This window comes from Caulobacter sp. Root655, from assembly GCF_001427665.1.
Taxonomy (GTDB): Bacteria; Pseudomonadota; Alphaproteobacteria; order Caulobacterales; family Caulobacteraceae; genus Caulobacter.
Genome location: NZ_LMHC01000003.1, coordinates 1 through 55,893 on the forward strand (window position 1 = coordinate 1; position 55,893 = coordinate 55,893).

The 55,893-nt window shown below is 69.2% G+C and carries 50 protein-coding genes and 2 pseudogenes (1 of these 52 only partly in view); 31 read left to right on the forward strand and 21 right to left on the reverse strand.

Translation table 11 applies throughout. The annotated features are described in order from the left end of the window. Positions 1–350: 350 nt before the first annotated feature. On the reverse strand, positions 351–578 hold the full coding sequence (gene rpmE, locus ASD79_RS05865) for a 50S ribosomal protein L31 (protein WP_056720113.1): 228 nt from the start codon (positions 576–578) through the stop codon (positions 351–353). 112 nt (positions 579–690) lie between these two features. Between rpmE and ASD79_RS05870 the strand changes: the two genes are divergently transcribed. Together ASD79_RS05870 and ASD79_RS05875 are read left to right on the forward strand one after the other, a co-directional pair. Next, positions 691–2,544 (forward strand): ABC transporter transmembrane domain-containing protein, encoded by a 1,854-nt coding sequence (locus tag ASD79_RS05870; RefSeq protein WP_162252338.1) that lies wholly within the window; start codon positions 691–693, stop codon positions 2,542–2,544. 226 nt (positions 2,545–2,770) lie between these two features. Continuing rightward, positions 2,771–3,319, forward strand: coding sequence for a hypothetical protein (locus ASD79_RS05875; protein ID WP_156400390.1), 549 nt, complete (start codon positions 2,771–2,773; stop codon positions 3,317–3,319). On the opposite strand, the gene ASD79_RS05880 is transcribed toward ASD79_RS05875, so the two are convergent. Together ASD79_RS05880 and ASD79_RS05885 are read right to left on the reverse strand one after the other, a co-directional pair. After that, the gene (locus tag ASD79_RS05880) at positions 3,320–3,649 is read right to left on the reverse strand and encodes a hypothetical protein (RefSeq protein WP_056720214.1); all 330 of its coding nucleotides are present in this window, start codon (positions 3,647–3,649) and stop codon (positions 3,320–3,322) included. It abuts the gene before it with no gap. Positions 3,650–3,894: 245 nt separating this feature from the next. After that, complete coding sequence (locus tag ASD79_RS05885) at positions 3,895–4,602, reverse strand: helix-turn-helix transcriptional regulator (RefSeq protein ID WP_056720116.1); 708 nt, start codon at positions 4,600–4,602, stop codon at positions 3,895–3,897. Positions 4,603–4,807: 205 nt separating this feature from the next. Between ASD79_RS05885 and ASD79_RS05890 the strand changes: the two genes are divergently transcribed. Next, positions 4,808–6,181 carry an MFS transporter gene (locus ASD79_RS05890; protein ID WP_056720117.1) on the forward strand — a complete coding sequence of 458 codons (1,374 nt, stop codon included), beginning with the start codon at positions 4,808–4,810 and terminating at the stop codon, positions 6,179–6,181. Positions 6,182–6,377: 196 nt separating this feature from the next. Here ASD79_RS05890 and ASD79_RS05895 read toward each other — a convergent pair whose 3' ends face one another. Further along, positions 6,378–7,349 carry an alpha/beta fold hydrolase gene (locus ASD79_RS05895; protein ID WP_056720118.1) on the reverse strand — a complete coding sequence of 324 codons (972 nt, stop codon included), beginning with the start codon at positions 7,347–7,349 and terminating at the stop codon, positions 6,378–6,380. A gap of 154 nt (positions 7,350–7,503) precedes the next feature. Here ASD79_RS05895 and ASD79_RS05900 point away from each other — a divergent pair, with 154 nt between their 5' ends. Then, positions 7,504–7,938, forward strand: a complete 435-nt coding sequence (locus ASD79_RS05900; RefSeq protein ID WP_056720215.1) for a MarR family winged helix-turn-helix transcriptional regulator — start codon at positions 7,504–7,506, stop codon at positions 7,936–7,938. A 336-nt stretch (positions 7,939–8,274) separates the two neighbouring features. Here ASD79_RS05900 and secA read toward each other — a convergent pair whose 3' ends face one another. Next, complete coding sequence (gene secA / locus ASD79_RS05905; protein ID WP_056720119.1) at positions 8,275–11,124, reverse strand: preprotein translocase subunit SecA; 2,850 nt, start codon at positions 11,122–11,124, stop codon at positions 8,275–8,277. 577 nt (positions 11,125–11,701) lie between these two features. On the opposite strand from secA, the gene ASD79_RS05910 reads away from it, so the two are divergent. From ASD79_RS05910 to ASD79_RS05920, 3 genes are all read left to right on the forward strand, one after another. Then, positions 11,702–12,727, forward strand: a complete 1,026-nt coding sequence (locus tag ASD79_RS05910) for a peptidylprolyl isomerase (RefSeq protein WP_056720120.1) — start codon at positions 11,702–11,704, stop codon at positions 12,725–12,727. Next, positions 12,724–14,241 carry a bifunctional glutamate N-acetyltransferase/amino-acid acetyltransferase ArgJ gene (argJ, locus tag ASD79_RS05915; RefSeq protein ID WP_082584825.1) on the forward strand — a complete coding sequence of 506 codons (1,518 nt, stop codon included), beginning with the start codon at positions 12,724–12,726 and terminating at the stop codon, positions 14,239–14,241. Before ASD79_RS05910 ends, argJ begins: the two co-directional genes overlap by 4 nt. 149 nt (positions 14,242–14,390) lie before the next feature. Further along, on the forward strand, positions 14,391–14,861 hold the full coding sequence (locus ASD79_RS05920; protein ID WP_056720217.1) for a hypothetical protein: 471 nt from the start codon (positions 14,391–14,393) through the stop codon (positions 14,859–14,861). A gap of 185 nt (positions 14,862–15,046) precedes the next feature. On the opposite strand, the gene ASD79_RS05925 is transcribed toward ASD79_RS05920, so the two are convergent. Both ASD79_RS05925 and ASD79_RS05930 read right to left on the reverse strand, forming a co-directional pair. After that, a complete protein-coding gene (locus tag ASD79_RS05925) occupies positions 15,047–15,391 on the reverse strand; it encodes an endonuclease domain-containing protein (protein ID WP_056720121.1) in 345 nt (114 codons plus the stop codon). Between the two features lie 241 nt (positions 15,392–15,632). Further along, a complete protein-coding gene (locus ASD79_RS05930) occupies positions 15,633–16,094 on the reverse strand; it encodes a carboxymuconolactone decarboxylase family protein (RefSeq protein WP_056720122.1) in 462 nt (153 codons plus the stop codon). 81 nt (positions 16,095–16,175) lie between these two features. On the opposite strand from ASD79_RS05930, the gene ASD79_RS05935 reads away from it, so the two are divergent. From ASD79_RS05935 to ASD79_RS05955, 5 genes are all read left to right on the forward strand, one after another. Next, a complete protein-coding gene (locus tag ASD79_RS05935) occupies positions 16,176–17,045 on the forward strand; it encodes a sigma-70 family RNA polymerase sigma factor (RefSeq protein WP_056720218.1) in 870 nt (289 codons plus the stop codon). A 275-nt stretch (positions 17,046–17,320) separates the two neighbouring features. Beyond that, a complete protein-coding gene (locus ASD79_RS05940; protein WP_235524342.1) occupies positions 17,321–18,031 on the forward strand; it encodes an ABC transporter ATP-binding protein in 711 nt (236 codons plus the stop codon). Continuing rightward, complete coding sequence (locus ASD79_RS05945; RefSeq protein WP_056720124.1) at positions 18,028–19,578, forward strand: hypothetical protein; 1,551 nt, start codon at positions 18,028–18,030, stop codon at positions 19,576–19,578. Before ASD79_RS05940 ends, ASD79_RS05945 begins: the two co-directional genes overlap by 4 nt. Before the next feature lie 84 nt (positions 19,579–19,662). Then, the gene (locus ASD79_RS05950) at positions 19,663–19,872 is read left to right on the forward strand and encodes a hypothetical protein (RefSeq protein WP_056720125.1); all 210 of its coding nucleotides are present in this window, start codon (positions 19,663–19,665) and stop codon (positions 19,870–19,872) included. A 258-nt stretch (positions 19,873–20,130) separates the two neighbouring features. After that, positions 20,131–23,244 carry a PAS domain S-box protein gene (locus tag ASD79_RS05955; RefSeq protein WP_056720126.1) on the forward strand — a complete coding sequence of 1,038 codons (3,114 nt, stop codon included), beginning with the start codon at positions 20,131–20,133 and terminating at the stop codon, positions 23,242–23,244. Positions 23,245–23,257: 13 nt separating this feature from the next. On the opposite strand, the gene ASD79_RS05960 is transcribed toward ASD79_RS05955, so the two are convergent. Together ASD79_RS05960 and ASD79_RS05965 are read right to left on the reverse strand one after the other, a co-directional pair. Continuing rightward, positions 23,258–25,525, reverse strand: a complete 2,268-nt coding sequence (locus ASD79_RS05960; RefSeq protein WP_056720127.1) for a PAS domain-containing protein — start codon at positions 25,523–25,525, stop codon at positions 23,258–23,260. A 170-nt stretch (positions 25,526–25,695) separates the two neighbouring features. Then, positions 25,696–27,138: a DEAD/DEAH box helicase gene (locus ASD79_RS05965; protein ID WP_056720128.1), complete on the reverse strand. Its 1,443-nt coding sequence runs from the start codon at positions 27,136–27,138 to the stop codon at positions 25,696–25,698. A gap of 329 nt (positions 27,139–27,467) precedes the next feature. Here ASD79_RS05965 and mutT point away from each other — a divergent pair, with 329 nt between their 5' ends. Beyond that, on the forward strand, positions 27,468–27,884 hold the full coding sequence (mutT, locus tag ASD79_RS05970; RefSeq protein WP_056720129.1) for an 8-oxo-dGTP diphosphatase MutT: 417 nt from the start codon (positions 27,468–27,470) through the stop codon (positions 27,882–27,884). A 54-nt stretch (positions 27,885–27,938) separates the two neighbouring features. On the opposite strand, the gene ASD79_RS05975 is transcribed toward mutT, so the two are convergent. Further along, positions 27,939–28,871, reverse strand: a complete 933-nt coding sequence (locus tag ASD79_RS05975) for a methyltransferase domain-containing protein (protein WP_056720130.1) — start codon at positions 28,869–28,871, stop codon at positions 27,939–27,941. Between ASD79_RS05975 and ASD79_RS05980 the strand changes: the two genes are divergently transcribed. The 4 genes from ASD79_RS05980 to ASD79_RS05995 are packed head-to-tail and all read left to right on the forward strand — an operon-like array spanning position 28,870 to position 31,227. After that, positions 28,870–29,661, forward strand: a complete 792-nt coding sequence (locus ASD79_RS05980) for a ComF family protein (RefSeq protein WP_056720131.1) — start codon at positions 28,870–28,872, stop codon at positions 29,659–29,661. The two genes, ASD79_RS05975 and ASD79_RS05980, sit on opposite strands and share 2 nt — an antisense overlap. Before the next feature lie 31 nt (positions 29,662–29,692). Then, complete coding sequence (gene grxC / locus ASD79_RS05985) at positions 29,693–29,947, forward strand: glutaredoxin 3 (RefSeq protein WP_056720132.1); 255 nt, start codon at positions 29,693–29,695, stop codon at positions 29,945–29,947. Beyond that, entirely contained in the window at positions 29,944–30,777 is an 834-nt protein-coding gene (locus tag ASD79_RS05990; protein ID WP_056720133.1) for a carbon-nitrogen hydrolase family protein, read from the forward strand. The genes grxC and ASD79_RS05990 overlap by 4 nt, the downstream gene beginning before the upstream one ends. Positions 30,778–30,792: 15 nt before the next feature. Further along, the gene (locus ASD79_RS05995; protein WP_056720134.1) at positions 30,793–31,227 is read left to right on the forward strand and encodes a DUF1178 family protein; all 435 of its coding nucleotides are present in this window, start codon (positions 30,793–30,795) and stop codon (positions 31,225–31,227) included. A gap of 193 nt (positions 31,228–31,420) precedes the next feature. Here the strand turns inward: ASD79_RS05995 and ASD79_RS06000 are convergent, their stop codons facing one another. The 5 genes from ASD79_RS06000 to ASD79_RS06020 all read right to left on the reverse strand — a co-directional run bounded on the left by ASD79_RS06000 (position 31,421) and on the right by ASD79_RS06020 (position 35,099). Further along, positions 31,421–31,732, reverse strand: a complete 312-nt coding sequence (locus ASD79_RS06000; protein WP_056720135.1) for a glycine zipper 2TM domain-containing protein — start codon at positions 31,730–31,732, stop codon at positions 31,421–31,423. Positions 31,733–31,879: 147 nt separating this feature from the next. Further along, on the reverse strand, positions 31,880–32,911 hold the full coding sequence (locus ASD79_RS06005) for a glycine zipper 2TM domain-containing protein (RefSeq protein WP_056720136.1): 1,032 nt from the start codon (positions 32,909–32,911) through the stop codon (positions 31,880–31,882). A 112-nt stretch (positions 32,912–33,023) separates the two neighbouring features. Further along, positions 33,024–33,779 (reverse strand): bifunctional 2-polyprenyl-6-hydroxyphenol methylase/3-demethylubiquinol 3-O-methyltransferase UbiG, encoded by a 756-nt coding sequence (gene ubiG / locus ASD79_RS06010; protein WP_056720137.1) that lies wholly within the window; start codon positions 33,777–33,779, stop codon positions 33,024–33,026. A 50-nt stretch (positions 33,780–33,829) separates the two neighbouring features. Then, complete coding sequence (locus ASD79_RS06015) at positions 33,830–34,168, reverse strand: hypothetical protein (protein WP_056720138.1); 339 nt, start codon at positions 34,166–34,168, stop codon at positions 33,830–33,832. Positions 34,169–34,178: 10 nt separating this feature from the next. Beyond that, positions 34,179–35,099, reverse strand: coding sequence for a hypothetical protein (locus tag ASD79_RS06020; RefSeq protein ID WP_056720139.1), 921 nt, complete (start codon positions 35,097–35,099; stop codon positions 34,179–34,181). Between the two features lie 292 nt (positions 35,100–35,391). Here ASD79_RS06020 and ASD79_RS06025 point away from each other — a divergent pair, with 292 nt between their 5' ends. The 4 genes and pseudogenes from ASD79_RS06025 (at position 35,392) to ASD79_RS06035 (ending at position 38,337) form a co-directional block, all read left to right on the forward strand. After that, complete coding sequence (locus ASD79_RS06025; RefSeq protein WP_056720140.1) at positions 35,392–36,639, forward strand: aspartate kinase; 1,248 nt, start codon at positions 35,392–35,394, stop codon at positions 36,637–36,639. Position 36,640: 1 nt separating this feature from the next. Then, a pseudogene (locus tag ASD79_RS23765) lies at positions 36,641–36,777 on the forward strand (hypothetical protein). Between the two features lie 56 nt (positions 36,778–36,833). Beyond that, positions 36,834–37,295, forward strand: coding sequence for a hypothetical protein (locus ASD79_RS06030; protein WP_056720141.1), 462 nt, complete (start codon positions 36,834–36,836; stop codon positions 37,293–37,295). Between the two features lie 94 nt (positions 37,296–37,389). Next, complete coding sequence (locus ASD79_RS06035; RefSeq protein ID WP_056720142.1) at positions 37,390–38,337, forward strand: DMT family transporter; 948 nt, start codon at positions 37,390–37,392, stop codon at positions 38,335–38,337. Between the two features lie 7 nt (positions 38,338–38,344). Here the strand turns inward: ASD79_RS06035 and ASD79_RS24905 are convergent. Beyond that, positions 38,345–38,484 (reverse strand): annotated as a pseudogene (locus ASD79_RS24905) (hypothetical protein); the annotation flags it as partial. 102 nt (positions 38,485–38,586) lie between these two features. Between ASD79_RS24905 and ASD79_RS06040 the strand changes: the two are divergent. The 4 genes from ASD79_RS06040 to ispG all read left to right on the forward strand — a co-directional run bounded on the left by ASD79_RS06040 (position 38,587) and on the right by ispG (position 43,971). Then, on the forward strand, positions 38,587–39,093 hold the full coding sequence (locus tag ASD79_RS06040; RefSeq protein WP_056720143.1) for a glycine zipper 2TM domain-containing protein: 507 nt from the start codon (positions 38,587–38,589) through the stop codon (positions 39,091–39,093). Positions 39,094–39,293: 200 nt separating this feature from the next. Further along, on the forward strand, positions 39,294–41,558 hold the full coding sequence (ptsP, locus tag ASD79_RS06045) for a phosphoenolpyruvate--protein phosphotransferase (protein WP_035036582.1): 2,265 nt from the start codon (positions 39,294–39,296) through the stop codon (positions 41,556–41,558). A gap of 170 nt (positions 41,559–41,728) precedes the next feature. Beyond that, on the forward strand, positions 41,729–42,766 hold the full coding sequence (locus tag ASD79_RS06050) for a RodZ family helix-turn-helix domain-containing protein (protein ID WP_056720144.1): 1,038 nt from the start codon (positions 41,729–41,731) through the stop codon (positions 42,764–42,766). Between the two features lie 65 nt (positions 42,767–42,831). Further along, positions 42,832–43,971, forward strand: a complete 1,140-nt coding sequence (gene ispG, locus ASD79_RS06055; RefSeq protein WP_056720145.1) for a flavodoxin-dependent (E)-4-hydroxy-3-methylbut-2-enyl-diphosphate synthase — start codon at positions 42,832–42,834, stop codon at positions 43,969–43,971. Between the two features lie 289 nt (positions 43,972–44,260). Here ispG and ASD79_RS06060 read toward each other — a convergent pair whose 3' ends face one another. From ASD79_RS06060 to ASD79_RS06070, 3 genes are all read right to left on the reverse strand, one after another. Next, on the reverse strand, positions 44,261–44,647 hold the full coding sequence (locus ASD79_RS06060; RefSeq protein WP_056720146.1) for an OsmC family protein: 387 nt from the start codon (positions 44,645–44,647) through the stop codon (positions 44,261–44,263). Between the two features lie 65 nt (positions 44,648–44,712). Continuing rightward, the gene (locus tag ASD79_RS06065) at positions 44,713–45,579 is read right to left on the reverse strand and encodes a pirin family protein (RefSeq protein WP_056720147.1); all 867 of its coding nucleotides are present in this window, start codon (positions 45,577–45,579) and stop codon (positions 44,713–44,715) included. A 249-nt stretch (positions 45,580–45,828) separates the two neighbouring features. Beyond that, entirely contained in the window at positions 45,829–47,208 is a 1,380-nt protein-coding gene (locus ASD79_RS06070; RefSeq protein WP_056720148.1) for a PLP-dependent aminotransferase family protein, read from the reverse strand. A 103-nt stretch (positions 47,209–47,311) separates the two neighbouring features. Between ASD79_RS06070 and ASD79_RS06075 the strand changes: the two genes are divergently transcribed. The 6 genes from ASD79_RS06075 to ASD79_RS24910 all read left to right on the forward strand — a co-directional run bounded on the left by ASD79_RS06075 (position 47,312) and on the right by ASD79_RS24910 (position 54,701). Next, on the forward strand, positions 47,312–47,986 hold the full coding sequence (locus tag ASD79_RS06075; RefSeq protein WP_056720149.1) for a LysE family translocator: 675 nt from the start codon (positions 47,312–47,314) through the stop codon (positions 47,984–47,986). A 245-nt stretch (positions 47,987–48,231) separates the two neighbouring features. Next, the gene (locus ASD79_RS06080) at positions 48,232–49,005 is read left to right on the forward strand and encodes a DUF3108 domain-containing protein (RefSeq protein ID WP_056720150.1); all 774 of its coding nucleotides are present in this window, start codon (positions 48,232–48,234) and stop codon (positions 49,003–49,005) included. A 296-nt stretch (positions 49,006–49,301) separates the two neighbouring features. Beyond that, positions 49,302–49,778: a hypothetical protein gene (locus ASD79_RS06085; RefSeq protein WP_056720151.1), complete on the forward strand. Its 477-nt coding sequence runs from the start codon at positions 49,302–49,304 to the stop codon at positions 49,776–49,778. A gap of 73 nt (positions 49,779–49,851) precedes the next feature. Continuing rightward, complete coding sequence (gene prfA, locus ASD79_RS06090) at positions 49,852–50,919, forward strand: peptide chain release factor 1 (RefSeq protein WP_082584828.1); 1,068 nt, start codon at positions 49,852–49,854, stop codon at positions 50,917–50,919. 174 nt (positions 50,920–51,093) lie between these two features. Beyond that, the gene (locus tag ASD79_RS06095; RefSeq protein ID WP_056720153.1) at positions 51,094–54,072 is read left to right on the forward strand and encodes a class I SAM-dependent DNA methyltransferase; all 2,979 of its coding nucleotides are present in this window, start codon (positions 51,094–51,096) and stop codon (positions 54,070–54,072) included. 248 nt (positions 54,073–54,320) lie between these two features. Then, positions 54,321–54,701 carry a DNA-binding protein gene (locus ASD79_RS24910; RefSeq protein WP_235524338.1) on the forward strand — a complete coding sequence of 127 codons (381 nt, stop codon included), beginning with the start codon at positions 54,321–54,323 and terminating at the stop codon, positions 54,699–54,701. Between the two features lie 6 nt (positions 54,702–54,707). Here the strand turns inward: ASD79_RS24910 and ASD79_RS06105 are convergent, their stop codons facing one another. Both ASD79_RS06105 and ASD79_RS06110 read right to left on the reverse strand, forming a co-directional pair. Further along, a complete protein-coding gene (locus ASD79_RS06105; RefSeq protein WP_056720154.1) occupies positions 54,708–55,238 on the reverse strand; it encodes a GNAT family N-acetyltransferase in 531 nt (176 codons plus the stop codon). A 202-nt stretch (positions 55,239–55,440) separates the two neighbouring features. Then, positions 55,441–55,893, reverse strand: partial view of a YihY/virulence factor BrkB family protein gene (locus ASD79_RS06110; RefSeq protein ID WP_056720155.1) — the end only. 801 nt of this gene lie beyond the right edge of the window; only the last 453 of its 1,254 coding nucleotides appear in the window; the start codon falls outside the window, past its right edge — the gene reads right to left on this strand; its stop codon occupies positions 55,441–55,443.

Consider the following 55,893-nt stretch of genomic DNA (forward strand, 5'->3'; position numbering starts at 1 on the left):
CAGGAACCCATCGGGCTCCTCGACCACAGAGGCCAAAAACTGTCACCCATCCAACCGGGCTAAATCGTCACCTCTCTATCCGCTGGACAGGGGCCCGCGCGAAGCGTGGGAGGGTGAGGGGTTACACCCTGTCCAATTTTGACTCAGTCCCGATTTGGTGAGGGAGACCGTGCGATCCGTCGGGCGTCGTCACCCCTCACCCTCCCACCGCTAACGCGGTGGGCCCCTCCCTCTCCCCTCCGGGAGAGGGTTTTCCGCAGGCGCTCATGCCATGACCAGAAACAGAAAAGGCCGGCCCGCGAACGCGGGACCGGCCTTTCGTCGCCCTTACGGCGAGAAGCGTGAAACGCCTACTTCTTGGCGGTGAAGCCGGCGAACTTCGCGTTGAAGCGCGAAACGCGGCCGCCGCGGTCCAGCATCTGGCCGTTGCCGCCGGTCCACGCCGGGTGGACGCGCGGATCGACGTCCAGCGCCAGCGTCGCGCCTTCTTTCCCGTAGGTCGAACGGGTCTGATAGTTCGTCCCGTCGGTCAGGGTGACGGTGATGAAGTGATAGTCGGGGTGAATGTCTTGTTTCATCGGGCGATCCAACCGACTTGAGGCGGCGTGAATGTGGGCGGGGGCCATCCTTGCGGGTGGCTCTCGGAGACGCGCGGCTATAAAGAAAGCGCGCGAATTTGGCAAGGGACAGTTGATGAGTGACGTGAACGCGGGCGACATTTCGGCCGAAGGCAGGCCGAGCGCGGGCGCGGAGCTGGTGCAGAATCTGGCCGAAGCGGCCAATCGTCGTCCCCGTCGCAAGGACATCCGGCCGCTGGCCCATCTGCTGCCGTTCGTGCGCCGCCACGTCGGCGACGCCCTGGCCGCCGCCTTCTTCCTGCTGTTCTCGACCGGGGCCACCCTGGGCCTGACGGGCGCGTTCAAGGCGGTGATCGACAAGGGCTTCACCAAGGGTTCGGACCAAGCGATCAACGGCGCTTTCATCGGCCTGGGCGCGGTGGCCCTGCTGCTGGCCGTGGCCACGGCCCTGAGGTTCTTCTTCGTCACCCGCCTGGGCGAGCGCGTGGTCGCCGACCTGCGCCGGGCGCTCTATGCGCACACCCTGAAGCTGGATCCGGCCTTTTTCCTCAAGACCCGCACCGGCGAGGTGCTGTCGCGGATGACGACCGACATCACCATCATCGAGCAATTGGTGGGAACCAGCGTCTCGGTCGCCCTGCGCAACACCCTGAGCCTGATCGGCGGGCTGGGCTACATGGCCTTCGTCAGTCCGAAATTGGCGGGCTTCATCGTGCTGATGGTGCCGGTGATCCTGGCGCCGATCTTCCTGCTGGGTCGCAATGTCCGCAAGCTGTCGGTCAGCGCCCAGGACAAGTTCGCCGACGCGGTCGGCTATGCCGGCGAGAGCCTGGACGCCCTGGACACCGTCCAGGCCTTCGGGCGCGAGGGCGCGGCCGACGCCCGGTTCGGCGGCGCCGTCGAGACGGCCTACAAGGCCTCGGTCAAGCGCATCAACGCCCGGGCCGCGATGACCGCCGTGGTCATGGCCCTGGCGTTCGGCGGCGTCACCCTGCTGCTGTGGGTCGGCGCGCACCTGGTGCTGTCGGGCGAGATGACGCCGGGCACCCTGGCCCAGTTCGCCCTGCTGGCGATCTTCTCCGCCGGCTCGGTCGGGGCCCTGGGCGAGGTCTGGGGCGACGTGCAGAAGGCGGCGGGCGCCATGGAGCGGATCTCCGAGCTGCTCAATTCCGACCCGGCCATCGCCGCGCCGGAAAGGCCCCAGGTCCTGCCGGTTCCGGCCCGGGGGGCGATCGCCTTCGAGAACGTCACCTTCGCCTATCCGGGGCGTCCGGATCTGCCGGCCCTGCGCGGCTTTGACCTGGCCGTCAGGCCCGGCGAGACCGTGGCCCTGGTCGGCCCCTCGGGGGCGGGCAAGAGCACCGTCCTGCGCCTGCTGCTGCGCTTCTACGACCCGCAGGTCGGGACGATCCGCCTGGACGGCGTCGATCTGCGCGAGGCCGACCCGGCCGACGTGCGGGCCCGCATGGCCCTGGTGGCCCAGGACTCGCCGCTGTTCTCCGGCTCGGCGCTGGACAACATCCGCTTCGGCCGCGAGGACGCGACGGAGGCGCAGGCGAGGATCGCCGCCGCCGCCGCCCAGGCCACCGGCTTCCTGGAGGCCCTGCCGCAGGGCTTCGACACCCCGGTCGGCGAGCGCGCCAAGACCCTGTCGGGCGGCCAGCGCCAGCGCCTGGCCATCGCCCGGGCCCTGGTCCGCCAGGCCCCGATCCTGCTGCTCGACGAAGCCACCAGCGCCCTGGACGCCGAGAACGAGCGCCTGGTGCAGAAGGCCCTGCACGACGCGATGTCGGGTCGGACGACGCTGGTGATCGCGCATCGGCTGGCGACGGTGCTCAAGGCCGACCGCATCGTGGTCATGGAGGATGGCCGGGTGGTCGAGCAGGGCACCCACGCGGAGCTGTCGGCCCAGGGCGGGCTCTACGCGAAGCTGGCGCGGCTGCAGTTCGGGGTCGAGGCGGCTTAGTATCTTGCCTTCCCCTCCCCTGTACGGGGAGGGTGGCGGCGAAGCCGACGGGTGGGGTCGCCGCCGCACTGAGCTCTCTGCACCGATCCCCCACCCGACCCCTTCGGGGCCACCCTCCCCACAAGGGGGAGGGAAGGGCGTTTGGGGCGGGCGCGCTTCCCAAGCGTCGCCATTGACCCCCTCGCTGCAACCAACGATGGTTCTCGACTGCATAAAGGGGCGCTTCGTGGCCGACTATCTTCGCGTGATCAATCCGACCACCCCGCTGGACAACGTCGCCGACGCCACGACGGCCGCGCGGGCCGGGGCGCTCGGCGCGTTTCTGCTCGCCGCCTCGGGCGCGATAGGCGGGCTGATCGTGATCTTCACCGCCGAGAGCTACGCCGCCAAGCTGCGCCACGTCGCCGAGGCCATGTACGGCCAAGGTTCCGAGATCGCGCGGGCGAGCGCGGTGATGATGACGCCCGCCCTGGTCTATATGTCCGCCGCCATGAGCCTGCTGTTCGCCCTGGGCATCGCGGTGCTCGGCGTGGTGCAATGGCGCAAGCTGACCAGGCTCATTCCGCTGATCCTCGGGCTGCTCACCCTCTACGGCCTGCTGATGCTCGGCCTGGGGAAGATCAACGGCAATCCGACAGTGGCCGATATGCAGATCCCGCTGTGGCGGGAAGTGTTGTCGGTGGTGGTGAACCTCGTGGCGATCGCGCTGTTCTACGCCGGTTTCCGGGGTGGGAACTGGCTGAGCAAGCAGGCCAAGGCCGACCGGGCGGGCTGATCAAGGCGCCGGCGCCGGAGGCGCGGCGGCCGTCTCCTCCCGGCGGATCACGTCGACATGCTCGAGCTGCAGCTTCAGCGCCGCGATGGCCGGGTGGCCGGGCATGCCCTGGGCCTGGGCCCAATCGACGATCACCGCCAGGGCCTCGCCGATCCGGCCCAGCTGGCGGCCGTAGCTGCCGACCTCGTCCAGGATCCGCGCCTCGACGCCGGGCGCGCCCGACTTGCCCAGGTTGACGGTGAACAGGCTGACATTGCCCATGGTCCAGGACCAGGGGTTGATGGTCTGGGACAGCTGGCTGGGGGCCAGGGCGAGTTGGAAGTCGGGCATGGCGGTCGCTCCGTTGATGTGCGGACCATCAACCTTGGCGAGCGTCTTGGCTTGGGACACTTTTATGACGGAGCCAGGAATCGGCGGTGCGCCCAAGCTTTGAGCGCTTTCCCTCCCCCTTGCGGGGAGGGTGGCCCCGAAGGGGTCGGGTGGGGCTTGCTGACTCAAAAGGCCCTGCACCGGACCCCCACCCGTCGGCTTCGCCGCCACCCTCCCCGCAAGGAGGAGGGAAGGGGTCTCACCCCCTAAGCCGCCTCGCGTCCCTCCACCGCCTCCAGGTCGACGCCCAGCCGCGCCAGCAGCTCCTGCCGTCCCAGGGCGGTCAACCGCACAGCCCGGCTCGCCTTGTCGGCGTCGATCCAGGCCAGGTCCGCCATCCGCGACAGCAGGGCCACGCCCAGCGGGCCGGCCAGGTGGTGGCGGCGTTCGGTCCAGTCCAGGCACTGGCGGGCCGCGCCGCGCTTGGAGCGCAGGCTGGCGAGATCCAGGCCCAGGTCCTCGAACCAGGCGCGGCCCGACGCCGTGACGGCGTAGAGCTTGTCGTCGGCCGGGACGATCAGGCCGCGGTCCACCAGGCCGTCGGCCACCGCGATCCCCAGCCGTCCGGCCAGATGGCCGTAGCAGCAGCGGCCGTCGCGCAGGGCGCGGGCCTTGGGCGAGCGGGGCTGTTCCAGCGAGCGGACCGGGGCGGCCAGCACGGCCAGGGCCTCCAGGGCGTGGGCGACCTCGGCGTTGGCCAGGCGGTAGTAGCGGTGGCGGCCCTCGCGTTCGACCGTCACCAGGCCGCCATCGACCAGCCGCGCCAGGTGGTTGCTGGCGGCCTGGGCGGTCAGCCCGGCGGCCCAGGCCAGGGCGCCGGCGGGGTGGGCGCGGCCGTCCATCAGCAGCTGCAGCATGGCCGCCCGGCCGGGGTCGCCGATCAGGGCGGCGGGGGAGGCGATGTTGGGTTCCATGGCTTTGACCCGGCTTTCAAAAATTCCGTTTCCCCCGGCGAAGACCGGGGCCCAGGTGAAACCCACGAGCAGCTCCTGGTGAATCTGGATCCCGGCCTTCGCCGGGAAGACGGACGATGGCTAGGCGACAAGATAGGGCGTGCTGAGCGACGATGCTTCAGCCTTCGATGTAACATCCTCGGCCGCCTCGGGCGAAGATCGCCCCATGACCACGTCCCGAATCGCCAACCTTCCGCTGATCCTTGTCGCCGCCAGTTTCGGCTTCACCATCGTCCAGCTGGACGTCACCATCGTCAACGTGGCCCTCGACGCCATCGGCCGCGAGTTCAACGCCCCGACGGCCAGCCTGCAATGGGTGGTCGACGCCTACACCCTGCTGCTGGCGGCGCTGCTGCTGTCGGCCGGGGCGCTGGGAGACCGCTTCGGGCCGCGCAGGGCCTTCCTGGCGGGGCTGGTCCTGTTCGCGGTCTCCTCGGCCGCCTGCGGCCTGGCCCAGAGCGCCGCGGGGCTGATCCTGGGGCGGGCGGTGCAGGGGGCGGCCGCGGCGCTGCTGGTGCCGCCGTCCCTGGCCCTGATCACCCACGCGGCGGCCGGCGACGACAAGGCGCGGGCCTGGGCGGTCGGCTGGTGGACGGCGGCCGGCGGGGTGTCGATCGCCGCCGGACCGGTGATCGGCGGCCTGCTGATCGGCGCGCTCGGCTGGCGCTGGGTGTTCCTGGTCAACCTGCCGCTCTGCCTGATCGGCGCGGCCCTGACGTTGGCGTTCGTGCCCGAGGTTCCGCCGCGCGAGAAGCGGCCGCTGGACCTGCCCGGCCAGGCCCTGGCCTTCGTGGCCCTGGCCGGCCTGGTCGGGGCGGTGATCGAGGGCGGCCATCGCGGCTGGAGCGACCCGCTGGTCCTGACGGTGCTGCTGGGCGGGGTGCTGGCCACGGCGGCCTTCCTGGCGGTCGAGGCGCGCAGCCGGCATCCGGCCGTGCCGCTCGAGGTGTTCCGCAACCGGATGGTCTGGTCGGCGATGGTGATCGGGGTGTCGGTGAACTTCACCTATTACGGGGTGATCTTCGTGCTCGGCCTCTTCCTGCAGCGTTCGGCCGGCTATGACGTGGTCCAGGCGGGCCTGGCCTTCCTGCCGCTGACGGCGACCTTCATCGTCTCCAACCTGCTGAGCGGCCGTCTCGCCCACCGCTTCGGCTCGGCGCGGACCATGGCCGGCGGGGTGCTGGTGGCGGCGGCCGGCTACGCCCTGACCAGCCGATTGAGCGCCGACAGTTCCTACTGGATGATGGTCCCCGGCTTCCTGCTGATCCCGGCCGGCATGGGCACGGCGGTGCCGGCCATGACCAGCGCCCTGCTGGCCAGCGTCGACCGCCATTGGTCGGGCACGGCCTCGGGCGTGCTCAACGCTTGCCGTCAAGCGGGCGGGGCGATCGGGGTGGCGCTGATGGGCGCGCTGGCGGCCGGCGGGCCCGAGGCGATCGCGGCGGGGCTGCGGACGTCGGGGATGGTGGCTGCGGTGGTGCTGCTGGGCGCGGCCTGGGTGGCGGGGCGCAGCGAGGGGGCTTCCCCCAGAGCCAACTAGAACCGCTCATCCCGGCGAATGCCGGGACCCAGATGGAATGGCTCAGAGGTGCGCTCCATGAGCGGGGCGTGCTTCCAATCAGCCTCACGGCCTTGGGATCTGGGTCCCGGCATTCGCCGGGATGAGCGGATCAAAAACGGATGAAAACGCCCGCCATGGTCTCCCATGGCGGGCGTCCTCCAATGTGGCCGAAACCCTAGGCCTTGAAGAAGGCCAGCAGGTCCTTGTTGATGATCTCGGCGTGGGTGGTGGCCATGCCGTGGGGCAGACCCGGATAGACCTTCAGCTGGCCCTTCCGCAGCAGCTTGACCGCCAGCAGCGCGGAGTCGGCGATCGGCACGATCTGGTCGTCGTCGCCATGCATGACCAGCACCGGCACGTCGATGGCCTTCAGGTCGGGCGTGAAGTCGGTTTCCGAGAAGGCGGTGATGCAGTCGTAATGGGCCTTGGCGCCGCCCATCATCCCCTGGCGCCACCAGTTGTCGATCAGGCCCTGGCTGACCTTGGCGCCCGGACGGTTGAAGCCGAAGAACGGGCCGGCCGGCACGTCGCGGAAGAACTGGGCGCGGTTGGCGGCCAGGGCCGTGCGGAAGCCGTCGAACACCTCGATCGGCAGGCCGCCGGGATTGGCGGGGGTCTTCAGCATGATCGGCGGCACGGCCCCGATCAGCACGGCCTTGGAAACCCGGCCGGGCTCGGCGCGGGCCACATAGCGGGCGACCTCGCCGCCGCCGGTCGAGTGGCCGACGTGGATGGCGTTCTTCAGGTCCAGATGGGCGGCCAGGGCGATGACGTCGGCGGCGTAGGTGTCCATCTCGTTGCCGGTGTCGGTCTGGGTCGAACGGCCGTGACCGCGGCGGTCATGGGCGATGACACGATAGCCCTGGGCCAGGAAGAACAGCATCTGGGCGTCCCAGTCGTCGGCGCTCAGCGGCCAGCCGTGATGGAAGACGACGGGCTGGGCGGTCTTGGGGCCCCAGTCCTTGTAGAAGATCTGGACGCCGTCCCGGGTGGTGAAGAAGCCGCTGCCGGTGGTGGACTTGGCGTCAGTCTTCGACACGGCAGCGGCCTGGGCGGCGGCGAAGGGCAGGGCGGCCGCTGCGGCGGCGAGGCCCAGGCTGGCGGTCATCACGCCGCGACGCGAGGCTTGGGTGTTCGGCTGGCTCATCTGACGTCCCTTTGATTGATATTGCGATATTTGTTATCGCGATATCAATATGGCTAAGGCGTCTTTGGCGCCCTGTCCAGCAGAATCTTTATCGTGATATCATTTTTCGTGGTATGAAATGAACGAGGGCGTTTCGCCCACGAGGACCGCCGCCGTGCCTATCCCGCTGGACAACCAGATCTGCTTCACGCTGTACGCCACCAGCATGGCCATCACCCGCACCTACAAGCCGATGCTGGACGCGATGGGGATCACCTATCCGCAGTACCTGGTGCTCAGCGTGCTGGGCGAGGCCAAGGACGAGAACGGCGGCGCGACCGTCGGCGCGATCGCCCACCGGCTGGCGCTGGAGTCGAGCACGATCACCCCGCTGGTGAAGCGCCTGGAGCAGGCCGGCCTGGTCGTCCGCCAGCGCAGCACGGTGGACGAGCGCCAGGTTCAGGTCAGCCTCACCGAGGCGGGGCGCGCGTTGTTGGACCAGTGCGACTGCCTGGGCGAGACCCTGGTCGCCAAATCGGCCATGACCCTGGAGCAGCTGGACGCGCTCAACCGGCAGGTCCAGGCGCTGCGCGCGGCTTTGACGGCCTAAAGGTTCTTCTCCCTCCCCCTTGTGGGGAGGGGGGACCAGCGAAGCTGGTGGGTGGGGCAGCGCCGCCCCGCTGAGTCATCAAACCCCACCCGACCCCTTCGGGGCCACCCTCCCCACTGTTTGGACCGGAGACATCCGTGACAGGTGTGCAGAGACCCCTGTGAACGGCATCTCCGACCTCCCTTGCGAGATCGGAAAAGTGTCACGGATGTCTCCGCACACCTGTCACGGATGTCTCCGGTCCAAACACCCACGAGGGGGAGGGACAGGTAAACAGACGAAAACGCCCGCCCTGGTCTCCCGGGGCGGGCGTTTCGATCTTCAGACGCTCGGGGCTTAAACCAGCGCCCCGTGGCAGTGCTTGAACTTCTTGCCCGAGCCGCAGGGGCAGGCGCCGTTGCGGGCGGTGTTTTCCCAGCCTTCGGGCAGGACCGAGACCGGCAGGGCTTCGCGCTGTTCCGGCGACAGGCCCTCGGGCAGGGCGCCGGCCACGGCGATGTTCTCGCCGGTCAGCGGGTCGAGGTGGACCTCGACCAGGCCCTCGGGCGTGTGCAGCGGCTCGGGCTCGGCATAGGCGATCTCGACCGTCATCAGCCAGCGGGTGGTGTTGGTGCGCAGGTCGCCCAGCAGCTTCTCGAACAGCGAGAAGGCCTCGGTCTTGTACTCGTTGAGCGGGTCGCGCTGGCCGTAGCCGCGCAGGCCGATGACGTTGCGCAGGTGGTCCAGGTGCATCAGGTGCTCGCGCCACTGCAGATCGATCATCTGCAGCAGGAAGCTCTTTTCCACCGAGCGCATCTGCTCGGGGGTGATGATCACCTCGCGCTCGGCGGCGTGGGCGTCGGCGGCCTTGCTGATGCGCTCGCGCATCTCCTCGTCGCCGATGCCTTCCTCGCCGGCCCATTCCTTCAGCGGCAGGGTCAAGCCGAGGATCGCCTGGACGCGCTCGTCCAGGCCCTCGATGTCCCACTGCTCGGCATAGGCCTTGGGCGGCATGTAGCGGGCCACGAAGTCGTCGACGACGTCGTGGCGCATCTCGGTGATGATTTCCGAGAGGTCGGTCGCCTCCATGAACTCCTGGCGCTGCTCGAACACGGCCTTGCGCTGGTCGTTGACGACGTCGTCGTACTTCAGGAGGTTCTTGCGGATCTCGTAGTTGCGCTGCTCGACGCGCTTCTGGGCGGTGGCGATGGCGTTGTTCAGCCACTTGTGGGTGATCGCCTCGCCTTCCTGGACGCCGAAGGTGCGCATGATCGCGTCCAGGCGCTCGCCGGCGAAGATGCGCAGCAGGTCGTCCTCGCACGAGAGGAAGAACTTCGAACGGCCCGGGTCGCCCTGACGGCCGGTGCGGCCGCGCAGCTGGTTGTCGATGCGGCGGCTTTCGTGGCGCTCGGTGCCCAGCACGAACAGGCCGCCGGCGGCCAGCGCCTGGGCCTTGGCGGCGCCGATCTCGGTTTCCAGCTCGGCGCGCTGGGCCAGCTCGTCCTCGTGGGTCGGGGTGATCCCCAGGCCCTTCTGCTGCTGGCGCCAGTTGGCCAGGCGCATGTCCATGTTGCCGCCCAGCTGGATGTCGGTGCCGCGGCCGGCCATGTTGGTGGCGATGGTCACCGCCCCGGGCACGCCGGCGTCGGCGACGATGCCGGCTTCCTGTTCGTGGAAGCGGGCGTTCAGCACCTGGTGCGGGATGCCCTTGCCGGTCTTGTAGACGAAGTCGAAGGCCTCTTCGCCGATCTTGGCCAGTTCCTTGTCGTCCTTGCCGGCGTGCGCGGCCTTGGGCGCGCGCGACATCTCGACCTTGTAGTCGTAGGTCGACAGCAGCTTGGACAGCTCCTCGGACTTCTCGATCGACACCGTGCCGACCAGGATCGGCTGGCCGTGGGCGTGGCAGTGGGCGATCTGCTTGAGGATCGAGTCGTTCTTCTCGCGCTCGGTGCGATAGACCTCGTCGTCGTCGTCGAGGCGCAGGACCGGGCGGTTGGTCGGGATTTCGCTGACGCCCATCTTGTAGATGTCGTCGAACTCCTGGGCCTCGGTCGCGGCCGTGCCGGTCATGCCGGCCAGCTTCTTGTAGAGGCGGAAATAGTTCTGGATGGTCACCGAGGCCAGGGTCTGGTTCTCGGGCTGGATGTCGGCGCCTTCCTTGGCCTCGATGGCCTGGTGCAGGCCTTCCGACAGGCGGCGGCCGGTCATCATGCGGCCGGTGAACTCGTCGATCAGGATCACCTCGGCGTCCTTGACGATGTAGTCCTTGTCGAGCGTGTAGAGCACGTTGGCGCGCAGGGCCTGGTTGACGTGGTGCACGACCGAGATGTTGGCGGCGTCGTAGAGGCCGGCGCTGTCCTCGGCCAGGTGGCCGCCCGCCATCAGGATCTCTTCGATGCGCTCCTGGCCGTCCTCGGTGAGGATGACCTGCTTCTGCTTCTCGTCGTGATCGTAGTTGGTCTTGTCCTTGATGAGTTCCTTCACCAGGACGTCGATGGTCTTGTAGAACTCGCTGCGGTCCTCGGTCGGGCCCGAGATGATCAGCGGCGTGCGGGCCTCGTCGATCAGGATCGAGTCCACCTCGTCGACGATGACGTAGTGGTGGCCGCGCTGGACCATTTCCTCGACGCTGTAGACCAGGTTGTCGCGCAGGTAGTCGAAGCCGAATTCGTTGTTGGTGCCGTAGGTGATGTCGCTGCGGTAGGCGCGCTGGCGCTCGCCCTGGCTCAGGCCGTTGACGATCACCCCGTAGGACAGGCCCAGGAAGTTGTGGATCTGGCCCATCCACTCGGCGTCGCGCTTGGCCAGGTAGTCGTTGACGGTGATGACGTGGACGCCCTTGCCCTCGAGCGCGTTGAGGTAGGTGGGCAGGGTGGCCACCAGGGTCTTGCCTTCGCCGGTCCGCATCTCGGAGATGCCGCCGTTGTGCAGGACCATGCCACCGACCATCTGGACGTCGAAGTGGCGCATGCCCAGCGTGCGCTTGCTGGCCTCGCGCACCACGGCGAAGGCCTCGGGCATCAGGTCTTCCAGGCTTTCGCCCTTGGCCAGGCGGGCCTTGAACTCGTCGGTCTTGGCCTTCAGGGCCTCGTCCGACAGCGCCGCGTATTCCGGCTCCAGCGCGTTGATCTTGGCCACGCGCGTGGACATCATCTTGACCTTGCGGTCGTTGGAAGAGCCGAAGAGCTTTTTGGCGAAGCCGAGCATGAATAGGGAATCCGGAGTGTGTCTGTGAGGCCGGCGCTAAGGCTTGAGGGCCTTCACTACGGTAAATTCGAGGCGTCGAAGCTGGCCTAGACCCGCTTCTTGCATGCGCGCGGAGACTTAAGCACCGGCCCTGCGGGTGTCAACGCGAGGCGGGCTGACGTGAGCTCTGTAACGGCGCGATTGGCGTGAAAGTTGGCGCTTGAGGCGTCGTTATCCGCCGCTTCCGGTTCCGCGCCCGAAACCCCTCTCTCTTGGAGAGAGGGAGGGGCCCATGGCGAAGCCATGGGAGGGTGAGAGGTTACACTCTCACCGAATGACGCGCGGCTGTTCGGCGGATATCTGGATAGGACTCCGAATCCTTGGCGGCGGAACGCGTTGGGGTTTTCCGGCAGACGGTGAAACCTCTCACCCTCCCACCGCTTCGCGGTGGGCCCCTCCCTCTCTCAAAGAGAGAGGGGTTTCGGGTCCGTGCGCGAGCAAGATCGCCGTGAACTCCGACGAGATCGCGAAGCTGTTTCCTCTTGGCGGTAAACCGCGCTAGAGCGCTGGACGGGATTTAGCCGGAGATCGGCCACAGATGAATATTGGTAAGCCTCGCGCGTATGGCCTGGCGGCCGTCCTGGTCCTCAGCCTGCTGGTCGCCGCCTGCGGCCGCAACAAGGCCGACGAGCGTCCGCCCGAGCCCGGCGACACCGCCGTGGCCAAGGTCGACGGCCACACCGTCTGGGCGTCCGACGTCAAGCGCGAGGCCGTGGCCCAGGGGCTGATCAGCGAGGGCGAGCCGCTGGACATCGGCTCGGACCTGTTCCGCCAGCGCCTGGACGAGGTGGTCGACCAGAAGCTGCTGGCCGCCGAGGCCCTGAAGCAGAAGCTGGACAAGGACCCCGTCGCCCAACGCCGCCTGGCCGCCGCCCGCGAGCGCATCCTGGGCGACATGCTGGTCGAGAGCGTGGTCGAGAAGGCGGTCAACGAGAACGCCATCCGCGGCCTCTATGCCGAGCAGCAGAAGCTGTCCAAGCGCTCCGAAGAGATCCGCGCCCGCCAGATCCTGGTCGGCAGCCAGGCCGACGCCGAGGCGATCAAGAAGCTGCTGTCGACCGGCGCCTCGTTCGACGCCCTGGCCATGGAGCGCTCGACCGACCCGGCCACCCGTTTCAACGGCGGCGACCTGGGCTATTTCACCGTCGACGTCATGCCGGCCGCCTACGCCGTGGCCCTCAAGGACGCCCAGAAGGGCGCCCTGGTCGGCCCGTTCCAGACCGAGGGCGGCTGGGCCGTGCTGCGCGTCGAGGACAAGCGCCTGGAGGAGCCGATCACCCTGGAGGCCGCCCGGCCGCAGATCGTCCGCTTCCTGACCTATGACCAGGTCCGCGACCTGCTGGAGAAGCTGCGCGGCGGCTCCAAGATCGAGATGCTGACCGGCAAGCCGCAGGACGTGCCCGGCGCGCCACAGGAACCGGCCTCCGCGCCGCCTGGCTCAAGTGGGGCCGGCGGCGGCGACCCGCCCTCCGACCTCCCGCCTTCTGACTTGGGGGCCGCGCCCCCGGCGTCGGCGCCCCAAGCTCCGGCTCCAGCTCCAGCTCCAACACCGGCCAAGAAATGACGAAGCCTCCCGCCCCGAAGAAAGCGACCAAGGCCGCCCCGAAAGCCGCTCCCGCCAAGGCTTCGGCCGCGCCGTCTCCGACCCCCGCCGAGATCGTCGGCCAGGTCGGGGCCAGCGTCGGCCACACCCTGGAGCGGGCGTTCGATCCGCTGAACGCCGCCCTGAAGCGCGCCGGCCTGCGCCGCGCCGAGAAGGCCGCCGGCCAGTTCTCGCCCGCCACCGCGTCGAAGGAGGCGGTCCAGGCCGCCAAGGCCAGTTCGCCGGCCCCGGGCAAGCCGGGCCTGGCGGTCTCGCCCCTGGCCGTGCCGTTCCCGACCATCCCGCCGATCGCCGGGGTCGAGATCGCCACCGGTCGGGCCGGCTTCTACAAGCACGACCGCGAGGACCTGCTGCTGATGCGCTTCGCCGAGGGCACCAGCTGCGCCGGCGTGTTCACGCGGCACGGGGTCGGCTCGGCTCCGGTCGACTGGTGCAAGCGCCAGCTGGCCGCCAGCAAGGGCGAGGACGTCCGCGCCCTGGTGGTCAACGCCGGCTGCGCCAACAGCTTCACCGGCAAGCCGGGGGCCGACGCCGTGCGCCGGGTGGCCACCGCCGTGGGCAAGCGCTTCGACTGCCGCCAGCGCGACGTGATGATGGCCTCGACCGGGGTGATCGGCGTCATCCTCGACGACAGCAAGATCATCTCCAACCTGCGCGAGGTGGAGACCCGCTTCACGGCCGACGCCTGGGCCGGCGCGGCGGCGGCGATCATGACCACCGACACCTTCCCGAAGGGGGCCTACGCCACCGCCCTGATCGACGGGCACGAGGTGCGGATCGCCGGCATCACCAAGGGCTCGGGCATGATCGCGCCCGACATGGCCACCATGCTGGCCTTCGTGGCCACCGACGCGGCCATCGCGCCCGCGGCCTTGCAGACCCTGGTCTCGCTCTACACCCGCACCACCTTCAACTGCGTGACGGTGGACGGCGACCGCTCGACCAACGACACCCTGCTGCTGTTCGCCACCGGCCAGTCGTCGGCCCCGAAGGTCCACCGGGCGGGCGATCGCCGCCTGGCCGATTTCCGCGAAAAGCTGGAGGCCGTGCTGCTGGACCTGGCCCTGCAACTGGTCCGCGACGGCGAGGGGGCCAGCAAGTTCGTCAAGATCACCGTCAACGGGGCCGAAAGCCCGCTGTCGGCCCGCAAGATCGCCCGCACCATCGCCGAGAGCCCGCTGGTCAAGACCGCCTTCGCCGGCGAGGACGCCAACTGGGGCCGCATCGTCATGGCCGTCGGCCGGGCCGACGAGCCGGTCAACCGCGAGAAGATGAGCGTCCGGTTCGGCGACCTCTACGCGGCCCGCGACGGCCTGGTCTCGGCCGAATACGACGAGGCGGCGATGAGCAAATACGTCAAGCGCGCCGAGTTCGAGGTCTCCGTGGACGTCGGGGTCGGCAAGGGCTCGGCCACGGTGTGGACCTGCGACCTGACCAAGCAGTATGTGGCGATCAACGGGGATTACCGGTCTTAGACCAGTAGTCGCCGCGCGGTCTCTACTTCTTCCGTTTCCCCGGCGAAGGCCGGGGCCCAGGTGAAACCCACGAGCCGCCCTGGATGAATCTGGATCCCGGCCTTCGCCGGGAAGACGGGTTGAAAGGGTGCGGTAGGAGGATGGTCGCCATGACCGATGACCCCGTTCCCGTCGGCCTGCACGAGATCGCCGCCGTCTGCCGCGAGCACGGCTATGTCGTCGCCGAGATCGATCGCGGCCTGGAGGTTTCCGGGGCCGAGGAGGGCGGGGCTTTCTACCTGTTCCCCGAGGGCGACTGGCTGCAGGTCCGGTGCCAGGTGCTCGACGCCGAGGACCTGGACCAGGCCCGCAGCCTGGACGCCCTGTTCGAGACCGTGGCCCGCGCCCAGTTCCGGCTGATCGGCTGCCGTTTCGGCTTCGACGCCTTCACCGGCCTGTGGCTGGTCGAGGACCTCTATCCCGGCTTCGAGGCCGACCGCCTGCCGGCCGTGCTGGAGCAACTGGCCTTCGTCTGGTCGTCGCTGGAAGGCGTGCTCGACGCCGCGCTGAAGGGGACCGTCCCCAACGACGACACCCTGGACGCGGCCTTCGACCTGGTGTCGGCGGAGCGGCCGAACTGAGGTCTGCTTGCTGGATCGATGCGATGGGTCGTGTTCGACCCTAGTCGGACGTTCCTGATCCCTCTCTCCTAGAGAGAGGGAGGGGCCCGCCGCGAAGCGGTGGGAGGGTGAGAGGTTACACCCTGTCCGACCGGAGCACCGCCAGGATGTCGTCCGNCGCCGCGAAGCGGTGGGAGGGTGAGAGGTTACACCCTGTCCGACCGGAGCACCGCCAGGATGTCGTCCGCTGTTCCACCCGGATCGGCCAGGACCTGCTCGTTGCGGAACCTCACCACGATGTATCCAAATAACTCCAGGATCTCGGTGCGACGACGGTCATAGGCCTCGCGACCATCGTGGGTCGGGCCGTCCAGTTCCACGATCACCTTGGCCGCCTCGCAGACGAAATCGGCGAAATAGCGGTCGATCGCCACCTGCCGCAGGAACTTGAACCCGCCCAGGCGGCGATTGCGCACCACCAGGGTCCAGAGCGTCTTCTCGGCCAGGGTCTGGTTGCGGCGCAGACGACGGGCGTTGGCGGTCTTGTCCATGGCCAGAGCCTGGCCGCGAGACTTGGGTCGATCAACGAAAGGAATCGAGATTTTCCGGCAGCGGTGAAACCTCTCACCCTCCCACCGCCTGCGGCGGCGGGCCCCTCCCTCTCTCAAAGAGAGAGGGGTTCCGCGCGCACGGCCTTCATCAGAAGCGGGCGCTTCAGACGTCTACCTTCCACCCTTCTCGGGCTTTCGGAATGTCCGCTTGGCGGAAGTCCGCATCCGTCGCGCCCGCGGACTATCCCCAGCTCGCCCCCGCCACCTGCTTGACCGAGACGTTCAGCCGGTTCCAGACGTTGATCGAGGCGATCGACAGCACCAGCGACGCCAGCTGCGCCTCGTCATAATGCTCGGCCGCCTCGTTCCAGATGTCGTCCGGCACCGGGTCGGCGCGGTCGCTGAGGCGGGTGACGGCCTCGGTCAGGGCCAGGGCGGCGCGCTCGGCCGGCGTGAAATAGGGGGTGTCGCGCCAGGCGCCGACCGCGAACAGCCGCTCGTCGGTCTCGCCGGCCTTGCGGGCCAGCTTGGGGTGCATGTCGACGCAGACGCCGCAGCCGTTGATCTGGCTGGCGCGCAGGTGCATCAGCTCCAGGGTGCGCACCGAGACGCCGGCCGCCTTGGTCGCCGCGTCCAGGGCTTGCAGGGCCTTCAGGGCGTCGGGCAGAACGAGGGCGGGGTTGGTCATTCTGGCTTGCTGCATGGCTTTGTTTTCCTCTGCTGGTCACATCGGCCGTTCTTCGACCGTCACCCCTCTGACGGACCGCGACGAGGGAGTGTGACGGTGAGCGAGCAAAATTCTTTGGCCGGCCAGTTCGAGGCCAACCGCGCCCACCTGCGGCGGGTGGCTTACCGGATGCTGGGCTCGCACGGCGAGGCCGACGACGCGGTGCAGGAGGCCTGGCTGCGGCTCAGCCGGTCCGACGCCGCCGTCGTGGCCAACCTGGGCGGCTGGCTGACCACCGTGGTCTCTCGCGTCTGCCTGGACATGCTGCGCTCGCGCCGGTCGCGACGGGAGGACGCCCTGGGCCCTCAGGTCCCCGAGCCGGCCGTGGACGAGGATGACGCCGACTTCCCGGGGCGCGAGATGCTGCTGGCCGACTCGATCGGCCTGGCGATGACCGTGGTGCTGGAGGCCCTGCCGCCGGCCGAACGGGTGGCCTTCGTGCTGCATGACCTGTTCGACCTGCCGTTCGAGGAGATCGCCGTCATCGTCGGCCGCACGCCCGGCGCGGCCCGGCAGCTGGCCAGCCGGGCCCGTCGCCGGGTGCGCGGCGCGACCACCTCGGCGCAAACCGATCAGGTCCGCCAGCGGCAGGTGGTCGACGCCTTCCTGGCCGCCTCGCGGGGCGGCGACCTCTCCGCCCTGCTGGCGGTGCTCGATCCCGACGTGGTGTTCCGCTCCGACGCCCAGGCGGTGCGGGTCGGCGGGGCGGAGGAACTGCGCGGCGCCGACGCCGTGGCCGCCACCTTCGTCGGCCGCGCCCAGGCGGCGCGCCCGGCCCTGGTCGACGGCGCCCTGGCCCTGGCGGTGGAGCGCGACGGGCGGCTGTTCGTGGTCCTGCGGCTGGCGGTGGCCGACGGCCGGATCACCAGCATCGAGGCGGTGGCGGACCATGAGCGGTTGGCGGGGATGACGGTGGTGATGCTGTAGGGGGGGCGAGCGCCCAGTCCTCCCCCTGTGGGGGAGGTGTCGGCGAAGCCGACGGTGGGGGGAGTTTTACGACCTCGGCCATATGCAGGATCGATCGACCCCAAAACTCCCCCCACCGGCCTTCGGCCGCCTCCCCCACAGGGGGAGGACTTGCACCTTGAACCCCGTCCCCAATCCAGTTCACATGCCCCCGAACGCCAACCCTCGGGAACCCGCCTTTGACCGAAGCCCTGATCGTCCGAGGCCTCGACAAGACCTTCACCAAGCCGGCGGTCATGGACCTGGACCTGACGGTCCACGCCGGCGAGCTCTACGCCCTGCTGGGGCCCAACGGGGCGGGCAAGACCACCACCCTGCGGATGGTGGCCGGCCTGACCAAGCCCGACAAGGGCGAGATCAGCATCTTCGGGGTCGACGCCCGGACCGACTCCGCCGCCGCCAAGGCTCTGACCGCCTGGGCGCCCGACGAGGCGATGATCTACGACAAGCTGACGCCGCTGGAATATCTGGAGTTCGTCGCCGGCCTGTGGAACGTCGAGCCCAAGGTCGCCAAGGCCCGGGCCGAGGGCCTGCTGTCTAAGCTGGGCCTGGCGTCCGAGGCGCGCCGGCGGTGCGAGGGCTTCTCGCGCGGCATGAAGCAGAAGGTCGCCCTGGCCGGGGCGCTGGTCCACGATCCCAAGCTGCTGATCCTCGACGAGCCGCTGACCGGCCTGGACGCCGCCGCCGCCCGGCTGGTCAAGGACATGCTGCAGGACCGCGTGCGGGCCGGCGGCGCGGTGATCCTGACCACCCACATCCTGGAGGTGGCCGAGCGCATGGCCGACCGCATCGGCATCATCGCCGGTGGCCGGCTGCTGGCCGAGGGCACACTGGACGCGCTGCGCACCCAGACACGCAAGGAGGGGGCGGGAGAAGGCAAGGGCGACTCCACGCTCGAGGACGTCTTCCTGCAACTGACCGCGACGCCCGAAGAGGCCGCCGCGTGACCCTGACGGCGCCGGGCTCGGTCCTCTGGCTGCTGGCCCACGAGACGCGGCTCTACTGGCGCAACTTCCGGGCCGGCCGGGCCGGCAGGAGCGCGCGCGGCCTGATCAGCCTGGCGGTGATCGGGGCGCTGCTGGTGACGGGCGGGGTGTTCATCGCCCTGGGCCTGCACGGCCGGCAGGCGCCGATCAATCCGCTGTCGGTCAGCCTGGCCGCCCTGTTCACCGCCGTGATCTTCACCCTGATGCTGTCCCAGACCCTCAGCGCCTCCAGCGAGGCGCTGTACGAGCGGGGCGACCTGGACCTGCTGTTCTCCTCGCCGATCGGCCCGGCCAAGGTGCTGTTCGTGCGGGCCCTGGGCGTGGCGGGCGGGGTGGTCACCCTCTTCCTGCTGGCCGCCATACCGCTGCTGCTGCCGACGGTGATCTGGGGACATCCGGGCTGGATCGGGGTGTTCGGGGTGCTGGGCGCCCTGGCGCTGTCCTCGACCGCCGTCGGCCTGCTGCTGGCCATGGGGCTGTTCGCGCTGATCGGCCCGCGCCGCACCCGCACCGTCGCCCAGGTGATGGCGGCCCTGGTCGGGGCGGCGTTCTTCCTGATCAGCCAGGCGCGGACCATCCTGGGCGAGCAGACCAGCCGCAGCCTGTTCGCCGACATCACCCGCCAGGCTCAGGAGGGCCGGCTGAAGCCGCCGCCGATCGCCAGCCTGCCGCTGCGGGCCATGCTGGGCGAGCCCCTGCCGCTGGTGGCCCTGCTGGCCGGGGCGATGGTGCTGTTCGCCCTGTCCGCCGCCATCCTGGGTCGGCGGTTCTCCGACGCCGCGGCCGCCACCCAGGGCAAGACCGACGCCAAGCCTCAAAGGGGCGGCCTGGTCTCGGCCCGGGCCTTCGCCGCCGGCGCCTTCCTGGCCACCCTGCGCAAGGAACTGCTGCTGATCAGTCGCGATTCGGCCCTGCTGTCGCAGGTGCTGCTGCGGGTGCTGTACCTGATCCCCACCGCCCTGGTGCTCAGCCGCAACGCCGCCAACGGCACGGCCGCGGCCCTGGCCGGCGGGGCGGGGGTCGTAGCCTTCCTGGCTGGCCAGGTGGCTGGCAGCCTGGCCTGGATCACCCTCTCGGCCGAGGAGGCGCCCGACCTGCTGGCCGTGTCGCCGGCCGGGATCGCCACCGTGCGCCGCGCCAAGCTGGTCGCCGCCCTGATCCCGGTCGGGCTGTTCCTGGCCTTGCCGATCGCGGTGCTGGCCTGGTTCGCGCCGGTCGCCGCCGTCTGGACGACGCTGGGCGCCTTCCTCGCCGCCTGGAGCAGCGGCCTGATCAATGTCTGGCACCAGCGGCCGGGCAAGCGGTCGGAGTTCAAGCGTCGCGGCGGCGCGTCATGGATGGCAACTCTCGCCGAAATGGTGGTCTCGGCCCTGCTGGCCGGGGCCACCGGCGTCGCCGTGGCGGGCTTCGCGCAATGGGCGCTGATCCCGCTGTTCCTGGCCGGCGCGGCCCTGCTGAGCCTGCGGCGCAGCGACGCCCAGATCGCCCGGAACCTCCGAACGCGGTAAAAAACCAATTAGGCATTTCTCGCATAGCGCGGGATTTTGTCCCCTGTAGATTGAAAAAATCAGCAGAGGATTGGTTCGCCGCGCATGACCGCCGTGCCGCACAGGGTTCGCTCGCAGGAGCGCCAGGAGTCCAAGGCCCTGGTCGTAGCGATCAGCGCGCTGCAACTGGGCCTGGTCGTGCTGGTGTGGCTGCTGGCCATCGTCCCCGCCGCCCTGCTGGCCCTGGGCGCCTTGCTGTTCAAGAGCCTGCGCGGCGCGTTCCGCGTCGCCGCGCCCAGGTCCACGCTCCAATAGAGCCATCATGCCGGCCCGTGTCCGGAACCCCTCCACCCGCCGCGAGGGCGGGGTGTTGACGCCAGAACGTCCCGAGATCGCCGTGAAGTCCGGCGCGGACCTCGCCGCGCCCGGCTTCGTCAAGCTGGCCAACCCTGGATCGTCAAGCGGCAAAAACGAAAGCCTAGGTCGATCTGTCGCACCTAAGTGACGTATTTTTATGAGGTTTTCTTAATTTGAAACGTTGATGGTCGCCCGAAATACCGTGGGAAGACTGCGATGTTCAACGTCTTGCTTTGCATTTCGACCGGACACGATTGGCGACTGGTGGTGATCGCCGCACTGGTCTGCCTGCCGGCGACCCTGGCGACGTTTTTCCTGTACGCCAAGACGCCGGCGTTCCCGACGTCCAGACGCTGGGCCTGGCTGGCCGTGGCCGGGGCGGTCGCCGGCTCCGGCGCCTGGACCACCCACTTCGTCGCCATGCTGGCCTTCAAGACCGGGCTCCCCGTCGGCTATGCGCCGCTGGCGACGATCGGGTCGTTGTTCGTCGTCGTCGTCGGCACGACCTTGGGCTTCGCCGTGGCTTCGGCCGCGGCCACCGGCGCGCGGCGCGCCCTGAACGCCGTCGCCGGCGGTCTCGTCGTCGGCCTGAGCATCGCCCTCATGCACTATGCGGGCATGGCCGGTTACCGGACGGCGGGCATGGTGCAATGGAACAGCCATTACGTCGTCGCCTCGGTGGTGGTGGGCGCCTTGCTGGCGGGCGCGGCGCTTTTCGTCGGCCGGCCCGGGGGCGGGCTGAAGCGGCAGGCGGCGGCCGGGGGGCTGCTCAGCCTGGCGATCATCGGCATGCATTTCACGGGGATGACCGCCGTGACGATCATCCCCGACTCCGGGATCGTCGTGTCCGCCGCCCTGATGTCCGACCCCATGGTCGCCGCGGTCGCCGCCGCGGTCGCGGCGCTGACCCTGATCGTGGTGATCAGCGGCGCGGCCTTCGACGTGGCCAGCCGCGGCAGCCTTCGACGTCTGCGCGAGGCGCTGGACGTCATGCCCGAAGGCCTTGCCTTCTACGACGCCTCGGACCGGCTGGTGACCTGGAACGCGCGATACGCCGACCTTTTCCAGACCGGCGAGGCGACGCTGGCCGTCGGCATGCCGTTCGCCGATCTGCTGGCGCTGAACATCGCCCACGGCGTCTACCCCGAGGCCGTCGGGCGGGAGGCCGAATGGATGGCCGAGCGCCAGGCCGCCCGCTGGAGCGCGGCGCTCAGCCTGACCCAGAAGACGGCCGGCGGACGTTGGCTGAGGGTCACCGAACGCCGCACCGCCGACGGCGGAACGGTCTCGGTCTGCGTGGACATCACCGACCTGAAAGTCACCGAAGCGGCCATGGGCCAGGCGCGCGACAAGGCCGAGGAACTGGCCCGCCAGGCCGAGGTCGCCGAGACCGTGGCCGGCCTTGGCCACTGGCGCCTGGACGTCCGCACCCATCGGGTGACGTGGTCGGCCCAGATGTATCACATCTACGGTTTGGCGGTGAACGCGGTGCTGGACGCCGACGCGATCATGGCCATGACCCACCCCGACGACGCCGCCATCACCGCGCGGATCCGGCGGCAACTGGCCACCGACGACGTCAGCGAAACCGCGGTCACCCGGATCGTGCGCCCCAACGGCGAGATCCGGTTCCTGGCGGGGCGGGTCTGTCTCGAACGCGCGCCGGGCGGCGAAGCCGTGGCCGTCATCGGCACCGTCGTGGACGTCACCGACCAGAAGGCCGCCGAGGCCGCCGTCGCCGAAAGCGAAGGGCGTTTCCGTCGTCTGGCGGTCAATGCGCCGGACATGATCGCCGAAAGCCGGCTCGACGGCGTGCTCACCTATGTGTCGCCGGCCAGCCTGGCCATCACCGGGTTCACGCCGGAGGAGCTGGTCGGCCGGAGCTTCCTGTCGCTGATGGACCCCGAGGACGGCAAGAAGGTTCTGGAGATGTGCCAGACGGTCTTCGCCTCGAAAGGCAAGATCGCGGCCTGGCCGGTGGAATTCCGCGCCCGGCACAAGTCCGGCGCCGAGCTCTGGCTGGAATGCAAGCCGACCTTGTCCGCCGATCCGGTCACCGGCCGCTTCCTGGGCCTCAACGACATCATCCGCGACATCACGCCCCGCAAGGCGCTGGAGACCCAGCTGCGCCAGGCCCGGGCCGAGGCCGAGGCCGCCGCCACGGTGAAGGGTGAGTTCCTGGCCAATATGAGCCACGAACTGCGCACGCCGCTGACCAGTATCGTCGGCTTCACCAGCCTGGCGGCCGAGCAGCCCGACCTGACCGACCTGACCCGGACCTATGTCGCACGGGTCGCCGACGCCAGCCGCGCGCTTCTGTGCACCGTCAACGACATCCTCGACTTCTCCACGCTCGAGGCCGGCCAGGTCCATATCCAGCCCCAACCGGTGTCGCTGGCCATGCTGAGCCGCGAAACGCTGGACCTGTTCTCGCCGCAAGCCGGAGCCAAGGACCTGGGCCTCGTCCTGGACAGTGGCCCCAGGGACGACGACCTGGTCGTCAGCGTCGATCCCGACCGGGTCCGCCAGATCCTGCTCAACCTGGTCGGCAACGCCGTGAAGTTCACCGCGTCCGGCAGCGTCACCCTGCGGACGCGGTACGACCACGCCGCCCAGGTGCTCAGGGTCGATGTCATCGATACCGGAGGGGGTGTTTCCCACGACAAGCGGGACTGTCTCTTCAAGCGCTTCTCGCAGGTCGACGGGTCGTTGACGCGCGCCCAGGGCGGCACCGGTCTGGGGCTGGCGATCTGCAAGGGCCTGGTCGAGGCCATGGGCGGAGAGATCGGGATCGAAAGCCGCGAGGGCGAAGGCAGTCGGTTCTGGTTCGAGATCCCCGCGCCGACGGCCCGCCTGGCCAAGGCCGACGAGGCGCTCTCGACCCACCGGCCGTTGGGCCTGGCCGGTGTTCGCGTCCTGGTCGTCGACGACCATCCCGCCAACCGGGAACTGGCGCGACTGTTCCTGGCCGGCGTGGGCGCCGAGATCTCGGAAGCCACGGACGGCGAGGAGGCCGTGCAGCGGGCCGCCGAGCAGCCCTTCGACGTCGTGCTGATGGACGTGCGCATGCCCAGGCTGGATGGGCCTGGCGCCCTGCGCCGGATACGCGCGTCGCGGGGCCGCAACAGCGCGACGCCGATCCTGGCGTTCACGGCGGACGCGGATCAGGACTCCGTCCGGCGATTGCTCGCCATGGGATTCCAGGGCGTCGTGACCAAGCCGGTCGATCTTGGCGTCTTGATCAGCGGCGTGGCCCAGGCGACGGCGTCGGCGCAGGATCGGGTTCCGGCGCTCGCCCACGTCGGGTCCGGCGGTGACCTCGAAGGGTAGCCGGAAGGACGGGTCAGTTCTCCAGCCCCGCCTCGATCCGGCAGACCACGCCGTCCGGCTGGAAGTCGATATGCGCCTCGCCCGCCAGTTCCGAGGCCAAGCCCCGTTCGATCAGCCGCGAGCCGAAGCCTCGGCGGGTGGGCGGCGAGACCGGCGGGCCGCCGGTCTCGACCCAGGCCAGGGCCAGGCGCGGGGGGGCGGTCTCGACCGCCACGCTCCAGTCGATCCGCACCCGGCCGGTCGGGATCGACAGCGCCCCGTATTTCACCGCGTTGGTGGCCAGTTCGTGCAGGGCCATGGACAGCGACAGAGCCATGCGCGGCGTCAGCCGTACGGCCGGGCCGGTCAGGATGAAGCGCCCCGGCGCCCCGTGCAGCGCTTGCAACTGACCCAGAACGTCGGACAGCTCGGCGCCTTCCCAGTTCTCGCGGGTCAGCAGGTCGTGGGCCTCGGCCAGGGCGATGATCCGCGCCGTGAAGGCCTCCTGGGCCTGGGGCAGGGATCGAGCGGCGTGGAAGGTCTGGGCGGCGATCGCCTGGATCGTGGCCAGGGTGTTCTTCACCCGGTGGTTCAATTCGTTGACCAGCAGCCGCAGGTGCAACTCGGCCTTCTTGCGCTCGGTGATGTCGACCGTGGCCCCGACCACGCGGATGCATTGCCCGGCCTCGTCGAAGACGCCCTTGCCCTTGGCGGAGATCCAGCGCTCGACGGCGTCGTCGCGACCGATCGTGCGATACTCGACATCGATGCGTTCGCGGACCCCCGGCTCCATCGCGCGCCGCAGGACCGTCCGCACCGCCTCGCGATCTTCGGGATGCATCTGGGCATAGAAATCCTCGACCCTGGCGGGTGACCCGGGCGCCATGCCGAACATCTCGTAGCCACGCTCGGAGGCGACGAGTTCGCCGGTGCGCGGGGTGTAGTCCCAGGTGCCGACATTGGCCGTGTCGACGGCCAGGGCCATGGTCGCTTCCTGCAGCAGCACGCGGGCGGCGGCGGCCTTGCGCTCGGTGACGTCGGAGACGACGCCGACGAAGCGCACGCAACGGCCGTTCGCGAAGAAGGCCCGGCCGAAGGTCTCCATCCAGCGCAGCGCGCCGTCGCCATGGCGCAGGATGCGGTATTCGCGGTTGATCGCGCCGTCGCTGGCCGGATCCATGGCCGCCCGGACGGCGTCCATCAAGGCGGGCAGGTCGTCGGGGTGGACCAGCCGCTCGAAGGCGTCGAGCGGGTTCTCGATCGAGCCCTGGGGCAGGCCGTAGAGTTCGCGGCAGCGCTTGTCCCAGTAGCGTTCGCCGGTCAGGGGGTTGTGATCCCAGCGGCCCATGCCCGCGGCGTCGACGGCGATGCGCAGGTCGGCCTCGGTGGCCTCCAGAGCGGCCTCCATCCGCTTGCGCTCGGTGATGTCGACCATCACGCCGCGATGGCGCACGGCCCAGCCCTTGGCGTCGCGATAGATCTGGCCGCGCGCCTGCACCCACTTCACCGAGCCGTCGGCCTGGACCAGCCGGTAGTCCTCGAGGAAATCCGACGTGGTCTTCAGCGCCGCGCGGCCCGAGGCCTGTATGCGAGCGTAGTCGTCGGGATGCACCGCCGCCGAGACCTCGGCGAAGGGCACGCCCTGGGCGGCGCGCTCCGGCGAGATGTTGTGGAAGGTGGCGTAGCGGGCGTCGGCATAGAGCTTGTCGGCGGCGATGTCCCAGTCCCAGGTTCCCACGCCGCTGGCCGCTTCCAGGGCCAGTTGGTAGCGCTCCTCGCTGGCCCGCAGATCCTGCTCGGCCCGTACCCGCCGCGTGGTGTCGGACAGGGCGATCAGCACCCCGCCCACCCCGCTGGGCGCGGCGGGGTCCGGCAACGGGCTGAGGCGGATGGTGAAATAGCCCTCGGTCACGGCCCCGCCGGGGTGCACCGTCGGCAGGAACAGGTCCTCGATGACCGTGCCCCCGCTCTGGCCGGCCAGCACCGCCCGTTCCGGGGCCTCGGAATCGACCGCCGACGAGGGCGGGGCTTCGGCGAAGGTCTTGCCCAGGGCCCAGGGGTGACGCTCGCCCAGCATCGGCGCGTAGGCGTCGTTGTAGATCAGCACCAGGTCCTGACCCCAGCGCAAGGCGGTGGGGAAGGTGCTGGCGACGATCATGTCGACCGCGAACCTCAGGCTGGGCGACCAGGTCTTCCGCGCGCCCAGCGGCGTCGTCGCCCAGTCGAACGCCCTTATCCGCGCATCCATGTCGAGGCGTGGCGGCTCCTGGATGGCGTGTCCTCGATCACGGGTATCCATCATGCCCGTGTTCCTTCCCGACCGTACTCGACCAGCAGGCGCAGCAGACCCCAAGCCGAGCGGGGTTTCAAGCCGCGCGGAGGTCGCACGGGAGCCTCGCCCAAAGAAAACGGCCGTTTCCACCCCTCAAGGTAGAAACGGCCGCGCTCTGATTGAGAGGGTGTCGAAAATGCTTAGTCGATCGGGTTCCAGCGCTGGTCGGCGGCGCCGTTGGCCCGCTTGGGACCGCGGAACTCGCCACCGGCCGCCGGCTTGGTCTGCGCCTGGCCTTGACCCCCGCCGTTGCGACCACGGTTCTGGCCGCCGGGCTTGGCCTGGCCATTGCCGCCGCCGCCATTGGCGCCGGCGCCGCCGGGACGGCCGCCACGGTTGCGCTGCTTGCGCAGCTCGGCCGGGACGTTGTTGCGCGGGTCGGCGCGGCGCGGATCGACGTACTTCTCCGGCGGAGCCAGCTTGTCGGCCACGGCCGCGGCGGCCGCCAGGGTCTTGTCGTTGCGACGGTCGAAGGTCGGGATCGTCTGGCGGGTGGCCTTCTGGATGTCGCGCAGCAGGTTGCGTTCGTCATCGGCGCAGAAGCTGATGGCGACGCCTTCCTTGCCCTTGCGGGCGGTGCGGCCGATCCGGTGGACGTAGGATTCCGGCACGTTGGGCAGTTCGAAGTTGAACACGTGGCTGACGTCGTTGACGTCGATGCCGCGCGCCGCGATGTCGGTGGCGATCAGCGCCTTGACCTGGCCGGCCTTGAAGGCGGCCAGGGCGCGCTCGCGCTGGCCCTGGGTCTTGTCGCCGTGGATGGCCGCGGCCTCGATGCCGCTGGCGACCAGATACTTGGCCACCCGGTCGGCGCCGCGCTTGGTGCGGGTGAAGACGATCGAGCGCTCGACGCTCTTGTCGGCCAGCAGTTCGGCCAGCAGCGGACGCTTGCGCTGGGCTTCGATGAAGATCAGCGACTGGTCGATGCGCTCGACCGTGGTGGCCGAGGGGGTGATCGCCACCTGGGCCGGGTTCTTCAGCAGTTCGCCGGCCAGCTTGCCGATCTCCGACGGCATGGTGGCCGAGAAGAACAGGTTCTGGCGTTCCTTGGGCAACTGGCTGGCGATCTTGCGGATCGGCACCACGAAGCCCAGGTCCAGCATCTGGTCGGCTTCGTCGAGCACGAAGATCTCGACGCCGTTCAGGTGGGCGGACTTTTCGCCCAGGTGGTCCATCAGGCGGCCCGGGGTGGCCACGACCACGTCGACGCCGGCCGCCAGGGCCTTCATCTGCGGGCCGTACTTCACGCCGCCGAAGATGGTGGCGACGGTCAGGCCCATGTGCTTGCCGTAGTCGCGGAAGCTTTCGGCGATTTGCGTCGCCAGTTCGCGGGTCGGGGAGAGGACCAGGCAGCGGAAGCCGCGACGCGGGGCCGGCTTCTTGTCCTCGGCCAGGCGATGCAGGATCGGCAGGGCGAAGGCGGCGGTCTTGCCGGTGCCGGTCTGGGCGATGCCCAGCAGGTCGCGGCCGCTCATGACCAGCGGGATGGCTTGCGCCTGGATCGGGGTGGGCGTGGTGTAGCCCTTGTCGGTCAGCGCCTTCAGCAGCGGTTTGGCGAGGGCGAGATCGGTGAATTGAGTCAAGTTATGTGTCTCTCGTGCAGCCGCGCAGCGGCGCATGCGATCCTCGCACGGCTCGCCTGGCGGCGGGTCGGTGGGGAGCGCCCCGCGTGACACGGGCGGTCTGATGAGAAGCGTTCAGGGTGCTCGACAGGCTGGACCAGACAGGTCCCTCACGCGGCTGGAGCACCGATAGCGCCAGACGGCGCAGGCCCTAGATCGTTTATTGCAGGTGCGAAGTCAAGGGCGGGCCCAAGAACGGCAAGGATTTGCGGCGTTTCAAACCCTCTCCCATGGGGAGAGGGTTTCACGACGGCTTGCCAAGCGCCGCGACGCGTTGGACTAAGGCTCTCATGACCCAGCCCCTCCACAAGCCCACCGTCCTCGTCGCCGCCGCCGCCCTGATCGACGTCGACGGGCGGGTGCTGATCTGCCAGCGGCCGCAGGGCAAGTCGCTGGCCGGGCTGTGGGAGTTTCCCGGCGGCAAGGTCGAGCCGGGCGAGACCCCCGAGCAGTGCCTGATCCGCGAGCTCGACGAGGAACTGGGGATCAAGGTGGCCCAGGCCTGCCTGGCGCCGTTCGTCTTCGCCTCGCACACCTACGAGTCGTTCCACCTGCTGATGCCGCTCTACCTGCTGCGGCGCTGGGAAGGCTTCGTGACCGCTCGGGAGCACGAGGCGCTGAAGTGGGTGAAGCCCGACCAACTGGCGGACTACCCGATGCCGCCGGCCGACCTGCCGCTGATCGCCTGGCTGCGGGATCTGTTGTGAGGGGCTGATCCCACATTTCCGCTCATCCCGGCATTCGCCGGGATGAGCGGAGTTTTAGCGGCCCCCCGCCTTGTCCCCCGCGGGTCGCTCCACCGTGCCCAGAGCGTCCGCCAGCCGCATCTTGGCCGAGCCCGGCCGCAGCGGCTTTTGCTGGCTTTCGTGCGGCGCCCAGCCCGTCACGGTGACGATCTCGAAGGTGGCGGGCACGCGGCCGTCGGGCTCGGCGAAGCGCTCCTGGTAGAGTTCCATGGCCCGGAACAGCACCTTGCGGCTCAAGGGCTTGCGCGATCGGTCGATCAGCACGCTGGTCTCGCCCATGGCCCGCAGGTCCTTGAGCAGGGCCAGCGGATGGGCGTAGCGCACCTTGACCCGGTCGACGTCGGCGACGGGCAGGGCGAAACCGGCCCGCTGCAGCAGGCCGGCCGCGTCGATGGCGTCGGCGAAGGGGGAAACGCGCAGCGACGCGCCGCCGCTGACCTCGTCCTCGGCGGCCAGCAGGGCCTGGCGCAGCTCGGTCAGGGTGGCCCCGCCGAACAGCGCGCCGACGAACAGGCCGTCCGGGCGCAGGGCGCGGCGGATCTGGATCAGGGCCCCGACCAGGTCGTTGGTCCAGTGCAAGGCCAGGGTCGAGACCGCCAGGTCGATCGTGGCGTCGCCGAACGGCAGGCGCTCCTCGTCGGCGACCAGGCGAAGGCCATCCCCATCTCCTCGCGGGAGGCCGGCCAGCATCCGTTCCGAAAGGTCGGTCTGGATCAGCAGCCCGACCTTTTCGCGAGCGTCGCTGAGCGCCAGGGCCCGGGCGAAGGCCCCGTCGCGCGCGCCGAGGTCGACGGCGACCGGAAACTCCCGCAGGATCGCCTCCAGCCGCATCACCGCGTCCTCCGCCGCCCGCGCCTTCAGAAAGCCGGCGGCCGGGAAGCCGGGGGCGGCGCGGTCGAGACGGGCGCGCAGCAGGGCGCGGTCGAAGAGCAGGGGCGAGTGGGTCATGCAGGCGCAAGATGGGGCTTCTCGCGCGGCATGGAAACCTTTTGCGAAACCTCATCCTCGCCTGACGGCGTTCGCCCAGGGGCTGCTGGACCTGGTCCTGCCGCCGCGCGCCTTCGACGGGGCCGCCGCCCTGACCGCCGGACTGTCGGCCCAGGCCTGGAACCGCATCACCTTCCTGGACGGCCCGGTCTGCGACGGCTGCGGCGCGGCCTTCGCCTATGACGCCGGCGAGGTCCGCTGCGCCTTGTGTCAGACCAGAACCCGCGCCTTCGCCCGCGCCCGGGCCGCCTGCCTCTATGACGAGCATTCGCGCGACCTGATCCTCAAGCTCAAGCACGCCGACCGCACCGACCTGTCGGGCCTGTTCGCCCGCTGGCTGTCGCGGGCGGCGAGCGACCTGCTGGACGAGGCCCAGGCGGTGGTTCCCGTGCCGATGCACCCGGCGCGCCTGTTCAAGCGCCGCTACAACCAGGCCGCCGAGATCGCCCGGCCGCTGTGCGCGATGACTGGCCGCCCCTACCTGGCCGACGTCCTGGTGCGCCGGCGCGACACCGACAGCCAGGGCGGCAAGTCGGCCACGGGCCGCCGCCGCAACGTCGCCGCCGCCTTCGCCGTCCCCGAGGCGCGCCGCCACCAGGTGGCCGGCCGCAAGGTGCTGCTGATCGACGACGTCCTGACCACCGGCGCCACCGCCGAGGGCTGCGCCCGGGCCCTGCTGGCGGCCGGCGCGGCCCAGGTGACCCTGGCGGTGGTCGCGCGCGTTTCAGAAATGCAGGCGCGTCCTATATGAGGACGGAAACGATTCCTGTTACGGATCCACCATGGCCAAGGTCACCATCTACACCCGCCCGTTCTGCGGCTACTGCGCCCGCGCCCTGAAGCTGCTCAACGACAAGGGCGCCGACTTCACCGAGGTCGAGGCCGGCATGGATCCCAAGCTGCGCAAGGAGATGATGGACCGCTCGGGCCGCACCACCTTCCCGCAGATCTTCGTCGGCGAGCAGCATATCGGCGGCTGCGACGACATGTTCGCGCTGGAGCGCGAGGGCAAGCTGGACGCCCTGCTGGCCGCATGACGAGCGCTGCCCCCTTGCGCGTCGGCCTGGTCCAGACCCGCACGCCCGCGACCCACGCCGCGGCGCTGGCCCACGTGGCTCCGCTGGTCCGCGAGGCGGCGGCGCTGGGCGCCCGGTTCATCCTGACGCCCGAGGGGACCAACGTCCTGCAGAAGGACCGCGAGCGGCTGCTGCCGACCCTGGCGCCGCTGGAAGAAGACTCGGTGGTCCTGGGCCTACGCGACCTGGCCCGCGAGCTTTCCGTCTGGATCGACGTCGGTTCGGCCCTGGTCCAGCGCCAGGACGGCAAGGCGGCGAACAGGCAGGCGGTGATCGACCCGACCGGGGCGATCGTCGCGACCTACGACAAGCTGCACATGTTCGACGTCGACCTGCCCACCGGTGAAACGGCGCGGGAATCGGCGACCTACGAGCCCGGCCAGCGGGCCACGGTGGTGGAGACGCCGCTGGGCATGTTCGGCCTGACCATCTGCTACGACATGCGGTTTCCGGCCCTCTACCGGGCCCTGGCGCTGGGCGGGGCGAAGATCCTCACCGTCCCCGCCGCCTTCACCCGGCCGACCGGCGAGGCGCACTGGGACATCCTGCTGCGAGCCCGGGCCATCGAGACCGGCTCGTTCGTGCTGGCCGCCGCCCAGGGCGGTTTCCACGAGGACGGCCGCGGCACCTGGGGCCGGTCGATGGTGGTCGGGCCGTGGGGCGAGGTGCTTGGAAAGCTTGACCACGACGAGCCGGGCGTGTTGATCGCCGATCTCGATCTCGCGGCCGCCGACCGGGCCCGGGCGGCCATCCCGGCCTTGAAGAACGCCCGTGCATTCACGGGTCCCTGACCCCATCTAAGAGACATGATCAAGTACGCGCTCAGCTGCGATCACGACCATGCGTTCGAAGGGTGGTTCGGCTCGTCGTCGGACTATGACGACCAGGCCGCGCGCGGGCTGGTGGACTGTCCGGTCTGCGGCTCCAAGGCCGTGCGCAAGCAGATCATGTCGCCGTCGGTGGTGGGGACCAAGGCCCGGAAGGCCGCGCCCGAGCCGAGCGCCCAGATGCGCGAGATGATGAACACCGCCCTGGGCGAGATGCGCCGGCAGGTCGAGGATAATTTCGACTATGTCGGCGACCGCTTCGCCAAGGAGGCGCGCGACATCCACGACGGCAAGTCCGAGGATCGCGGCATCTACGGCGAGGCCTCGCCCACCGAGGTCAAGGCGCTGGTCGAGGACGGCATCCGCATCGCGCCCCTGCCGCCGGCCGCGCCGAAGAAGAGCGAAGTGAACTAGGGTTTTCCTGAACCCAGAACACCGCTCATCCCGGCGAAAGCCGGGACCCAAGCTGATTGTCCAGACAAGGCTCTGAGCCAGCAACCGCATGCACCGCTTGGGTCCCGGCTTTCGCCGGGATGAGCGGACGTGTGGGGACACGAAAAAGGGGACGGTTGCCCGTCCCCTTGTCCGTTCGCGGCCGTGGAGCCGCCTAGTAGTAGCGGTACTCGTAGTGGCAGTTGTTCTTCTTGGAATTGTGCTTGGCGATCTGGTTGCCGGCGACCGCGCCGACCACGCCGCCGAGCACGGCGCCTTCGGTCTTGTTGCCCTTGCCGGCGACGACGGCGCCGAGCGTGCCGCCGGTCAGGCCGCCGACCACGGTGCCCTTGTTACGGGCGCTCTTGGTGCTCTTGCACACCCACACCTTGTGACGGGTCTGAGCTTCGGCGGCGGTGACGGCGATCGTGGACGCCGTGAAGCCGAGAGCGACGACGACGGCGAGAGTTTTCAACTGGGCGCGCATGGCGTCCTCCGTTTCTGGTGTTTGTCCTCGAACTCAAGAACGCTCAAGCTTCTCTTGGGTTCGCTTTTATCCGCGGCCCATTGTCGGAAATTCGACCTGAACGGGAGATGAAACGGCGACGCCGTCGCCGTTCACCCCGCCGCCCGTTCAGCCTTCAACGCGATAGCGGCCTTCGGAGTCCGGGCAGACGCGCACGTAGCGGGTCTCGACCCGGCCGTTGTAGTCGGTGTCGGCCGGGGCCAGGCGGCAGCGCCGGCTGTAGTTGTCGTAGACGGCGCCGGAGCTGGCGCGATAGCGGTCGCTTTCGCGATAGGCGACGGTTTCGTCATAGTTCCAGTACTGGCCCCGGGTGTCGCAGCGGCCCCTGGCCGAGGCGTTGCCGATGCTGGCGCCGACGCCGGCCCCGACCAGGGCCCCCAGCACCGTACCCTCGGGCTTGGCGTTGCGGGCGGCGAGGTTCGAACCGGCCACGGCCCCGATCAGGGCGCCGATCACCCCGCCGGCCGTGGCGTTCTTCCGGGCGTCGACACGGCAGGGCATGTTGTACGAGGCATTGTCGCCGTAGGCGCCGGCATAGGGCGCGCCGTAGCGCGTCGCGTATTCCGGATAGCGCCGGTCATAGGTCCCGGAGCCATAACGCCGGTCGTAGTCGGCGCGAGCCCGCTCGTATTCGGCCCGGTCGCGATCGTACTGGGCGCGCTGGCTCTGATAATCGCCGTTGTCGCCATAGAGGCGGCCGTCGGCGCTGAACCGGGTGGCGTAGTCCGGATAGCGCCGGTCATAGGTCCCGACGCCGTAGCGGCGGTCGTAGTCGCGGCGGGCCTCCTCATAGGCCAGGCGGTCGCGTTCGTAGGTCTGCTGTTCGCTGTAGTAGGAGCCGCCGCCGTAGGTGGGGCTGTAATAACGCGTCGCGTACTCCGGATAGCGGCGGTCATAGGCCCCCGAGCCGTAGCGGCGGTCATAGCGGGCGCGGGCGCGCTCATAGCGGGCGCGTTCCTCCATGTAGGCCCTCTGTTGAGCCCGATAGTCGGCCGAGCGCTCGTCATAGGCGGCGCGCTGGTCTCCATAGGTCTGCAGGCGTTGCTGATAGGCCGCGTCGGCCGATTGGGCGAACGCAGGCGCGGTCACGCTCAGGGCGACGGCCGAGGCCATCAACCACGCGGTTGTTCTGGAAGTCATGGAAGGTCTCCGTTCCAACGAACGGATCGACGTCGGGCCCCCGAAAACGACGAGCCGTCAATCCTGAAGTGTCCCTGAGTATTAAAAGCCCAGCGACGGCTCAGGTTCCGGATCAGTCCTTGGTCACGGTCATCATGTAGTTGACGCCGACGTCGGTCGAGCGGCTCCAGCGGCCGGTCATCGGGTTGTAGGCCACGCCGAACGGGCCGTGCACGGCCACCGGCTGGCCGGCCAGGAAGGCGCGCAGCTCCTCGGGTTTCAGGAACTGCTTCCAGTCGTGGGTGCCGGGCGGCACCCAGCGCAGCACGTATTCGGCCCCGATCTTGGCCAGGGCCAGGGCCTTGAGCGTGCGGTTGAGGGTGGCGACGATCAGCAGGCCGCCGGGGGCGAGCAAGCGCGAGCAAGTCCGAAGGAATTCTCCGGGGTCGGCGACGTGCTCGATGACCTCCATGGTCAGCACCAGGTCGAACGGACCGGCGCCCTCGGCCAGCAGCTGTTCGGCGGTGGCGGGACGGTAGCCGATCTCCAGCCCCTGGCCGGCGGCGTGGGCGGCGGCGGTCTTGATGTTGTTCTCCGAGGCGTCGATGGCGGTGACCTCGAAGCCCAGTCGGGCCATCGGCTCGCTGAGCAACCCGCCGCCGCAGCCGACGTCCAGCAGGGACAAGCCCTCGAACGGGCTGCGCGCGTTGCCGTCGCGGTCGAACCGCGCCAGGGCCTGTTCGCGGATGAACGCCAGCCGGCAGGGGTTGAACACGTGCAGCGGCGCGAACTTGCCGTGCGGATCCCACCACTCGGCGGCGATGGCCGAGAACCGCGCCACGTCGGCGGGGTCGATGCTCCAGGAGGGGGGGGCGGGGGTCTGAGTCATGGTCAGCGTATCAGCACGACTTCGACCCCGAGGTCCAGATCGACCCCGGCTCATCGTGACCGCGACGGTCCCAACTGCGCGACGATCCGGCTCCGCAATGGCGCGAACTCGGGTGGCAGGCGGTCCAGCAGGAAGCGTTCGAGGCTGAACGAGGGGTCGTCGAACACCGCGTGCGGGGCGCGGACATGGCCCTTGTAGATCCGGCGCGTTCCGGACCGGTCGGCGCAGACGAAACCCCGATAGCCGAGGGCCGGCGGGTCGGGCGCGGCGGACGCGGCGGACGCGGGCGACAACCGGCCTTGCAGTTTCAGGAATTCCCGGTGGTTGCGCTCGTCGAGCCGCCAGCGTGGGTTGGGCCTGCCGCTGAACACGTCGAGCTCGACGAGCATGGGGAACCGTTCAGTTGATGACGACGGATTTGCCAGCGTAGAAATAGCCGCAGAAATCCGTGTAGCCGCCTCGATTGCAGGTCTCTGGATTCGTGATCAGCACGTTGCTGTTGTCAACGTTTCGCGCCGCCGTCTGCCCGGGCTTGTGTCCCCAGAATCCGCCCCGCTGGTGGCGATACCAGTGGTAGTCCCAGCCCGGATCGATCACCAGCGCCATCAGGCGCCGCGGCCATTCGCTCTGGGGCAGGCAGTCGCAACGTTTTTTCAGGCCGTCGGCCATGGCGGCGACCGTGACGGTGTTGCAGGCCATGGTGTTGGTCATGGCGCCGTGCGCGCGGCCGGGCTGGGCGAAGGTGTTGGTGCGCCAGTTGCGGGCGTAGTTGTAGCAGTTGTTGTAGGGCTGGGTCGCCGCGTTGTTCCAGAAGCTCGGATTGTACTGGCTGACCTCGTACTGGCACTGGTCGCATTTGGTGTCGGGGATCGTGGTCCGCAGCGGGCTCGAGGGCGGCGGCGGCGGCGGCGGACCGGGCCGGGGCGGGTCCTTGAAGAAGCGGTCCAGGCGTTCCAGGGCCAGGTCGCGCAGCTTCTTGTCCAGCGGCGTGATCTGGTGCTCCAGCAGCTTGACCTCCGAGCGCGACGGCATGCTCTCGATGAACAGCCGCGCCAGGGCGTGGGCGGCCGCCGGGTCGCCAGCCGCCGTCGAGCCCAGGGAAAACTTCTTGGGCACGCCGCGGCGGACCGGTTCGTCGTCGGCGAACAGCTCGAGCTTCACCTCGCGGTAGCCCAGGCCGTTGAAGCCCGCGCCTGGCTTGGCCACGGCCTTCGGGCGCTCGGCCACCTGGCCCAGCAGCCTGTTGGCGACCGCGGTGTCGGTGATGAGCCAGACCGGGTTGGGCCGGCCCGAAAACAGGTCGATTTCAATGCGTAGCAACGTCCGTCCTCCTCGTTGGTGGTGACCCCCCACGCAGGTAAGCGACATCGACTGGCGTGAATTTCACACGCTATGAGAGTGTAGCGCCAGAAATGCACGCAATGCAATTGTGACGGGTGGAACGGGGTTGGCGCCACTCCCGGCTGCGTCATGACGGGACCGGGCGCGAAAAAGACGCCGCCGCGACATTGCCGTTGCGCCTTCGCGCCGCTAGAAGACCGCGGCTTGCGCGTCCGGCGACGTTCCGCCGTGCGCGGCGCAAGAATTGACCTTAGGTTTCGAGGGGTAGGGCGTGTCACGTCTGGTGATGAAGTTCGGCGGCACCTCGGTGGCCGACCTGGAGCGCATCCGCCGGGTGGCGCGTCTGGTCGCCGCCGAGCTGGCGACCGGCAAGCGGATCGCGGTGGTGGTCTCGGCGATGTCGGGCAAGACCAACGAGCTGGTGGCCTGGACCGACGGCTGCGGCCGGGCGGCCGAAGGCCTGCCGGAGTCGGACGACGAGTACGACGCCATCGTCGCGTCCGGTGAACAGGTGACGGCCGGCTTGCTGGCCATGACCCTGCGCAACATGGGGATCAACGCCCGCTCGTTCCTGGGCTGGCAGGTGCCGATTCTCACCGACGAGGCCCACGGCCGCGCCCGGATCGAGGACATCCCGCCCGACAACCTCAACGCCGTGCTCGACGCCGGCCAGGTGGCTGTGATCGCCGGCTTCCAGGGCGTGACCGCCGGCGGCCGCATCACCACCCTGGGCCGGGGCGGCTCGGACACCAGCGCCGTGGCCATCGCCGCGGCCCTGAAGGCGGCCTGCGACATCTATACCGACGTCGACGGCGTCTACACCACAGACCCGCGGATCGAGAGCAAGGCCCGCCGCCTGGCCAAGATCTCCTACGAAGAAATGCTGGAAATGGCCTCGCTGGGGGCCAAGGTGTTGCAGACCCGTTCGGTCGAGATGGCCATGGCCCATCGCGTGCCGGTGCGGGTGCTGTCGAGTTTCGTCGAACCCGGGGAAGCTCCCGGCCAAGGTACGATCGTCTGCGACGAGGAAGAAATCATGGAAAAGCGCATCGTCTCGGGCGTCGCCTATAGCCGCGACGAGGCCAAGATCACCCTGCTGGGCCTGCCCGATCATCCGGGCGTGTCGTCGCAGATCTTCGGCCGGCTGGCCGACGCCAACGTCAATGTCGACATGATCGTGCAGTCGCGCGCCCGCAGCGCCGACACCGCCAACATGGAGTTCACGGTCGGCAAGCGCGACGCCGTCCGCGCCGTCGAGATCGTCCGCAAGGCCCAGGCCGAGATCGGCTTCGAGGACGTGGCGGTCAACGAGGACGTGGCCAAGGTGTCGGTGATCGGCGTGGGCATGCGTTCGCATGCCGGCGTCGCCCAGTCGATGTTCCAGGCCCTGGCCGAGAAGAACATCAACATCCAGGTGATCTCGACCTCGGAGATCAAGATCAGCGTGCTGATCGACGCGGCCTATACCGAACTGGCCGTGCGGGCGCTGCACGCGGCTTACGGGCTGGATCAGCTGTAGGCTGAAACGCCCTGCGTCCTTCGAGGCTCGCCCGCGGCTCGCACCTCAGGATGAGGTATTTTGTGATGCCGGTCGGTTTGAGAATCTCCTCATCCTGAGGCGCCCGCGCAGCGGGCCTCGAAGGACGCACGGCGTTAGCTAAATGTCGCCTTCTGACGGTATGAGCCTGTAAACGTCACCCCCAAGGAGTTCCCATGTCGGTGTTCAGGTTCGACCCCGAGCGCAAGTCCGTCACCTTCGAGGGCGATGCGGGCCTGGACCTGCTGTACGACCTGTTGCTGCGCGCCAAGTTCGGCGACGGCTACGAGAAGCCGTTGCTGGTCAGCCCGTGGCTGGCGGCCCTGCTCAAGCAACTGGACCAGTTCCTGCCCGACGACGGCCAGTGGTTCCCCGAGCAGCCCGGCCGGCCGATCTTCGACGAGGACGACCTGCTGGCCATGGGCGACGCTGTGATCGAGGAAGGCCACACCGTCGGCTGGTGGACCATGACCGAGCCCGAGAAGCGCGCCTATTTGCGCGACACCATCGCCGCCCCACATCCTTTGACGGACGCCGAGGTCGAGTTCATCGAGGCCGACATCGACGCGGCGGTCGAGCAGGCTCGGCAACTGGTCGAGTCGATCAGCGCGCCGTTGGCCCTGCCGGGGCACGGCTAGCCCCCGCTCGTCATCGCCGCATTAAGCGGGGGATGAGCGGTCACGCTTGCGTGCCCCTAGCCTTCGTCAAGCCTCCCGAGCCAAGCTCCCAGCCATGACCCACCAGCAACGCCTCCTGATCGGCCTGACCTGTGGCCTCGTCGCGGGGGCGTTCTGGGGCGGGGTGTTCCTGGCGCCGGAGTTGCTGGCCGCCTTCACGCCGCTGCAGATGACCGCCGGACGCTACGTCTGCTACGGCCTGGCCTCGGCGGCCCTGCTGGTCCCCAGCGCCCGAACGGTGCTGGCCAAGCTGACCCTCGTCGACTGGCGCGACCTGGCCGGGCTCAGCCTGCTGGGCAACATCGTCTATTACGTCTGCCTGGCGGTGTCGGTGCAGATCGCCGGGGTCGCGCCGGCCTCGCTGATCATCGGTCTCTTGCCGGTGACCATCACCCTGGTCGGGGCCAAGCGTGGCGAGGGCGTGGCCCTGCGCAAGCTGGCCGCGCCGTTGCTGCTGGTCGCCGCCGGCGTGCTCTGCATCAATATCGCCGCCTTCCAGACCGCCACCGGCGTCAGCGTGGCGCGGCTGTCGCTGGGCCTGCTGGCGGCGGCCGGGGCGCTGGCGGTGTGGACGGTCTATGCGGTGTGGAACGCCCGGCGGCTGGCGGCGACGCCACGCTTCACCGGCCACGAATGGTCGCTGCTGACCGGGGTGGTCACCGGCCTGCTGTCGCTGCTGCTGATCATCCCGGCCTTCGCTCTGCCCGGCGCATCGCACCCGCAGGCCGCCTGGATGCTGTTCTGGGGCGTCAGCCTGGCCGTCGCCCTGGGGGCCTCGGTGATCGGCAACGGCCTGTGGAACACCGCCAGCCGTCTGCTGCCGCTCAGCCTGTCGGGCCAGTTGATCGTCTTCGAGACCCTGTTCGCCCTGCTGTACGGCTTCCTGCACGAGGGCCGATGGCCCCTGCCGCTGGAGACCGCCGCCATCGTCCTGATGCTGGCCGGGGTGCTGTGGTCGGTGCACCTGCATCGGCCGGCGGCGGAAGGGCATCCGGCGGAGTAGGGCTCACTGCGTCCTTCGAGGCCCGCTGCGCGGGCGCCTCAGGATGAGGGGCTTTGTTGCTCTGACTTCCTCATCCTGAGGTGCGAGGCGTAGCCGAGCCTCGAAGGACGCACGGCGTCCCGCCGAACATGACCGCAACCTGAACATCACCGTTCAGACCGGGTTCAACGCCGATTTGCGAAAAGGGTCCCAACAGCGCCGCACCGGACTTCTTCCGATCTGGCGACGCTTCGAAAAGGAAGCAGTGCCATGAAGACCCTCGGTAAGTTCACGAAGATCGCCGTCGCCGCGGCCGTGACCGGCGCCCTCGTCCTGCCCGCCTCGGCCGCCTTCGCCGGTGACCGCAACAACAAGACCGAGCGCGCCATCCTCGGCGCCCTGATCGGCGGCATCGCCGGCGCGGCCCTGTCGGACGGCGACAAGGGCGGCATCGCCATCGGCGCCGTCGCCGGCGCCGCCCTCGGCGCCTCGACCGGCCACGGCGACCGTTACGACCGTCGCTATTCCAGCGGCTATCGCGACACCCGCTACGGCGCCGGCTACGGGTCGAGCTACAACAGCGGCTACGGCCACAACAACGGCTATGGCCAGTACGGCAACGGCAACGGCTACGGCCAGTCGGGTTACGGCCAATCGGGCTACGACCACCGCTACGAAGGTCGCCGTGACCGCGACGACCGCGGCGACCGCTACAACACCGGCTACCGCTACGACGGTAACGGCTATGGCAATGGTTACTACGGCCAGCGCCGCTAACGGCTGATCCCCGCGAGCGATCCGGCGCCGTCCCTCCCGAGGGGCGGCGCCTTTTCGTGCGCCATCGGCGATTTGACCGCGAGCGAACGCTGTGCGGCGCGCGAAATCTGCTATAGCCCGCTCGGAGCGATCCGGCTTCTTAACCCCTGGCGCGTCCAGTCAGGCTAAGCCGCGTCGAGCAAGGGAGTGCGCGCGAAAACATGGCGGCGTCCGGGATCGCTGTTCGGGGACCACGCAGCCTGCTTCGGCAGATTCGCGAGGCCATGGCCGGTGGCGGGCCCGCCCAGGCCAAGCTCGACATGGTGGTGCGCACCATCGCCATCTCGATGGTCGCCGAGGTCTGCTCGATCTATCTGCGCCGCGCCTCCGGCGATCTCGAACTGTTCGCCACCGAGGGCCTGTCGCGCGACGCCGTCCACGTCACGCGCATGAAGCCCGGCGAGGGCCTGGTCGGCGAGACCATGCGCCTGGGCCGGCCGCTGAACCTGTCGGACGCCGCCAGCCATCCGGCCTTCTCCTACCGCCCGGAAACCGGCGAAGACCCTTACCACGCCTTCCTGGCCGTGCCCCTGCTGCGCGGCGGCCGCTCGATCGGCGTGCTGGTCGTCCAGAACCGCACCGAGCGGGTCTATGGCGAGGAAGAGGTCGAGGATCTGCAGATCATCGCCATGGTCCTGGCCGAGATGGTCAGCGCCGGTGAACTGCTGGGTCTGACCGAGCTCAAGGACGTCGAGATCGCGCCCCACAAGCCGGAACGGCTGAAGGGCGCGCGCTTCGCCGAGGGGCTGGCCTATGGCGTGGCCGTGCTGCACGAGCAGCCGGTGGCCCCCGAGCAGCTGCTGTCCGACGACGCCGCGGCCGAGGAAGCCAAGCTCAAGGCGGCGATCGAGGCCCTGCAGACCCAGATCGACGAGATGCTGGACGGCCAGCATGGCCTGGTCGGCGCCTCCTACGAGGTGCTCGAGACCTACCGGATGTTCGCCCACGACCGAGGCTGGAACCGGTCGCTGCAGGAGGCCGTGCGTTCAGGGCTCACGGCGGAGGCCGCGGTCGAACGCGTGCGGTCCGAGCATCGCGCCCGCCTGGGCCAGGCCCGCGACCCCTATCTGCGCGAGCGCCTGCACGATCTGGAAGACCTCAACGACCGGCTGCTGCGCCACCTGTCGGGCGACGTCCATGCCGTGCGCGTCTTGCCTGACGACGCCATCCTGATCGCCCGCAACCTGGGCCCCGCCGACCTGCTGGAATACGACCGCACCAAGCTGAAGGGCATCCTGCTCGAGGAAGGCTCGGCCGCCAGCCACGCCGGCATCGTCGCCCGGGCCCTGGACATCCCCTGTGTCGGCCGCCTGGCCGGCCTGCGCGACCGCGTCAACGAGGGCGACCCGGTGGTGGTCGACGCCGAGACCGCCGAGGCCTGGCTGCGGCCGCGTGCCGACGTCATCAAGGCGCTGCGGGCCCGGATGGAGGTCCGCGCCCAGCGCAAGGCCGAGTTCGCCCGGCTGCGCGACACGCCGGCCATCACCAAGGACGGCGACAAGGTCACCTTGCTGATGAACGCCGGCCTGGCCGTCGACCTGGACATCCTGGGCGAGACCGGGGCCGAGGGCATCGGCCTGTTCCGCACCGAGTTCCAGTTCATGGTCGCCGAGGAAATGCCCCGGCTGGAGGCCCAGACCAGCCTCTACGAGAAGGTGCTCGACGCCGCCCAGGGCATGCCGGTCACGTTCCGCACCCTCGACCTCGGCGGCGACAAGCTGCTGCCGTACATGGAGCTGGAGCGCGAGGACAATCCGGCCCTGGGCTGGCGCGCCATCCGCATGGGCCTGGACCGGCCGGCCCTGCTGCGCATGCAGATCCGCGCCCTGATCAAGGCCGCCAAGGGCCGCGAGCTGCGGATCATGTTCCCGCTGGTGGCCAATGTGGACGAGTTCCGCGCCGCCCGCGCCTTCGTCGACCAGGAAGTGGCCTGGGCCCTGAAGCGCGGCCGGCCCGAACCGGCCCGGCTGGACGTCGGGGCGATGATCGAGGCGCCGTCGCTGCTGTGGCATCTGGACGCACTGCTGCCGATGACCGACTTCGTCTCGGTCGGCACCAACGACCTGATGCAGTACCTGTTCGCCGCCGATCGCGGCAACCCTAGAGTGTCGGACCGCTATGACCCGCTGTCGCCGGCCGCCCTGCGGGCCCTGAAGACCATCCAGCAGGCCTGCGCCGACACTGGCACCCCGGTCTCGGTGTGCGGCGAGATGGCGGGGCGCCCGCTGGAGGCTTTCGCCTTGCTGGCCTTGGGTTTCGACCGTTTGTCCATGCCGCCGGCCGGCATCGGGCCGGTCAAGCAAATGGTGCTGTCCTGCGATCGCGAGGCGGCTCGCCGCAATGTTGAGGCCCTGCTGAAGACCTCGGCCGGATCGCTCCGCGGTGAGATCGAAACCTTGGCGCGCAAGCTTTACGTGGCGGTCTGACGGCGCGGGTTCTTAACCAAGCTCAGCTTTATAGTGTATTGAATCCCGCCACTTACTTTGATATCGACCATAAAGTGTTAACAAATCCCGGGTACATCCGGTGGGGCATGGTCGTCGGGTTCTCTTTCTGAGAGAATGGGGCGACGCGAATTTGAGGTCACATGGCAGCCATGCCGCTGGATACTGGCAGGGTTTCGCACTTGCACCTGGTCGCCGACAGCGATCCGGAAGGCCCATCGATGGCGACGTTCCAGCCTTCGGTCGACCATGGCGTCGACATCGGCGCGGCCCTGCGCGCCGCCCGTGAGTTCCGCGGCCTGACCCTGCAGGACGTGGCCGACGCCACCCGCATCCGCCAGGGCTATATCGAGGCGCTGGAGGCCCTGCGCCTCGAAGAGCTGCCCTCGCGCCCCTTCACCATCGGTTACGTCAAGTCCTACGCCAAGCTGCTGGGCCTGGACGGCGACGCCGCCGTCGACCGCTTCAAGCTGGATGCGCCCGACGACAGCGAGCCGCTGCGCGCCCCCGTCGGCGTGCGCCACGAGCGCGATCCGCGCCTGGGCCTGATCCTGGCCCTGGGCGTGCTGGTCGTGGCCGCCATCGTGCTGTGGAATGTGGCCCAGCGCGCCATCGCCAAGGACACCCCGCCCGCCCAGGTCGCCCAGTCGCACGCCATCGCCGTGGCCGCCGCGGCGCCGCGCGCTCCGGCCGGTGGCGGCGGAGGAGACGGCGGCTCGGTGTCGCTGGGCGCGCCGCTGCCGGCCCCGGTGGAATCCACCACGCCGGAACCCTACAAGACCCCCGGCCTCGACGACGCCGCCGCCAATGGCGGTTCGGCCGACGCCGTGACCGCCGCCTCCAAGGCCCGCGCCGTGACGGCCGCCGCCGCCGCTCCCGCCGATCCGAGCCAGCTGGTCGGCCTGGGCTCGGCCTTCCGGGCCAAGGGCGCGGTGTACGGCGCGGCTCAGGCCGACGCGTCCGGCCTGATCCTGCAGGCCCGCAAGCCGGCCTCGCTGACCGTGCACGGCGCGGACGGCTCGATCTACTTCACGCGCTGGATGTCGGCCGGCGAGGCGTTCCGCGCCCCGCGCAACGGCGGGCTGATCGCCGAGGTCTCCGACCCGACCGCCTTCGACGTCTATAACGGCGGCGCCCTGACCAGCCGGATGACCGCGCCGACCGCGGCGCTGAGCAAGCTGGGCGGCTAGTCGGGCGGCAAGACATTTCCGCGACGCCCTTGGGTTCCGCCCGCAAAAGCCTTAGGTTCTGACCCATGGCCGCTGACCACACCCACCTTCGTCCGTGGCGCTCGATCGAGCGTCGCAAGTCGCGCAAGATCCGTGTCGGCAATGTCGAGGTGGGCGGCGACGCGCCGATCACCGTCCAGTCGATGACCAACACCCTGACCAGCGACGCCGCCGCGACGCTGGAGCAGATCCGCCAGCTGGAAGAGGCCGGCGCCGACATCGTCCGGGTCTCGTGCCCCGACACCGACTCGACGGCGGCCTTCAAGACCATCGCCCGCGAGTCGCGGGTGCCGCTCGTGGCCGACATCCATTTCCACTACAAGCGCGGCATCGAGGCGGCCCAGGCCGGCGCCGCCTGCCTGCGGATCAATCCGGGCAATATCGGCAGCGCCGACCGGGTCCGCGACGTGATCCAGGCGGCCCGCGACCACGGCTGCTCGATGCGGATCGGCGTCAACGCCGGCTCGCTGGAGCGCGAGCTGCTGGAAAAGTACGGCGAGCCGTGCCCCGACGCCATGGTCGAGAGCGCCCTGAACCACGCCCGCATCCTGCAGGACCACGATTTCCACGAGTTCAAGATCAGCGTGAAGGCGTCGGACCCGTTCATGACGGTGGCCGCCTATCACCAGCTGTCCGAGCGCATCGACTGCCCGCTGCACCTGGGCGTCACCGAGGCGGGCGCCCTGCGCACCGGCACGGTCAAGTCGTCGATCGGCATCGGCTCGATGCTGTGGGCCGGCATCGGCGACACCATCCGGGTGTCGCTGGCCGCCGATCCGGTGGAAGAGATCAAGGTCGGCTTCGACATCCTGAAGTCGCTGGGCCTGCGCCACCGCGGCGTCAACATCATCGCCTGCCCGTCCTGCGCCCGGCAGGGCTTCAACGTCATCAAGACGGTGGAGGCCCTGGAGGCGCGGCTGGCCCACATCTCCCAGCCGATGTCGCTGTCGATCATCGGCTGCGTGGTCAACGGCCCCGGCGAGGCGCTGATGACCGACCTGGGCTTCACCGGCGGCGGCGCGGGGTCGGGCATGGTCTACATGGCCGGCAAGCCCGACCACAAGCAGTCCAACGACGGCATGATCGACCACATCGTCGAGCTGGTCGAACAACGCGCGGCCCAGCTGAAGGCGGCCGAGGACGCCGAGGCGATCGCGGCGGAGTAGTTCCTCTCCCTCTGGGGGAGATGGCCCAGAGGGCCGGAGGGGGCAGTGCGGCCTATGCCGTTGAGACCTCCTCAGTCGCTTCGCGACAGCTCCCCTAACGGGCAGGGCTATCGCATATGGATTTTCCGCGAAAAGAGCTGTCATCCCGGACAAGCAAAGCGCAGATCCGGGACCGCCGGAAGCTCTGAGTTCACGCGTCGGTCCCGGATCTTCGCGCTGCGCGCTCGTCCGGGATGACAACCGTTTTTGGCCATATGCGATTGCCCTGCCTCCAAGGGGGAGCATCTCACTATCCCAGCGACGTCTCGATCGGCACCCCGCCCTTGATCGCCAGGGTCACCGGTGTGCGCTCGGCCACGTCGGCCAGCCGCGCGCGCTGCGCCTCGTCCAGCGGCCCCGTCGGGACCAGCACGCGCTCGATCCGGGGCGGGGTCTCGCCGCCGTGATAGTGCAGCCTCACCTCCAGCGCCTCCAGCGGCCAGGCCTTGCGCTCGGCGTACATCTTCAGAGTGATCGCCGTGCAGGCCCCCAGGGCCGACAGCAGCAGGTCGAACGGGGCGGGCCCGGCGTCCGCGCCGCCCAGCCGTTCGGGCTCGTCGGACGTCAGGGCATGGCGGCCGGTGGCGATCGTCGTCGCATAGCGGGTTGCGCCGATGCGGGCGGTGGCGACAGCCATGGGAGCTCCTTGATGGGGTCTGGGAACAGGATCGCGGGACGGCGGTCGGCCGCCGTCCCGGACCTTTAATGGGCGATCTTGCCGAAATCGCCCTTGTTGAAGTCGGTGATCGCCTGGCGGATCTCGTCTTCGCTGGTCATCACGAACGGGCCGTAGCCGACGATCGGCTCGTCGATCGGCTCGCCGCTGAGGATCAGCAGCTTGACGTCGCTGTTGGCCTCGATCTCGATCCGGCCGGCTTCGCGGTCGAACACCACCATCTGGGCGTCGCGCACCACCTCCTGGCCGTTGATCAGCGCTGTCCCCTTCAGGACGATCGCCGCCAGGGTGCGGCCTTCGGCGATGTCGAAGCCCGCCGTGTGGCCCGCGTTCAGGCGGACGTCCCAGACGTCGATCGGCGTGAAGGTCCGCGCCGGGCCGTGGCGGCCGTCATAATCGCCGGCGATCACCCGCAGCTTGCCCGCGCCGTCCGGCAGGTCGACGGCGGGGATTTCCGCGTCGAGCAGGGTCTGGTAGCCGGCCGGAGCCATCTTGTCCCGTGAGGGCAGGTTGACCCACAGCTGCACCATCTCGAAGGCCCCGCCCGTGCGGCCGAAGGCTTCGGAGTGGTATTCCTCGTGCAGTATGCCCGAGGCGGCGGTCATCCACTGCACGTCGCCGGGGCCGATCTTGCCGCCGCCGCCGCTGGAGTCGCGGTGCTCGACTTCGCCCTCGTAGACGATGGTCACGGTCTCGAAGCCGCGATGCGGGTGCTGGCCGACGCCGCGCCGACGGGTGGTCGGCTCGAAGGTCGTCGGGCCCCCGTAGTCGAGCAGCAGGAACGGGCTGAGCTGTTGGCCAAGGCCGTCGTAGGAGAACAGTGAGCGGACCGGAAAGCCGTCGCCGACCCAGTGCTGGCCGGGGGCGCTGTGGACGCCGAGTATCTTCTTCATCGGGACCTCCTTTCGACCGGCCCGAGGCCGGTCTGTTGAGGACCAAGGTGGGGGCGCGGCGGGGTTTTCGGTAGGGCGGGGCCATCTCCGCTCATCCCGGCGAACGCCGGGACCCAGATGGAATAGCGCAGGGCCTGACGCCATGAGCGCCGAGGCCGTCCAGTCATCCACACCGCTTCGGGATCTGGGTCCCGGCATTCGCCGGGATGAGCGGAGTTTTGAGGGTCGAACCACGTGACTCGCGACCCCCTAGATCACCGCCCGCGATCGCTCGTCCGCCCCGGTCAGCGCCGTCGCCACCACCCGCAGGCCGCGCTCGAGTTGCGCCCGGTCGGTCGCCGCGCCCAGGCAAATCCGCACCCCGCTCTCCAGGCCCTGGGCGACGATCGGCGCGCCGGGCGGGGTGAGCTCGACGCCGCCGCGCAGGGCGCGGCCGGCCAGGCGCTCGGCGTCCAGCTCGGCCATCGGCAGCCAGACGTGCGGGCTGAAGGCCGAGGCCGGGGTCTCGATGGCCGCGCCGAGGATCGCGCGGGCCAGGCCGAGGCGCAGGCCCATTTCGTCACGGATCTCACCGGCGATCACCTCGGCCGTGCCGTCCTCGATCCACTGGGTGGCGATCAGCGCGCCGAAGTTGGGCGGGGCGTAGAACTGGGCGCGCACGGCATGGACGACGCGTTCGAACAGGTCGCCCAGCGGGGCCAGCAGGAAGCCGACCCGCAGGCCGGGCGACAGGGACTTGGAGACGCCGGACACGTGGATCGTCCGCTCGGGCGCCAGTTCGACCAGCGCGGGCAGGGGATCGCCGCCGAAGATCGAATAGATGCCGTCCTCGATGATCCACAAGTCGCGCCGGCGGGCCACGGCCACGATGTCGGCGCGGCGGGCGGCGCCCATGATCCGGCCGGTGGGATTTTGCAGGGTGGGCAGCACGAACACCGCCTTGGCCCCCTTCGCCGCCGCCCGGTCGAGGGCGTCGGGCAGCAGGCCCTCGCCGTCCATGGCCACGCCGGTCAGCCGATAGCCGGCATGGTCGGCCAGTACCCGGGCGCCGGGAAAGGTGGCGGCTTCGCACAGCACCTCGTCGCCCGGCCGGCACAGGGCGGCCAGGGCCAGGCTCAGGGCCTGCTGGGCCCCGGCGCAGCAGATCAGCTGGCGCCAGTCGGCGTTCTCGACGCCGGCGGTGCGCGACAGCCAGGTCGCGAAGGCCCGGCGGTGGGTCTCCAGCCCGGTCGAGGGGGCGTAGGCCAGATTGTCCAGCAGGTCGGGACGGCGCTGCAGCCGGGCCAGGGTCTGGACGATCCGGGTCCCGCCCGGGCTGACGGGGGCGATGTTCTGGCTGAGATTGATCGGGCCGGGATCCTCGGTCGCCGACCGAGGCGCTGATCCGGGACTCCGCACGAAGCTGCCGCGCCCGACATGGGCCTGCACCAGCCCGGCCTTCTCGGCCTCGACATAGGCGCGGGTGACGGTGCCCAGGCCCAGGCCAAGGCGGTGGGCCAGGTCGCGCTGCGGCGGCAGGCGGTCGCCGTCGGTCAGGGCGCCGGCGGCGATGTCGGCGCGCAGGGCGTCCAGCAGCCGCTCATAGAGCGGCGTGTCGCCGGGCGGCAGGGTCGGGGTCCATGCGGCCATGGGGTCTCCAAGAATTGTCACTGGAACAATATAGGTTTTGACTCATGATGCAATTGGCAAGATGACCATGACATCCATCCCCGATGTCTTGGGAGCATCCGTCATGACCGTCCAACTGCTGCTCGCCTTCGTCCTGTTCGCCTTCGCCACCGCCGGCACGCCGGGCCCCAACAACATGATGCTGCTGGCCTCGGGCGCGAATTTCGGCTTCCGGGCGACGATCCTGCACATCCTGGGCATCAGCGTCGGCCTGGGCGTGATGGTGGCGGCCATGGGGCTGGGGCTGGGCGGGGTGTTCAAGGCCTGGCCGGTGCTGCACGACGTGCTGCGCTGGGTCGGCGGGGCCTATCTGCTGTGGCTGGCCTGGAAGATCGCCACCGCCAAGGGCATCAGCGACAAGGACGCCGCCGCCAGGCCGATGACCTTCCTGGGCGCGGCCGCCTTCCAGTGGGTCAATCCCAAGGCCTGGGCCATGGCCCTGACGGCGGTCACCACCTACACGCCGGAGGGCTCGGCCCTGGCGGTGTTCATCGTGGCGGGGACCTTCATGCTGGTCGGCGCGCCGTGCAGCGCCGCCTGGGCCGGGTTCGGCCAGGGCATGCGGCGGTTCCTCGACCGGCCGCCGGTGCTGCGGGCCTTCAACCTGACCATGGCGGCCCTGCTGGTCGCCTCGCTCTATCCGCTGGTGGTGGAGACGGGCCCGAAGAAGGTCGAGGCCCCGCGCCAGCTGGCCGTCCAGGACATGCCGCCGCCGCCGCGCATCGGCTCGCACGGCTAGGCGCCGTGGATAGTAGGCGCTGAAGGTTGTTTTCGGCGAGGGCCGTGCGTCCTTCGAGGCTTCGCTTCGCTACGCACCTCAGGATGAGGAGCATTGTTGCTGACGACCTCATCCTGAGGCGCCCTCCAGAGGAGGGCCTCGAAGGACGCACGGCGCTTGCCCTAAACGCTGGATTACCGAACCTTAAGTGGCCGGACGGCGGCGCTTGGGGTCTGGTGTCGCGGTCCAAGCCCTTCGGAGTCGCCATGTCCCTCGCCGTTCGCGCCGCCGTCTGCGCCTTGCTCCTCTTGGCGGGGAGCGCGGCCGCGGCCCAGGCCGCCGTCACCCCCGTGCCGGTCGGCCAGCCCCTGGCCCGCTTCGACAAGCTCCAGCCCGGCGTCCATCGCTACCTGCGCTACCGCCAGGTCGGCGACACCGTCACCGCCGTCGACGTCTGGACCCGCGAGGTCCGCTTCGACACCCAGGACGGCCAGCGCCGGCTGCACATCGTCCAGCACTGGGACGGGGCGGGCGCCGCGACGTCCAACCGCCAACTGGACAGCTGGTTCGAGGTCGGCACGTTCCGGCCCCTGACCCATGAGCGCCGCTCGCAGAAGGACGGGGTGTCGAAGATCGAGGGCTTCGCCTTCCGGCCCGACCGGATCGTCGGCCTGAAGGATCTCCCGGACAACGCGGCCAAGGACTACGACGTCGCCTCGCCCCAGCCGAGCTTCAATTTCGAGACCGACATGGAGTTCCTCCAGGCCCTGCCGCTGGCGGCGGGCTACGAGGCCAGCATCGTCTTCCACCATCCGGGCGGCGGCCCGCCGGCCCCCTACGTCTTCAAGGTCGCGGGCTCGGAGACGCTGAGCCTGCCCGGCGGCGGCAAGATCGATTGCTGGGTGGTGACCGCCGACTACAACCACCCCGAGGCCCCGGTGAGCCGCTTCTGGTTCGCCAAGGCCAGCCAGGTGCTGATCAAGCAGGTCTCGCCGCTGCCCGACGGGTCGGGGGTGATGGGCAAGACGCTGCTGTATTGATCTTTTGATCCGCTCGTCCCGGCGAATGCCCATGGGCGGTAAGTTTGGAACATCGGGCCTTGGGCCTGGCTTGATTTTCCTCATCCTGAGGTGCTCGCCGCTCGCGGCGGGCCTCGAAGGACGCACGGATCTGCCGCGCCCTGCGTCCTTCGAGGCCCGCTATGCGGGCGCCTCAGGATGAGGACCTCCGTAACTTACCGCCCATGGGCATTCGCCGGGATGGGCGGAGGTTGGAGGGTCTTGCTTGAGCCTGTGGAACAGGCGCAGATCAGGGCCAAACCCCGAGGGCCCACCCCATGCGCTTTCCGCTCGTCCTGGCCGTCGTGGCCGCCCTCGCCGGGACCCCCGCCTTGGCCCAGGACCTCAAGGTCACCGTGGCCGGCCGCGACTCGATCGTCCTGACCCCCGCCGACCTCAAGGCCCTGCCGCGCGCCAAGGCGACCTTCCAGGCCAAGGGCCACGCGGTGACCTTCGAGGGCGCCGTGCTGAACGCCGCCCTGCTGAAGGCCGGGGTGGTGTCGGGCGACCGGCTGATGGGCCGCTACCTGAATCAGGTGGTGATCGCCAAGGCCGCCGACGGCTTCACCAGCATCCTGTCCCTGGCCGAGACCGACCCGTTCTACCGCGCCAATCCGGTGATCATCGCCGACACCAAGGACGGCCAGCCGCTGGACGCCAAGGAAGGCCCCTACCGCCTGGTGGTCGACGGCGACCTGCACCCCTCGCGCTCGCCGCGCCAGGTGGTGTCGATCGAGGTCAAGCCGGCGTTCTGACCGCGAACTCGACGGGAACGACGGCGAGGGGTACAGAGACCGCCCGATCTCTCCAGACCATGTGACGTTCCCCTTGCGACTGCCCCAGGCCCGCCTCGACCAAGTTCTCGACCGCTTCCGTGAGGTCGAGGCCCGTATGGGCGCCGCCACGGACGGCGCCGAGATCGTCAAGCTCTCCAAGGAGCACGCCGAGATCCGTCCGGTGGCCGAGGCCGTCGAGGCCCTGGCCAAGCTGGCCGCCGAGCGCGCCGGCCTGGAGGAGATGGCCGGCGACCCGGACATGGCCGCCATGGTCGCCGACGAGATGCAGGCGCTGGACGAGAAGCTGCCGGTCATGGAGCGCGAACTGGCCCTGATGCTGGCCCCGCGCGACAAGGACGAGAACGCCTCGGCCATCCTCGAAGTGCGGGCCGGCACGGGCGGCGACGAGGCGGCCCTGTTCGCCGGCGACCTGTTCCGCATGTACCAGCGCTACGCGTCGCTGCAGGGCTGGAAGGTCGAGGTCGACAGCGTCTCCGAGGGCGAGATGGGCGGCTTCAAGGAAATCATCGCCTCGGTGACCGGCGACGGGGTGTTCGGCCGCTGGAAGTTCGAGAGCGGCGTGCACCGCGTGCAGCGCGTGCCGGCCACCGAAGCCCAGGGCCGCATCCACACCTCGGCCGCCACCGTCGCGGTGCTGCCCGAGGCCGAGGACGTCGAGATCGAGATCAACGACAGCGACCTGCGCATCGACACCTACCGCTCGTCGGGGGCCGGCGGCCAGCACGTCAACAAGACCGACTCCGCCGTGCGCATCACCCACCTGCCCACCGGCGTGGTGGTGACCAGTTCGGAAAAGTCCCAGCACCAGAACCGCGCCCGGGCGATGAAGAACCTCAAGGCCCGGCTCTACGACATGCAGCGCGAGGCGCTGGACACCGCCCGCTCCGACGCCCGCAAGAGCCAGGTCGGCAGCGGCGACCGGTCGGAACGCATCCGCACCTACAACTTCCCCCAGGGCCGGGTCACCGACCACCGCATCAACCTGACTCTCTACAACCTGGCCCGGGTGATCGAGGGCGACGCCCTGGACGACATCATCAAGCCGCTGATCGCCGAGGACCAGGCGGCGCGGCTGGCGAGTTTGGAAGAGGGGTACTAGGGAGGCCGGAAACCCTCTCCCGTAGGGAGAGAATCCCCCTGCGGGGGAGATGTCGGCGAAGCCGACGGAGGGGAGAACCGGCGTATTCCGAATCCGCAAACGGGCTCCGACGCGATCGCTCTACCCCCGGCGGCGCGCGTCCGGCTATGGTCGCCCAGTCGAGTCGGAGACCCCATGACGCCTGCCCAGTTCATCAAAAAATGGAGCGACAGCAGCCTGCGAGAACGGCAGGGCGCGCAGGAGCATTTCATCGACCTGTGCCGGATGCTGGGCCAACCGACCCCCGCCGAGGACGATCCGCACGGCGACCACTATTGCTTCGAGCGCGGGGCCGAAAAGACTGGCGGCGGCGATGGCTGGGCCGATGTCTGGCGCAAGGGCTGTTTCGGCTGGGAGTACAAGGGCAAGCACAAGAACCTCGACGCGGCCCTGCGCCAACTGACGACCTATGCCCAGGCCCTGGAGAACCCGCCCTATCTGGTGGTCTGCGACATGGAGCGGATCATCGTCCACACCAGCTGGACCAACACCATCAGCCGCAAGATCGTCTTCACGCTGGACGACCTGCACGAGCCGGAAAAGCTGGCCGTGTTGCGGCTGGTCTTCGAAGGCTCCGACAGCCTCAAGCCCAAGATCAGCCCCCAGGAACTGACCGCCACGGTCGCCCAGCGGTTCGGCGACCTGGGGCGGCGGCTGCAGGAGCGCGGCCATCACCCACGCGATGTGGCCCACTTCCTCAATCGCCTGGTCTTCTGCATGTTCGCGGAAGACGCCAAGCTGCTGCCTGAAGGCCTGTTCACCCGCATGACCCGGTCGATGCAGGGCCGCCCTCCGGCCGAGGCGGGGCCGCAATTCGACGCCCTGTTCGCCATGATGCGCACGGGCGGCCTGTTCGGGGCGGACATCATCCGCTGGTTCAATGGCGGTCTGTTCGACGACAAGCCCGCCCTGCCGCTGGAGCGGCCCGACATCAAGCTGATCTGCGACACCGCCGACCTGCATGATTGGTCGCAGTTGGACCCCTCGGTGTTTGGCAACATGTTCGAGGAGGCGCTGAAGGCCACGCGCGAGCGGGCGGCCCTGGGCGCCCACTACACCGACCGCGAGAAGATCCTCAAGATCATCGATCCGGTGATCACCTGGCCCTTGACCGCCGAATGGGAGGCGGCGCTGGTCGAGATCCGGGGCGCCATGGACGCCCGCGCCGCGACCGAGGTCGAACGCAAGGCGGTGTTGGAAGCGGCCGCCGACGCCATGAAGGCCGATCCAGACAAGGCCAAGGCCGGCGAGGCCGCTCGCCGCAAGGCCCTGACCGCCATCGCCAAGCGGGCCGACGCGGCCCTGGGCCTGGCCAAGGACCGACTGGAGGCCTTCCTGAGCCGCCTGGCCGCCTATCGCGTGCTCGACCCGGCCTGCGGCAGCGGCAACTTCCTCTATGTGGCCCTGCACGCCCTGAAGGATATCGAGCGCCGGGCCCTGGTCGACGCCGAGCGCCTGGGCATCGAGGTGCCCGCGCCCCGCGTCGGCCTGGCCTGCGTGCGCGGCCTCGAGATCGAGGACTACGCGGCCGAGTTGGCGCGGGTGACGCTGTGGATCGGCGACCTGCAATGGAACGCCAGGAACAACTATACCGGCCTGGCCGAACCGATCCTGTCGTCACTGGACCAGATCGAGTGCCGCGACGCGCTGCTGAACGCGGACGGGAGCGAGGCGGTATGGCCGGAGGCGGACGCGATCGTCGGCAACCCGCCATTCCTGGGCGGCAAGCGGCTGCGCGACAGCCTGGGCGACGCCTATGTGGAGCGGCTGTTCGCGGCCTATCGCGGCAAGGTGCCGGCCGAGGCGGACTTCGTCGCCTACTGGGTGGAGAAGGCTTGGCGGGCGGTTGGAGATCCTTGGGACGGCTATCAGTTTGGCGGCGGCAAGCGGGCTGGCCTAGTGACGACCAATTCCATTAGGGGCGGCGCTAATCGACGCGTTCTTGCGCCCATCGCCGAAGTGTTCGCGCTTCGCGAAGTCTGGCCTGATGAGCCGTGGGTTTTGAATGGCGCGGACGTCCGGGTTTCAATGTTCGGCTTCGGTTGGGGATTCCCCGAGCAGCGGATCAATGGACAAGGCGTTGATCAGATTAACGCAGACCTATCCGGCTCCTCGACTGACCTCACCAAGTCGGCGCGGCTAAAGGAAAATGCCAGCACAGCTTTCATGGGCGATACCAAGGGCGGTTCATTCGATATTCCCGGTGACCTCGCCCGCGAGTGGTTGCGGTTGCCGCTCAACCCGAATGGCCGATCCAATAGCGAGGTCTTGAAGCCCTGGCGCAACGCTATGGATGTGACGCGTCGCACGGCCGATAAATGGATCATCGATTTCGGATGGACCATGGGGGAGGGCGAAGCTGCCCTCTATGAAACGCCCTTCCGACATGCCCTCATTTTCGTAAAACCCGAGCGCGATCGAAATAATCGCGAAACGTACCGCATCAATTGGTGGCGTCATGTCGAGGCGCGTCAGGGAATGTGGCGCAAGCTTAATGGCTTGAAACGGTATATCGCGACACCTCGGGTCGCGAAGCATCGAACTTTTAGCTGGCTCGAAACTCCGACAGTACCAGACAGTCGCATTTTCATATTCGCGTCTGATGGCGACGTATTGTTTGGCCTGCTTCATTCAAAACAGCACGAGCTTTGGTCGCTGCGGACAGCGTCTTGGCATGGTGTCGGAAACGATCCCACCTACAATACCGAGTCATGCTTCGAGACCTTCCCCTTCCCCGAAGGTCTGACGCCCAACATCCCCGCCGCCGACTATGCCGCCGACCCGCGCGCCATCGCCATCGGCGATGCGGCGGCCGAATTGAACCGGCTGCGTGAGGCCTGGCTCAATCCGGCCGATCTGGTGCGGACCGAGCCCGAGGTCGTGCCCGGCTATCCCGACCGCGTGCTGCCGGTCAGTCCGGAGGCGGCGCTTGAGTTGAAGAAGCGCACCCTGACCAACCTCTACAACCAGCGCCCGCAATGGCTGGCCATGGCTCACCAGCGCCTCGACGCCGCCGTGGCGGCCGCCTATGGCTGGCCCAACGGCCTGTCGGACGACGAGGTGCTGGAGCGCTTGTTCGCGCTCAATCAGGAACGGGCGGCGGCGGGGCGTTAGTCTCCGTTTGGTTTCTCATCCGCCCCAGCGGATGCGGCCACGCCTTAAAGCCTTGGTGGATCGGAGCTCTGGCGTCTGGCCGTGTCAAGGACGACGCGTCGCGTCGCCGCGACGCGGCCGCCGGAGGCGGTCCTTGACACGGCCAGACGCCAGAGCAGGCTCGCCATCAAGGTTTTAAGGCGCGGCCTCGCCGTGGCGGCGGTGGTTTGGCTGTCGAGGCGCCAAGGCCATCGCGCAGGAGGTCTGATTTGGAAACCCGGCCTTTCGATCCGGCGGAATATCTCGACAGCGAGGAAGCGATCGCCGCCTATCTGGCCGACGCGCGGGCCGGCGGAAGCGCTGAACTGTCCGAGGCCACGGTCGTCGTCGCCCGGGCGCGGGCGATTATGCGAAAGCGACGACTCAGCGCAAGTTCTCCTTCTGTTCGACAGGAGGCTGTGATGGCCAAGAACACGGGTAACGATTTCCGGCGCGGCGCGGTCACCGGCCGCACGCAGTTCCAACAGCCCAATGGCGACTGGCAAAAGCGCGACGAGCGCTCGGGCCAGTTCATGGAACGCAAATCCAGCGAAGGCCCCTTCAAGGGCGTCGCCAAGGAACCTGACGGTCGCGACACCAAGAACAGCTGAGCCCCCCTAAACCCCCTTCTCGAGCACCACGAACTCCAGCGCCTGCCGCGGCTTGCCGAACCGCTCGCCCACCGGGAACGGCTGGGTCTCGCCGGTCAGCGCGTAGCCCCGCCGCTGGTACCAGGCGATCAGGGTGTCGCGCAGGTGGACCACGGTCATGCGGACGCGCTGGGCGCCCAGCCCGGCCGCGTGGGCCTCGGCGTGGGCCAGCAGGGCGGCGCCCAGCCGGCGGTCCTGCAGGTCGGGCCGGATGGTCAGCATGCCCAGGTACCAGGCGTCGTCCCCTGGGGTGTCGGCGTCCGGCTCCAGCCAGACGCAGCCCAGCAGCGGGCCGTCCGCCGCGTCGCGCAGGGTCAGCAGGACGGCGTCGGGCGCGGCCGCCAGGTCCTGGGTCAGGCTCTCCAGGTCGATGCGCTGGCCGTCGATATAGCCGGCCTCGGTGGTCCAGCCGGCCTGGGCGCCTTGGCCGCGATAGGCGGAATTGACCAGGGCGACGACGGCGGGGAATTCGGGTTCGGTGGCGGGGGCGAAGATCATGGGGGAGACTTAGAGCATTCCGCGCGCGACAGAACCCTCCTTGATCCGCTCATCCCGGCCAGAGAGTGTTGCACTTCGTTTGTGAACTCAGGGGACCCAGATGGAAGGGCGGTGGGCCTGGCGCCATGAGCTCCGAGCCCTTTCCAATCATCCACACCGCCAAGGGATCTGGGTCCCGACTTTCGTCGGGATGAGCGGTGTTTTATAGGTTTGAAGGCGGCGGATCACCCGAGCGCCGCCCCCGCGCCTGGCTCCAGTAGCGTCCCGACACCCGCTTCACCGTGCCCGCCTCGCGGCGGATCACCTCCCAGGGATGGAAGGCCAGGCCCACGGTGTCGGCCATGGCCGCGCCGCGCTGACCCATCGGCATTTCCGGGCCGGTGGTGGAGTCGATGGCGGTCTGGTGCTCGATCTCGGCGTTCAGCTCGGCGCCGACCAGCACGGTCATGATCGAGAACCACATCCAGACCATGAAGGCGATCACCGCCCCCAGCGGCCCGTAAGTGGCGTCGTAATGGGCCAGGGTGTTGACGTAGAGCGAGAAGCCCAGCGACCCCAGCAGCCAGGCGGCGGCCCCGAGCACCGCGCCCCAGATCACCCAGCGCCAGCGCGGCCGGGCCCGGCAAGGGGCGAAGCGGTAGAGCATGGCGAAGGC

What these genes read in the sequence shown, in the direction of transcription:
- ASD79_RS05995 (WP_056720134.1), top strand. Translation starts at nt 30,793, where the DNA reads ATGATCAAGTACGCGCTCAGCTGCGATCACGACCATGCGTTCGAAGGG.
- ASD79_RS06050 (WP_056720144.1), top strand. Translation starts at nt 41,729, where the DNA reads ATGCCGCTGGATACTGGCAGGGTTTCGCACTTGCACCTGGTCGCCGAC.
- ASD79_RS06065 (WP_056720147.1), bottom strand. Translation starts at nt 45,579, where the DNA reads ATGAAGAAGATACTCGGCGTCCACAGCGCCCCCGGCCAGCACTGGGTC.
- ASD79_RS05975 (WP_056720130.1), bottom strand. Translation starts at nt 28,871, where the DNA reads ATGACCCACTCGCCCCTGCTCTTCGACCGCGCCCTGCTGCGCGCCCGT.
- ASD79_RS05885 (WP_056720116.1), bottom strand. Translation starts at nt 4,602, where the DNA reads ATGGAACCCAACATCGCCTCCCCCGCCGCCCTGATCGGCGACCCCGGC.
- ASD79_RS06000 (WP_056720135.1), bottom strand. Translation starts at nt 31,732, where the DNA reads ATGCGCGCCCAGTTGAAAACTCTCGCCGTCGTCGTCGCTCTCGGCTTC.
- ASD79_RS05980 (WP_056720131.1), top strand. Translation starts at nt 28,870, where the DNA reads ATGCAGGCGCAAGATGGGGCTTCTCGCGCGGCATGGAAACCTTTTGCG.
- argJ (WP_082584825.1), top strand. Translation starts at nt 12,724, where the DNA reads ATGACGAAGCCTCCCGCCCCGAAGAAAGCGACCAAGGCCGCCCCGAAA.
- ASD79_RS06040 (WP_056720143.1), top strand. Translation starts at nt 38,587, where the DNA reads ATGAAGACCCTCGGTAAGTTCACGAAGATCGCCGTCGCCGCGGCCGTG.
- ispG (WP_056720145.1), top strand. Translation starts at nt 42,832, where the DNA reads ATGGCCGCTGACCACACCCACCTTCGTCCGTGGCGCTCGATCGAGCGT.
- ASD79_RS05990 (WP_056720133.1), top strand. Translation starts at nt 29,944, where the DNA reads ATGACGAGCGCTGCCCCCTTGCGCGTCGGCCTGGTCCAGACCCGCACG.
- ASD79_RS06005 (WP_056720136.1), bottom strand. Translation starts at nt 32,911, where the DNA reads ATGACTTCCAGAACAACCGCGTGGTTGATGGCCTCGGCCGTCGCCCTG.
- ASD79_RS05960 (WP_056720127.1), bottom strand. Translation starts at nt 25,525, where the DNA reads ATGATGGATACCCGTGATCGAGGACACGCCATCCAGGAGCCGCCACGC.
- ASD79_RS06035 (WP_056720142.1), top strand. Translation starts at nt 37,390, where the DNA reads ATGACCCACCAGCAACGCCTCCTGATCGGCCTGACCTGTGGCCTCGTC.
- grxC (WP_056720132.1), top strand. Translation starts at nt 29,693, where the DNA reads ATGGCCAAGGTCACCATCTACACCCGCCCGTTCTGCGGCTACTGCGCC.
- ASD79_RS05880 (WP_056720214.1), bottom strand. Translation starts at nt 3,649, where the DNA reads ATGCCCGACTTCCAACTCGCCCTGGCCCCCAGCCAGCTGTCCCAGACC.
- ASD79_RS05895 (WP_056720118.1), bottom strand. Translation starts at nt 7,349, where the DNA reads ATGAGCCAGCCGAACACCCAAGCCTCGCGTCGCGGCGTGATGACCGCC.
- ASD79_RS05910 (WP_056720120.1), top strand. Translation starts at nt 11,702, where the DNA reads ATGAATATTGGTAAGCCTCGCGCGTATGGCCTGGCGGCCGTCCTGGTC.
- ASD79_RS06095 (WP_056720153.1), top strand. Translation starts at nt 51,094, where the DNA reads ATGACGCCTGCCCAGTTCATCAAAAAATGGAGCGACAGCAGCCTGCGA.
- ASD79_RS05950 (WP_056720125.1), top strand. Translation starts at nt 19,663, where the DNA reads ATGACCGCCGTGCCGCACAGGGTTCGCTCGCAGGAGCGCCAGGAGTCC.
- ASD79_RS05930 (WP_056720122.1), bottom strand. Translation starts at nt 16,094, where the DNA reads ATGCAGCAAGCCAGAATGACCAACCCCGCCCTCGTTCTGCCCGACGCC.
- secA (WP_056720119.1), bottom strand. Translation starts at nt 11,124, where the DNA reads ATGCTCGGCTTCGCCAAAAAGCTCTTCGGCTCTTCCAACGACCGCAAG.
- ASD79_RS06085 (WP_056720151.1), top strand. Translation starts at nt 49,302, where the DNA reads ATGCGCTTTCCGCTCGTCCTGGCCGTCGTGGCCGCCCTCGCCGGGACC.
- ASD79_RS06015 (WP_056720138.1), bottom strand. Translation starts at nt 34,168, where the DNA reads ATGCTCGTCGAGCTCGACGTGTTCAGCGGCAGGCCCAACCCACGCTGG.
- mutT (WP_056720129.1), top strand. Translation starts at nt 27,468, where the DNA reads ATGACCCAGCCCCTCCACAAGCCCACCGTCCTCGTCGCCGCCGCCGCC.
- ASD79_RS06070 (WP_056720148.1), bottom strand. Translation starts at nt 47,208, where the DNA reads ATGGCCGCATGGACCCCGACCCTGCCGCCCGGCGACACGCCGCTCTAT.
- ASD79_RS05955 (WP_056720126.1), top strand. Translation starts at nt 20,131, where the DNA reads ATGTTCAACGTCTTGCTTTGCATTTCGACCGGACACGATTGGCGACTG.
- rpmE (WP_056720113.1), bottom strand. Translation starts at nt 578, where the DNA reads ATGAAACAAGACATTCACCCCGACTATCACTTCATCACCGTCACCCTG.
- ubiG (WP_056720137.1), bottom strand. Translation starts at nt 33,779, where the DNA reads ATGACTCAGACCCCCGCCCCCCCCTCCTGGAGCATCGACCCCGCCGAC.
- ASD79_RS06105 (WP_056720154.1), bottom strand. Translation starts at nt 55,238, where the DNA reads ATGATCTTCGCCCCCGCCACCGAACCCGAATTCCCCGCCGTCGTCGCC.
- ASD79_RS05940 (WP_235524342.1), top strand. Translation starts at nt 17,321, where the DNA reads ATGGACCTGGACCTGACGGTCCACGCCGGCGAGCTCTACGCCCTGCTG.
- ASD79_RS06080 (WP_056720150.1), top strand. Translation starts at nt 48,232, where the DNA reads ATGTCCCTCGCCGTTCGCGCCGCCGTCTGCGCCTTGCTCCTCTTGGCG.
- ASD79_RS06075 (WP_056720149.1), top strand. Translation starts at nt 47,312, where the DNA reads ATGACCGTCCAACTGCTGCTCGCCTTCGTCCTGTTCGCCTTCGCCACC.
- ASD79_RS06060 (WP_056720146.1), bottom strand. Translation starts at nt 44,647, where the DNA reads ATGGCTGTCGCCACCGCCCGCATCGGCGCAACCCGCTATGCGACGACG.
- ASD79_RS06030 (WP_056720141.1), top strand. Translation starts at nt 36,834, where the DNA reads ATGTCGGTGTTCAGGTTCGACCCCGAGCGCAAGTCCGTCACCTTCGAG.
- ASD79_RS05920 (WP_056720217.1), top strand. Translation starts at nt 14,391, where the DNA reads ATGACCGATGACCCCGTTCCCGTCGGCCTGCACGAGATCGCCGCCGTC.
- ASD79_RS05925 (WP_056720121.1), bottom strand. Translation starts at nt 15,391, where the DNA reads ATGGACAAGACCGCCAACGCCCGTCGTCTGCGCCGCAACCAGACCCTG.
- ASD79_RS05890 (WP_056720117.1), top strand. Translation starts at nt 4,808, where the DNA reads ATGACCACGTCCCGAATCGCCAACCTTCCGCTGATCCTTGTCGCCGCC.
- ptsP (WP_035036582.1), top strand. Translation starts at nt 39,294, where the DNA reads ATGGCGGCGTCCGGGATCGCTGTTCGGGGACCACGCAGCCTGCTTCGG.